Origin of the sequence: Agaribacterium haliotis (genome assembly GCF_002312815.1) — a bacterium.
Lineage (GTDB): Bacteria > Pseudomonadota > Gammaproteobacteria > Pseudomonadales > Cellvibrionaceae > Agaribacterium > Agaribacterium haliotis.
This window is the reverse complement of the sequence record NZ_NKQJ01000015.1, coordinates 1-56,653: the sequence shown is the minus strand read 5'-3', so window position 1 is coordinate 56,653 and position 56,653 is coordinate 1. Positions and strand designations below refer to the sequence as shown.

The following is a 56,653-nucleotide window of genomic DNA, read 5'->3' as shown; positions in this document are numbered from 1 at the left end:
CAACGACTTTAACGGAGTTGTTGAAGAAGTGAACTACGAGAAAAACCGTCTGCAAGTTGCCGTTTTGATTTTTGGTCGTTCTACGCCTGTTGAGCTCGAGTTCAGCCAAGTAGAAAAAGCTTAATCGCTGCGGCGATTTATTTAACCGGGAAGCCTGAGACTTAAGTGTGCTTCCGCACTTAAGAGGCGTTATACCCAACGATAGGAGGCCATTATGGCTAAGAAAGTAGAAGGCTACATCAAGCTGCAAATCGCAGCTGGTCAAGCTAACCCAAGTCCCCCAGTTGGTCCCGCTCTGGGTCAGCACGGCGTAAACATCATGGAATTCTGTAAGGCATTTAACGCTGCCACTCAGAGCCAAGAGCCGGGCGCTCCAGTGCCTGTTGTGATCTCTGTATACAACGATCGCAGCTTCACCTTCACTATGAAAACTCCTCCGGCTTCTTTCTTGTTGAAAAAAGCTGCAGGCATCAAAAAAGGCAGCGGCCGCCCCAACACTGAAAAAGTTGGCAAGGTAAACCGTGCTCAGTTGGAAGAAATTGCTAAAGCAAAAGATCCCGACCTGACCGCCGCTGATATGGATGCTGCCGTGCGCACTATCGCAGGTTCCGCACGCGCCATGGGTCTTGATACTGAGGGTGTGAACTAAGATGGCTAAGTTAAGCAAACGTCAAAAGCTGATCGCTGAAAAAGTAGAGCTGGGTAAGCAGTACCCAATCGAAGAAGCGGTCGCTCTGTTAAAAGAATTCTCAACGGTTAAGTTCAGTGAGACTGTCGACGCGGCGATCAACCTCGGTATCGACCCTCGTAAATCTGATCAAGCTGTTCGCGGTGCCTCCAGCCTGCCTCACGGTACAGGTAAAGAAGTTCGCGTAGCTGTGTTCACTGCCAATGCTGATGCCGCTAAAGAAGCTGGTGCAGATCTGGTTGGTATGGAAGATCTGGCTGAGCAAATCAAAGGCGGCGAAATGAATTTCGACGTGGTGATTGCTGACCCTGCGGCGATGCGCGTTGTTGGTACCTTAGGACAGGTGCTTGGTCCCCGCGGTCTGATGCCTAACCCTAAAACCGGTACTGTTACCCCTAACGTTGCTGACGCGATTAAAAACGCCAAAGCCGGTCAGGTGCGTTTCCGCGCTGACAAAGGTGGTGTTGTTCACGGCGGCATCGGCAAAATCAGTTTCGAGCCAAATGCTATCAAGGAAAACCTTGAAGCTCTGTTGGCCGAGCTGAAAAAGGTTAAGCCGGCTTCTGCCAAAGGCGTATACCTGAAAAAAATCAGCCTGAGCACCACTATGGGCCCAGGTCTGGCTATCGACCTGGCTTCTATCGAGGCTTAATCGAAAGATTAAATCGGGGTGTCTTGCGAGACATCAGCGCTACACGGACGTAGTGCCATTCGCATGGCGAATGCGAGCCAGCTGACTACAAGAAGCCCCACGCGGCTTCGCCAGTAGTTGGCTTGGCGAATGAATAAGTTTTCCAGGAGAAAACTTTTTCTTAAAAAGAACTTTGTGGTCTGTGTGAGCTGAGTTTTGCACACGGGCCGTCAAAGACCGTAGGCGCTTTAGAGACTGTATTCTGCCTTAATGAGGCAAGTGTCGAAGAAGCTTAAAAGGATCAGCCTACGCAGACGGTGTGACCCAATCCAGAATTAGATTGATGGATCTGATCACCGCTTAAATGGTTAGTCCGGCAATGGTGCCAGACTATCTTAACCTTCAAATCCAGGAGATTTATTAAAATGGCTATTGGACTTGAAGATAAAAAAGCGATTGTTGCTGACGTTAATGAAACAGCGGCCAATGCTCTGTCTTTGGTTGTAGCTGATGCCCGCGGTGTAACCGCTGGCGCCATGGATTCCCTGCGCAAGCAGGCCCGTGAGAATAACGTAAGCCTGCGTGTTGTTCGCAACACTCTGGCTAAGCGTGCGATGCAAGGCACCGAGTTTGAATGTCTTAATGACCAACTCGTTGGCCCGAGCATCTTTGGTTTCTCAATGGAAGATCCAGGTGCAGCTGCGCGTCTGTTCAAAGACTTCGCTAAAGAGCAAGAAAAGTTTGAAGTTAAAGCCCTGTCTGTTGGTGGTAAAGCACTCGATGCTAGCCAGCTCGACGTATTGGCGAAACTGCCTACTTTGGAACAGGCTCTTGGCCAGCTGGCTTCTGTCATGATTGCCCCAGTTACCAAACTGGTTCGCACCTTCAACGAAGTACCTACCAAGGTTACTCGTGTTGTTGCTGCGGTTCGCGATCAGAAACAAGACGCCGCTTAATAGCGCTTTTTTTATTTTTAATAGTTTTTAACCGGAGATTGAGAAATGGCTCTGTCAAAAGAAGATATCTTGAATGCAATTGCTGAAATGAGCGTAATGGAAGTTGTTGAGCTCGTTGAAGCAATGGAAGAAAAGTTCGGCGTTTCTGCTGCCGCTGCTGTTGCCGTTGCTGGCCCAGCTGCTGGTGGTGACGCTGGTGCCGCTGCTGAAGAACAAACTGAGTTCGACGTTGTTCTGACTGCTGCTGGTGACAAGAAAGTTAACGTCATCAAAGCTGTACGTGAAATCACTGGTCTTGGCCTGAAAGAAGCCAAGGGCATGGTTGACGGGGCACCTGCTTCTGTTAAAGAAGGCGTTTCTAAAGAAGACGCTGAAGAAGCTAAAGCTAAGCTGGAAGCAGCAGGCGCTTCTGTCGAGCTTAAGTAAGTTGCTTCAAAGGCGCTACTCGCCTTTAAGCGAGGGCTGGCGGACCGATGGTTCGCCGGCCCTTTTGTGCTTGTAGGAAATCATTCTACAGACAAGCAAATTAGCAGTGGTACGCATTCTGATGCCGCTGCAAAGGTTGGCCACGGAGTTGGCTGATTGCCCCGCTCAGGGGAATGTTGCCGCTTGACGGCAATGTGAGAAATGGGGCCGCCGCGACGCTGATAAATAATGCTGCGTCGGGCAACCATCCTTAAACAAGCTGAGGAATACCACGCGAATGGCTTACTCGTATACAGAAAAAAAGCGTATCCGTAAGGATTTTGGCAAGCTGCCACACGTCATGGACATCCCGCATCTGCTGGCGATTCAGTTGGACTCTTACCGACAGTTCGCCCAAGCAGGTAAGGCCGATAATGAAAGAAAAGATATCGGTCTGCAAGCGGCATTTAAGTCAGTATTCCCTATTAGCTCTTACTCTGGCAGCGCCGCGCTTGAGTACGTGAGCTACAGCCTCGGCAAGCCCGTATTTGACGAAAAAGAGTGCATGCTGCGCGGCGCTACCTTTGCTGTGCCGCTGCGCGTAAAAGTTCGTCTGATTATTTACGATAAAGAGTCCTCGACCAAAGCGATCAAGGATATTAAAGAGCAAGAAGTGTACATGGGTGAAATTCCACTCATGACCGACCACGGCACCTTTATTATTAACGGTACCGAGCGTGTAATTGTCAGCCAGTTGCACCGTTCACCGGGCGTATTTTTTGAGCACGACAAAGGTAAGACTCACAGCTCCGGTAAATTGCTCTACAGCGCGCGCGTTATTCCTTACCGTGGTTCATGGCTCGACTTTGAGTTTGATCCTAAGGATCTTGTTTACGTACGTATCGACCGCCGCCGTAAACTGCCAGCGACTATTTTGTTGCGCGCGCTGGGTTACAGCAACGAGCAGATTCTCGACATGTTCTTCGAGACCTCGACCTTTGAAATCGGTGAAGAGATCAAGCTCGAGCTTGTACCTGCACGTTTGCGCGGCGAAATTGCCAGCTTCGATATCAAAGACGGCGAAGGCAATGTTGTGGTTGAAGAGGGCCGCAGGGTTACTGCGCGCCATATTGGCAAGCTCGAAAAAGCCGGTGTTAGCCAGTTGGTTGTGCCAGCTGACTACATCCTGGGGCTGAGCATAGCCAAAGATATCGTCAACACCGATACCGGTGAAGTCGTACTCGAGTGTAATACCGAGATCACCGAAGAGGTTATCGAAACTCTGCGCGAAGCAAATGTCTCCGGTATCGAGACGCTGTACACCAACGATCTCGACTGCGGTTCGTTTGTTTCCGACACCTTGCGTATTGACCCAAGCCGCACCGAGCTTGAGGCGCTGGTGGAAATCTACCGCATGATGCGCCCCGGTGAGCCGCCGACAAAAGAAAGTGCTGAAGCCCTGTTTGAGAACTTGTTCTTCTCTTACGAGCGTTACGATTTAAGCGCCGTTGGCCGCATGAAGTTCAACCGTCGCTTAGGTCGTGAGGAAGAGACCGGCGAAGGTATTCTCTCTCGAGAAGACATCGTTGATGTACTGAAAACATTAATTTCCATCCGCAACGGTGACGGCACCGTCGATGATATCGACCACCTCGGTAACCGCCGTGTGCGCTCCGTTGGTGAAATGGCCGAGAACCAATTCCGCGTAGGTCTGGTTCGTGTAGAGCGCGCTGTTAAAGAGCGTTTGAGCATGGCTGAATCAGAAGGCCTGATGCCTCAGGATCTGATCAATGCCAAGCCTGTTGCCGCTGCAGTTAAAGAGTTCTTCGGTTCATCTCAGCTGTCTCAATTTATGGATCAGAACAACCCGCTGTCTGAGGTAACTCACAAGCGTCGTGTTTCTGCTCTCGGCCCCGGTGGTCTGACGCGTGAGCGCGCCGGCTTTGAGGTTCGCGATGTTCACTCAACTCACTACGGTCGCGTATGTCCAATTGAGACCCCTGAAGGTCCAAACATTGGTCTGATTAACTCACTGGCAACCTATGCCCGCACCAACAGCTACGGCTTCCTCGAAAGCCCGGTGCGCAAAGTTGTCGACGGTAAAGTTACCGACGAGATCGAATACTTAAGTGCTATTAACGAAGCCCATTTCGTAATTGCACAGGCGTCTGCCACCATTGACGACAATGGTATGTTGAGCGACGAGCTGGTCAGCTCGCGTCACATGGGCGAATTTACCTTAAAGACCCCGGCCGATGTTGAATATATGGACGTCAGCCCGCGCCAGGTTGTATCGGTTGCGGCCTCATTGATTCCGTTCCTCGAGCACGATGATGCGAACCGCGCATTGATGGGCTCGAACATGCAGCGTCAGGCTGTACCTACCCTGAAAGCGCAGAAACCTCTGGTTGGTACCGGTATGGAGCGCACCGTTGCGCGCGATTCCGGCGTCTGTGAGGTTGCTAAGCGCGGCGGTACGGTTGAGCGTGTTGACGCCGGCCGCATTGTTATCAAGGTAAGTGATGAAGAAGTTGACGCCGGCGAAGCGGGTGTTGATATCTACAACTTGACCAAGTACACCCGTTCGAACCAGAACACCTGTATTAACCAGCGCCCACTGGTGCGTGTTGGCGATACGATTGCCCGCGGTGACATCCTCGCCGATGGCCCGTCGGTTGACTTAGGTGAGCTGGCGCTCGGCCAGAACATGCGTATCGCGTTTATGACCTGGAATGGTTATAACTTCGAGGATTCCATCCTCGTTAGCGAAAATGTCGTTCAGGAAGATCGTTTTACCTCTATTCACATTCAAGAGCTGACTTGTATCGCACGTGATACCAAGCTCGGCAGTGAAGAGATCACCGCAGATATTCCCAATGTTGGCGAAGGCGCGCTGTCTAAACTTGACGAAAGCGGCATTGTTTATGTCGGTGCTGAAGTGATCGCCGGTGACATCCTGGTCGGTAAGGTTACGCCTAAAGGTGAGACCCAGCTGACTCCGGAAGAAAAACTGCTGCGCGCAATTTTTGGTGAGAAAGCCTCCGATGTTAAAGACACGTCGCTGCGTGTGCCTTCAAGTGTTAAAGGTACAGTAATCGACGTACAGGTCTTTACTCGCGATGGACTGGAAAAAGATCAGCGCTCTAAAGAAATCGAAGAGATGATGCTCGACGAGGTTCGCAAAGACCTCAACGAAGAGTTCCGCATCATCGAAGAGGCCACCTTTGAGCGCCTCAAGCGCGCTCTGGTTGGCCAGACCGCAGCCAATAACAGCGGCGTTAAGAAAGGCGCAGAAGTGACTGCCGAGCAGCTCGAAGCTTTGGCTCTGAGTGATTGGTTCAAGATCCGCATGGCCGACGATGCGCTCAATGAGCAGCTCGACCTGGCCGAAGAGCACCTGGCTGAGAGCCGCAAAGAGCTCGACGCGCGCCTCGAAGACAAGCGTAAAAAGCTTGAAACCGGCGATGACTTGGCGCCTGGCGTACTTAAGATTGTCAAGGTTTACCTCGCGATCAAACGTCGTATTCAGCCCGGTGACAAGATGGCGGGCCGCCACGGTAACAAGGGTGTTATCTCGACCATTGTGCCGGTTGAAGATATGCCTTACGACGAGCACGGCCGTCCTATCGACATCGTTTTAAACCCACTGGGTGTACCGTCGCGAATGAACGTTGGTCAGGTGCTTGAAATGCACTTGGGCTTAGCGGCTAAAGGTCTCGGTGAAAAGATCGATACCATGGTCAAAGAGCAGCGTGAAATCGCTGAGCTTCGCAAGTTCCTCGCCGAGGTTTACAACCACAGCGACGAAGTTAAAGTTGAGCAGCTCGACAGCTTCAGCGATGACGAAATTCGCGAGTTGGCAGCGAATTTGCGCGCGGGTGTACCGATGGCGACACCGGTATTTGACGGCGCCAAAGAGAGTGAAATTAAAGAGCTGCTGAAGCTGGCCGATCTGCCAGAAAGTGGCCAGATGACACTCTTTGATGGCCGTACGGGCGACGCATTTATGCGCCCGACTACCGTCGGTTACATGTATATGCTGAAACTGAATCACCTGGTTGATGACAAGATGCACGCCCGTTCTACCGGTTCGTACTCACTTGTTACTCAGCAGCCTCTGGGCGGTAAAGCTCAGTTTGGTGGTCAGCGATTCGGTGAGATGGAGGTTTGGGCCCTCGAAGCATACGGTGCGGCGTACACGCTGCAGGAAATGCTCACAGTTAAGTCGGATGACGTTGCTGGACGTACAAAAATGTACAAAAACGTTGTCGACGGTGATCACCGTATGGAGCCTGGTATGCCGGAATCCTTTAACGTACTTGTTAAAGAGATCCGCTCCCTGGGCATCAATATCGAACTCGAATAATCCAAACACCAAATTAAGGGTGGGTTGTCAGCTTTATGCGGCAACCCAATAGACAGCGATAAGCTGGAGGAAAAGCCTTGAAAGACTTACTGAATCTTATTAAAAACCAGGGTCAGACGATGGAGTTCGATGGTATCCGCATCGGCCTGGCCTCCCCGGAAATGATCCGTTCCTGGTCTTTTGGTGAAGTTAAAAAGCCAGAAACCATTAACTACCGCACCTTCAAGCCCGAGCGCGACGGCTTGTTCTGTGCCAAGATTTTTGGCCCGGTAAAAGATTACGAGTGCCTGTGCGGTAAGTACAAGCGCATGAAGCACCGCGGCATTATCTGTGAAAAATGTGGTGTTGAAGTAACCCTGACCAAAGTTCGCCGCGACCGCATGGGTCACATCGAGCTGGCCAGCCCGGTTGCGCATATCTGGTTTTTGAAATCTCTGCCAAGCCGCATCGGTTTGTTGCTCGACATGACTCTGCGCTCAATCGAGCGTGTGCTGTATTTTGAAAGCTATGTTGTCACCGAGCCGGGTATGACTACACTCGAGCGCGGCCAGTTGCTGACCGACGAACAGTACTACGAGGCGATGGAAGAGTTTGGCGACGAGTTTGAAGCCAAGATGGGCGCCGAAGCAATCGAAGCGCTGATCTCTGATATTCACCTTGAAAGTGAAGTTCAGCGCCTGCGTGAAGAGATTCCGCAAACCAATTCTGAAACCAAGATCAAAAAGCTGAGCAAGCGTCTGAAGCTGCTTGAAGCGTTTTACCAAAGTGGCAATAAGCCAGAGTGGATGATTCTTGAGGTACTGCCTGTACTTCCACCTGATCTGCGCCCACTGGTTCCTCTCGACGGCGGTCGTTTTGCGACTTCAGACTTGAACGATCTCTACCGTCGTGTAATCAACCGCAACAACCGTTTGAAGCGTCTTCTGGACCTGAACGCTCCTGACATCATCGTGCGCAACGAAAAGCGTATGTTGCAAGAATCTGTTGATGCGCTACTCGATAACGGCCGTCGCGGTCGTGCGATCACCGGCTCCAACAAGCGTCCTCTGAAATCACTTGCCGACATGATTAAAGGTAAGCAGGGTCGTTTCCGTCAGAACCTGCTCGGTAAGCGTGTTGACTACTCTGGCCGTACCGTAATTGTATCCGGTCCTGAGCTGCGCCTGCACCAGTGTGGTCTGCCTAAGAAGATGGCCCTCGAGCTGTTTAAGCCGTTTATCTTCTCCAAGCTTGAGCACCGTGGCCTTGCGACCACCATTAAAGCTGCGAAGAAAATGGTTGAGCGCGAAGAGCCCATCGTATGGGACATCCTCGACGAAGTTATTCGCGAGCACCCGGTACTGCTCAACCGCGCACCAACGCTTCACCGTCTCGGTATCCAGGCGTTTGAGCCTGTACTGATTGAAGGTAAAGCACTGCAGTTGCACCCACTGGTTTGTGCCGCGTATAACGCTGACTTCGATGGTGACCAGATGGCTGTTCACGTTCCTTTGACGCTGGAAGCCCAGCTCGAAGCGCGTGCGCTGATGATGTCGACCAACAACATCCTTTCACCTGCCTCCGGTGAGCCTATCATCGTTCCTTCTCAGGACGTTGTACTCGGCTTGTACTGGATGAGCCGCGAGCGTGTAAACGACCTCGGTGAAGGCATGATGTTCTCCGACGCCAACGAAGTCAGCCGAGCTTATTACGGTGGCAAGGTTGGCCTGCAGGCAAAAATTAAATGTCGCATTACCGAATACGCCATTCGCGAAGACGGTGAAAAAGATAAAATCACCCGTGTGGTCGATACCACGGTCGGTCGTGTACTGTTCTCTGAGATCGTGCCCGAAGGCATTCCATTTGACCTGGTCAACAAAAACCTGGTTAAAAAGGCGATCTCCAACCTGATCAACTTCTGTTACCGTCAGGTAGGCCTGAAAGAAACGGTTATTTTTGCCGATCAGCTGATGTACATGGGTTACGCGTTCTCGACCAAGTCGGGTTCGTCCATCGGTGTCAACGACTTTGAAATCCCGGTTGAGAAAGCAGGCATTATCGACAGCGCCGAAGCCGAAGTAAAAGACATCGAGAGTCAGTTCTCTTCCGGTCTTGTGACCGCTGGTGAAAAATACAACAAGGTTATCGACATCTGGTCGCGTGCAAACGACCTGGTAACCAAGTCGATGATGGAAGGCATCTCAAAAGAGCCCGTCAAGACCAAAGACGGCGAAGACAGTGAGCAAGCCTCGTTTAACTCGGTGTTTATGTATGCCGATTCCGGTGCGCGTGGTTCACAAGCCCAGATTCGTCAGCTCGCCGGTATGCGTGGTCTGATGGCTCGTCCGGACGGCTCAATTATCGAGACCCCAATTATCGCGAACTTCCGTGAAGGTCTGAACGTACTGCAGTACTTCATCTCTACTCACGGTGCTCGTAAAGGTTTGGCCGATACCGCACTGAAAACGGCGAACTCCGGTTACCTGACCCGTCGTCTGGTAGACGTTGCTCAGGACGTTGTTGTTACTTCTGTAGACTGTGGCACCGACTCTGGTATGACCATGACACCTGTGATCGAAGGTGGTGACATCATCGAATCACTCGGTGATCGTATCCTCGGTCGTGTTGTGGCTCGCGACATCGTTAAGCCGGACAGCGACGAGATTTTGATACCTGCCGGTACACTGATCGACGAAGCCTGGGTTGAGCGCTTTGAAGCGATGGCTATCGATGAGGTTATCGTTCGCTCACCGGTAACCTGTGAGGCCAAATACGGTATTTGTTCCCAGTGTTACGGTCGCGATCTGGCCCGTGGTCACCGCGTTAACCAAGGTGAAGCTGTCGGTGTTATCGCCGCTCAGTCCATTGGTGAGCCGGGTACCCAGCTTACAATGCGTACCTTCCACATCGGTGGTGCGGCATCACGAGCGTCTGCCGCCGACAGTGTTGAGGTTCGCCAAGACGGTACCGTTCGTCTGCACAACATCAAAACCGTTACCCGTGCGGACGGCTGCTTAGTAGCGGTTAGTCGTAGTGGTGAATTGAGTGTTGCCGATAGCGCCGGTCGTGAGCGCGAGCGTTATAAGCTGCCTTACGGTGCTGTTATTAGCGTGCAGGACGGTCAGGAAGTTACTGGCGGCTCCGTTGTTGCTAAGTGGGATCCGCACACCCACCCAATCGTATCTGAAGTGGACGGTAAGGTTGCCCTGACGGGCGCCGAAGACGGCCTGTCTGTACGTAAGCAAACAGACGAGCTGACTGGTTTGAGCTCGCTGGAAGTTATGGACAGCGGTGAGCGTCCATCTGCTGGTAAAGATCTGAAGCCTGCGGTAACGCTGGTTGATGAAAACGGCAATGAAGTGACCTTGGGTAATACCAAGCAGCCAGCTCACTACCTGCTGCCGCCTAAAGCGATCTTAATGCTCAGCGACGGTGACGACATTAAAATTGGTGACGTTATTGCGCGTATTCCTCAGGAAGGCTCGAAGACCCGTGATATTACCGGTGGTCTGCCGCGTGTTGCCGATTTGTTTGAAGCGCGTAAGCCTAAAGAGCCAAGCATTCTTGCGGAAATCTCAGGTATCGTCAGCTTTGGTAAAGAAACCAAAGGCAAGCGCCGCTTGGTGATTACCCCGGCCGATGGTCAACCGCTGGCCGACGGCAGCACCCACTACGAAGTTCTGATTCCCAAGCACCGTCAGTTGACCGTGTTTGAAGGTGAGACCGTAACTAAGGGTGAAGTTGTATCGGAAGGCCCGAGCAACCCGCACGATATTCTGCGCCTGAAGGGTGTTGAAGCGCTTACTAACTATATCGTTAACGAGATCCAGGATGTTTACCGCCTCCAGGGTGTAAAAATTAACGATAAGCACATTGAAGTTATTGTGCGTCAGATGCTGCGCAAGGCCGAAGTTACCTCTATGGGTGACAGTGACTTTGTTAAAGGTGAGCAGGTTGAATACGCCCGCATGCTGGAGGCAAATGAAAAACTGCGCGCTGAAGGTAATGCCCCGGCTAACTACGAGCGCCAGTTGCTCGGTATTACCAAGGCGTCCCTGGCGACCGAGAGCTTTATTTCTGCGGCTTCGTTCCAGGAGACAACCCGCGTATTGACCGAGGCGGCGGTAACTGGTCGTATCGATAATCTGCGCGGTCTGAAAGAAAACGTGGTTGTCGGGCGTCTGATTCCTGCCGGTACTGGTTTGGCTTATCACAACGAGCGCCGCTCGAAAGCTGAGACTCAGGTCAGCAGTGACACAGTCAGTGCCGAGGAAATCGAGCACGCACTCACGGAAGCACTTAAGTCCAGCAACTAAAGCTGGATTTAAGTCTTCGACTTTGTTTTCAGCTAAGCACCGCCATCGCAAGCCTGCGTTACTGGTGCTTAGTTGACTCAATTGGGCAGCATCTATACAATGCGCCACCCGATTTGCCCCGGCTAGCCGTTTTTAGCCAGCCTGGTCGTTCGGTAAACCTTTGAAAACCGCCTCTAACGAGGCTCATTGGAGTAATTAATCAATGGCAACGATCAATCAGTTGGTCCGTAAGCCGCGCAAACGTGTTGCGAAAAAAAGCACCGTACCTGCGTTGGAGGCTTGCCCTCAGCGTCGTGGTGTTTGTACTCGCGTTTACACTACTACCCCTAAGAAGCCAAACTCGGCTTTGCGTAAGGTGTGTCGTGTACGTTTGACAAGTGGTTTTGAAGTCACCTCCTACATCGGTGGTGAAGGTCACAACCTGCAAGAGCACAGTGTTGTTCTGATTCGCGGTGGACGTGTGAAGGATTTGCCTGGTGTACGTTACCACACTGTACGCGGTTCTCTGGATACCTCAGGTGTTGCAGACCGTCGTCAGCGTCGTTCTAAGTACGGTGCCAAGCGTCCTAAGTAAACAAATTTTATTTCAGTAAGGCCGAGCAAGTTCACCTCGAGTGAAACGTCTCGGAGTAACCTGAATAGAGAGAGCAATTATGCCTAGAAGAAGAGTTGTCGCGAAACGCGAAATTCTGCCAGATCCGAAGTTTAACAACGTCACTCTGGCCAAGTTCATGAACCACGTAATGATCAGTGGTAAAAAATCTGTAGCTGAGCGTATCGTTTACGGTGCCCTCGACATCGTTGCAGAAAAAGCAGACAAAGAAGCTCTGGAAATCTTCGCCGAAGCGCTTGAGAACGTAGCGCCTCTGGTGGAAGTTAAGTCTCGCCGTGTTGGTGGTGCGACTTACCAGGTGCCTGTTGAAGTTCGCCCTTCACGTCGCGAAGCTCTGGCCATGCGTTGGTTGGTTGAATACGCTCGCGGTCGCGGTGAAAAGTCCATGGCTCAGCGCCTGGCGGGTGAGCTGATCGACGCTAGCCAAAGCAAAGGCAGTGCGGTTAAGAAAAGAGAAGATGTGCACCGTATGGCAGAAGCCAACAAGGCCTTCTCTCACTTCCGCTTCTAATACAATTTATTGTATTGGTACTAAAAGGCAGCCTCCGGGCTGCCTTTTATGGTTTTAACGAACAGAAATTTCACAGCTTTGTCATCAACGCCGGGTAGAGCATTTGCGCGGCATTGGGCAAAAACTAAGGAAAATACCGTGGCCCGTAAGACTCCCATATCCCGCTATCGCAATATTGGTATCTGTGCTCATGTCGACGCAGGTAAGACCACCACTACCGAGCGAGTGCTGTTTTATACCGGCTTGTCTCACAAAATTGGTGAGGTGCACGACGGTGCGGCAACGATGGATTGGATGGAGCAGGAGCAAGAGCGCGGTATTACCATTACCTCGGCGGCGACGACGTGTTTTTGGTCGGGCATGCAAAAACAGTTTGATCAGCACCGCATTAATATTATTGATACGCCGGGGCACGTTGATTTCACCATTGAGGTAGAGCGCTCTTTGCGTGTGCTCGATGCAGCGGTTGTTGTGCTTTGTGGCTCTTCCGGTGTTCAGCCGCAGACCGAAACTGTGTGGCGCCAAGCCAACAAATACGAAGTTCCGCGCATGGTCTTTGTCAACAAGATGGACAGGGCCGGCGCGGATTTTTTAAGTGTGGTTGAGCAGTTAAAAGATCGCCTCGGTGCGAACCCTGTGCCCCTGCAAATGACTATTGGTGCAGAAGATGAATTTAAAGGTGTGGTCGACCTGATTAAACAAAAAGCCATCCTCTGGAATGAGGATGATATGGGCATGACGTTCGAGTACGCCGATATTCCGGCGGATATGGCCGACGAATGTGAGTTGTTGTACGAGCAGTTGGTCGAAGCAGCTGCTGAGTCCAGCGATGAGCTGATGGAAAGGTACCTTGAAGAGGGAGAGCTCAGCGAAGAAGAGATTAAAGCCGGTATTCGCCAGCGCACAATTAACAACGAAATTGTGCCTGTGCTCGGCGGTTCCGCATTTAAAAACAAGGGTGTTCAGGCTGTGCTTGATGCCGTTGTTGAATACCTGCCGTCGCCGACTGAGGTTAAGGCAATCGAAGGTCATCTCGAAGGCAGTGAAGAAATAGAGGCGCGTGAAGCTGACGACAGCGCGCCGTTTTCTGCGCTCGCATTTAAAATTGCCACGGACCCTTACGTAGGCACCTTGACCTTCTTCCGTGTTTACTCCGGCAAACTCGAATCGGGCAGCGCGGTATATAACTCCGTTAAAGGTAAAAAAGAGCGCATCGGCCGTATGGTGCAAATGCACTCCAATAGCCGCGAGGATATTAAAGAGGTGCTGGCTGGTGATATCGCTGCGGCCATTGGCCTTAAGGATGTCACTACGGGCGACACCCTCTGTGCTGAAAATGGCAAGATTGTGCTCGAGCGTATGGATTTCCCTGAGCCAGTTATCTCGGTTGCGGTTGAGCCTAAAACTCAGGCCGACCAGGAAAAAATGGGTATTGCACTCGGCAAGCTGGCGCAGGAAGACCCGAGTTTTAAAGTCAAAACCGACGAAGAAACAGGGCAGACCATTATTTCGGGTATGGGTGAATTGCACCTGGATATTCTGGTCGATCGCATGCGTCGCGAATTCAGCGTCGAGGCAAATATCGGCAAGCCGCAAGTGGCTTATCGCGAGCGTATTACCGCGGTTAGTGAAATCGAAGGTAAGTTTGTTCGCCAAAGTGGCGGCAAAGGGCAGTACGGTCATGTTTGGTTGAAGTTTGAGCCCGCCGAAGATCCAAATGCCGAAGGTCTCGAGTTTGTAAATGAAATTGTTGGTGGTGCGGTACCGAAAGATTTTATTCCTGCAGTGCAAAAAGGTATCGAGGGACAGATGGATAACGGCGTACTTGCCGGCTTTCCTTTGCTCGGTTTGAAGGCAACTTTATACGATGGCTCTTTTCACGATGTTGACTCTAATGAAATGGCCTTTAAGATTGCTGCTTCGATGGCGACCAAGAAGCTAGCCGACGAAGGCAGTGCGGTGTTGCTTGAGCCAATGATGAAAGTTGAAGTAGTTACGCCTGAAGAAAATATGGGTGATGTAGTTGGTGATTTAAATCGTCGCCGGGGCATCATTCACGGTATGGATGAAAATCCATCGGGTAAGGTTGTCGACGCTGAAGTGCCGCTTGCGGAAATGTTTGGTTACGCCACAGATTTGCGCTCTGCTACTCAAGGTAGGGCAACCTTTACGATGGAGTTTGAGCGCTACGCCGAAGCGCCGGCGAATGTTGCCGAAGATATTATTGGTCGGCACGGCTAAGCCTGTGTTGCTCGATGGGTTAATTTTTATTTAATAGGTTTTATTTGAGCTCAGCCGAACAAACGTGGGGCTGACTTGTTTACTTAAAGGAGAGCTGTAATGGCTAAAGAAACTTTTGAACGTACGAAACCCCACGTCAACGTGGGTACCATCGGTCACGTTGACCATGGTAAAACTACCCTGACTGCTGCACTGACTCGTGTTTGTGCTGAAGTGTGGGGCGGTGAGCTGAAGAACTTTGATGAGATCGATAACGCTCCAGAAGAGCGCGAGCGCGGTATCACCATCGCTACTTCTCACGTAGAGTACGATTCACCAAGCCGTCACTACGCCCACGTAGACTGCCCGGGTCACGCCGACTACGTTAAAAACATGATTACCGGTGCTGCTCAGATGGATGGCGCTATCCTGGTTTGTGGCGCGACCGACGGTCCTATGCCTCAGACTCGCGAGCACATCCTGCTGTCTCGCCAGGTTGGTGTTCCTTACATCGTTGTATTCCTGAACAAAGCTGACCTGCTTGCAGAAGACTGTGGCGGCGTTGACTCTGAAGAATACGCTGAGATGCTCGAGCTGGTAGACATGGAAATCCGTGATCTGCTGAGCACTTACGAATTCCCTGGCGACGACACGCCAATTATCGCCGGTTCTGCTCTGATGGCTCTGAATGGCCAGGACGACAACGAGCTCGGTACTTCTGCTGTTAAGAAGCTGGTTGAGACTCTCGACGAGTACATCCCTGAGCCAGAGCGTGCTATTGATCAGCCGTTCCTGATGCCAATTGAAGACGTATTCTCGATCTCTGGTCGTGGTACTGTTGTTACCGGTCGTGTTGAGCGCGGCATCATCAACGTTGGTAACGAAATCGAAATTGTCGGTATCAAAGAAACTCAAACCACTACTTGTACTGGTGTTGAGATGTTCCGCAAGCTGCTCGACGAAGGTCGTGCAGGTGAGAACGTTGGTGTGCTTCTGCGTGGTACCAAGCGTGACGAAGTTGAGCGTGGTCAGGTTCTGGCTATCCCAGGTTCAATCACTCCTCACACCAAGTTTGAAGGCGAAGTTTACGTGCTGTCTAAAGATGAAGGCGGTCGTCACACTCCTTTCTTTAAAGGTTACCGTCCTCAGTTCTACTTCCGTACTACTGACGTAACGGGTGCTTGTGAGCTGCCAGAAGGCGTTGAAATGGTAATGCCTGGCGACAACATTCAAATGTCTGTTGAGCTGATCGCGCCTATCGCGATGGAAGAGGGGCTGCGTTTTGCTATCCGTGAGGGTGGCCGTACCGTAGGTGCGGGTGTTGTAGCTAAGATCATCGCTTAAGCATCGTTTTTGTGCTTGTTTAAAAGGGCTGCCCGCAAGGGTGGCCCTTTTTATTTGTCCTTTGCGGTCGCTTTGTTCGCTTTGTTGTATTTCTATACAAAATGCGCTTGACAGTATCCGGTCAGGTCAATAGAATGCGCGCTCATTTCGCCCCGGGCTCATTTGTTTGGCCTCGAAGGCGATTGTTCTTTAAAGAATTTTGGAGTTTAGCTTAGATGCAAAATCAGCGTATCAGAATCCGTCTGAAAGCCTTTGATCACAAGTTGATTGACGCTTCCACTCAGGAAATTGTAGATACTGCCAAGCGCACCGGTGCTCAGGTTCGTGGCCCGATCCCACTGCCTACCCGTAAAGAGCGCTACACAGTGTTGATTTCGCCTCATGTAAACAAAGATGCGCGCGATCAATACGAGATTCGCACGTACAAGCGTCTGCTGGACATTGTCGAGCCAACTGAAAAAACAGTTGATGCTCTGATGAAGCTCGATCTGGCAGCGGGTGTAGAGGTTCAAATTAGTCTGGGCTAAATTCCGTGGTGTAACGCTCTGAAATGGGCGGCCATAGCGGGTCCCGGGTTAATGGGGGAAAGCCCCGTACACGAAGAGGTTAAAAGATGACTATCGGTTTAGTCGGTCGCAAAAGCGGCATGACACGTGTTTTTACTGACGAAGGTCAGTCTATCCCTGTAACGGTTATTGAAGTAGAAGCTAACCGTGTTACACAAGTTAAGACTGTAGATTCAGACGGCTATGAAGCTGTTCAGGTTACCGTTGGTGCTCGTCGCGCCAGTCGTGTAGTTAAGCCTGCAGCAGGTCACTTCGCTAAGGCGGAGCAAGAGGCTGGTCGTGGTCTTTGGGAATTCCGCAACGAAGCGGGTGAGGCCATCGAAGTTGGTGCGGCTCTCACTGTTGAGCGTTTCGAAGCTGGTCAAAAAGTTGATGTTACTGGTGCCTCTAAAGGTAAAGGTTTTGCCGGTGGTGTTAAGCGTTGGAACTTCCACATGCAAGACGCTACTCACGGTAACTCAATTTCTCACCGTGCTCCTGGTTCTATCGGTCAGTGTCAAACACCTGGTCGTGTGTTTAAAGGCAAGAAGATGGCCGGCCACATGGGTGCGGAGCGTTCAACTGTTCAGAATCTTGAGGTTGTTCGCGTAGATGCAGAGCGTGGCTTACTGCTTGTTAAAGGTGCTGTTCCTGGTGCACCTGGTGGTGACGTAATTGTGCGTCCTGCTGTCAAGCTGAAAAACGCCTAAGTCGGCTCACTAAAGATTTCGTGTTCTAGGAGTTAACCATGGAACTCAACATTACTACTCCGCAGGGTCAAAAAGGTACAGTTGCAGTATCTGACGAAGCCTTCGGTAAAGAGTTTAATCAAGACCTCGTGCATCAGGCCGTAGTTGCCTATGCGGCGGGTGCTCGTCAGGGTAGCAAGGCGCAAAAGTCTCGCTCTGATGTGAGCGGCGGTGGCAAAAAGCCATGGCGTCAAAAAGGTACTGGTCGCGCTCGTGCCGGTACTATTCGTAGCCCATTGTGGCGCAGCGGTGGTGTGACTTTTGCCGCTTCTCCACGTGACTACAGTCAAAAGCTGAATAAGAAAATGTACCGCGCCGCTTTGCGCAGTATTTTCTCTGAGTTGGCTCGTTCTGAGCGTTTGGTTGTTGTGGAAGACTTCGCTGTTGAAGCCCCTAAAACCAAAGCTCTGGTTCAAAAGCTGGCTGACTACGATCTGAGTGATGTGCTGATTGTTGTTGAAGATGTTCAAGAGAATCTGTACCTCGCTGCGCGCAACCTGCACCGCGTTGATGTTCGCGATATTCAGGGCGTTGATCCAGTAAGTCTGGTTGGTTTTGACAAGGTGTTGGTCACTGTTGCCGCCCTTAAGAAGCTTGAGGAGGCTTTGGCATGAGTGAAGCGCGTTTATACAAAGTAATTCTTGCGCCTGTGATCTCTGAGAAAACTACCCGTGTAGCTGAGTTGGCTAACCAGGTTGTTTTTAAAGTAATTAAAGATGCAACTAAAGACGAAATTCGTGCAGCCGTTGAGAAAGTGTTTGATGTCAAAGTTGAACAGGTTCGCGTGCTGAACGTCAAAGGTAAGACCAAGCGTACTCGTTTTGGTCTCGGTCGCCGCAGCGACTGGAAAAAAGCTTACGTCAGCTTGGCCGAAGGTCAAGAAATCGACTTTGCGATCGCTGAGTAAGGAGAAGAGAAGTGGCTATTGTAAAACGTAAACCTACGTCTCCCGGTCGCCGTTTTGTTGTAGATGTTGTTAATGCTGATCTGCACAAAGGCGCGCCTTACGGCCCTCTTCTGGACAGTGCTCCAAAGAGCGGTGGTCGTAACAACCTGGGTCGTATCACTACTCGTCACCGCGGTGGTGGTCACAAACAGCGTTACCGTGTTGTTGACTTTAAGCGCAACAAAGATGGTATCCCAGCCAAGGTTGAACGCATTGAGTACGATCCAAATCGTACCGCGCACATTGCTTTGATTTGCTACCTCGATGGTGAGCGTCGCTACATTATCGCCCCTAAGGGTTTGAAGTCTGGCGACACCATTGTTAGCGGCGACGCTGCTGACATTAAAGTGGGCAATACTCTGCCGCTGCGCAACGTGCCAGTTGGTAGCACTGTTCACTGTGTTGAGTTGAAGCCTGGCAAAGGCGCTCAGTTGGCTCGCTCTGCGGGTACTTCTGTACAGCTGGTTGCTCGCGAAGGCCGCCATGCAACCCTGCGTTTGCGCAGTGGTGAAATGCGACGTGTTCTTGCTGACTGTCGTGCAACCCTCGGTGAGGTGAGCAACAGCGAACACAGCCTGCGTTCACTGGGTAAAGCTGGTGCTACGCGCTGGCGTGGTATTCGCCCAACCGTTCGCGGTGTTGCGATGAACCCGGTAGATCACCCGCACGGTGGTGGTGAAGGTCGTACTTCTGGTGGCCGTCATCCGGTATCACCTTGGGGTACACCGGCTAAGGGTTATAAGACTCGTAAGAACAAGCGTACCGATAAGATGATCGTACGCCGTCGAAACAAAAAGTAAGCGTCTTACGCTAAAGGTTAAGAGGGTATTCTAGTGCCACGTTCGCTGAAAAAAGGTCCGTTTATTGACCATCACCTGCTGGCTAAAGTTGAAGTCGCAGCTGAAAAAAACGATCGTCGTCCAATTAAAACTTGGTCACGTCGATCCATGATTCTCCCAAACATGGTTGGCCTGACGATTTCTGTTCATAACGGCCGTCAGCATGTGCCTGTACTTGTCTCGGAAGAGATGGTCGGTCACAAACTGGGTGAGTTTGCCCCAACCCGCACTTATCGCGGACACGTGGCTGATAAAAAAGCCAAGCGTTAATAGTTAATTCGGAGTAGAACGATGGAAGTAGCAGCAGTATTACGCGGCGCTCGATTGTCGGCTCAAAAAGCACGCCTGGTTGCAGACCAAGTTCGCGGTAAGCCTGTTGAAGAGGCGCTGGATATTCTTACTTTCAGCACTAAAAAAGGCGCACAACTGGTTAAGAAAGTGCTTGAGTCAGCAATTGCCAACGCCGAGCACAACGAAGGTGCGGATGTTGATGAGCTGAAAGTATCAACCATTTTTGTTGATGAAGGCTTCACTATGAAGCGTATTCAGCCTCGTGCAAAAGGGCGCGCAGATCGTATTTTGAAGCGCACTTGTCACATTACTGTGAAAGTAGCGGAATAAGAGAGAGCGACTTATGGGTCAGAAAGTACATCCTACAGGTATTCGTCTCGGCATTGTTAAGCGTCATCGCTCAACTTGGTATGCCGGTAAGAAAGAGTACGCAGACAAACTCAATACAGACTTAAAAGTTCGTGAGTTTGTTGAAAAGAAACTCGCTCACGCTTCTGTAAGCCGTATTGATATCGAGCGTCCTGCCAACACTGCTCGTGTGACAATTCACACTGCACGCCCTGGCATCGTTATCGGTAAAAAAGGTGAAGATGTTGAAAAGCTGCGCGCGGAAATCTCTAAAGAGATGGGCGTACCGGTTCACATCAATATCGAAGAAATTCGCAAGCCTGATCTCGACGCAGCTTTGGTTGCCCAGAGCGTAGCTCAGCAGCTCGAGCGTCGTGTTATGTTCCGCCGCGCTATGAAGCGCGCTGTACAAAATGCCATGCGTCAAGGCGCTCAAGGTGTGAAAGTTCAGGTTGGCGGTCGTCTCGGCGGTGCGGAGATTGCTCGTACTGAGTGGTATCGCGAAGGTCGTGTTCCTCTTCATACGCTGCGTGCTGATATCGACTACGCAACTGCAGAAGGTCTAACTACTTACGGCATCATCGGTGTCAAAGTTTGGATCTTCAAAGGTGAAGTCATCGGCGGTGTTGAAGAGCAAGAGCCTGCCAAGCAGCCAAAGAAAAAATCTAAAAAGTAAGCTGAAAATTTAATTTTCAGGCGAATAAGATTTAAAGAATTGAGAAAGGGTTAGCCAACAATGTTGCAGCCAAAACGTACAAAATTCAGAAAACAGCAGACGGGACGTAACCGTGGTTTAGCACTGCGTGGCTCGAAAGTTAGTTTTGGTGAATATGGACTTAAAGCCGTTGCCCGTGGTCGTATTACTGCGCGTCAAATTGAAGCGGCTCGTCGTGCCATGACTCGTCACATTAAACGTGGCGGTAAAATTTGGATCCGCGTCTTTCCTGACAAGCCAATTACTGAGAAGCCTCTCGAGGTTCGTCAAGGTAAAGGTAAGGGTAACGTTGAATACTGGGTATGCCAGATTCAGCCGGGTCGTGTACTTTACGAAATGGAAGGTGTTAGCGAAGAGCTGGCTCGCGAAGCGTTTGCACTGGCTGCAGCTAAGATTCCTTTCAAAACTACTTTTGTTAAACGGACGGTAATGTAATGAGCGAAAAAAATTACAGCGAAATGACCGTTGAAGAGCTGAAGGCTGAAGAGCTTTCTCTGCTGGAGTCTCAGTTTAAACTGCGCATGCAGAAGAACACTGGCCAGCTGAATCAAACGCACCTGCTTAAGCAAACGCGTCGTGATATCGCTCGAGTTAAAACCGCACTTAGTCAAAAGGCAGGTAACTAACAATGACTGAAGCGAAGAAATTGGTCCGTACGCTTAAAGGCCAGGTAGTTAGCAACAAGATGGACAAGTCCATCGTTGTTAAGATCGAGCGCAAAGTTAAGCACCCTGTTTACGGCAAGTATGTACTTAAGTCTTCAAAATTGAAGGCTCATGACGAAAACAACGATTGCAACATCGGCGATACTGTAACCATCGCTGAAACCCGTCCTCTGTCTAAGACAAAGTCATGGGCTCTGCAGTCTATCGACGAGCGCGCTAAAGAAATTTAACGCCGCCGCAAGACATTTGGAGAGACAGTAATGATTCAAACAGAAAGCTATCTCGATGTTGCTGATAACAGCGGTGCACGTCGTGTTATGTGTATCAAAGTGCTCGGTGGTTCTCACCGTCGCTACGCTCGTATTGGTGACATTATTAAAGTGACTGTTAAGGAAGCAATTCCTCGCGGTCGAGTTAAGAAAGGTCAAGTAATGAACGCTGTCGTCGTACGTACCAAAAAAGGTATTCGTCGTCAGGACGGTTCTCTGATTCGTTTCGACCAAAACGCTGCAGTTCTGCTTAACACCCAGGACGCGCCGATTGGCACTCGTATCTTCGGCCCCGTAACGCGTGAGCTTCGCTCTGAGAAGTTCATGAAGATTATTTCTCTGGCACCTGAGGTGCTGTAAGCATCTACAGTCGAGAGGAAAGAGTTTATGCAAAAGTTAAAGAAAAACGACGAAGTCATTGTTATCACCGGTCGTGATAAAGGTAAGCGTGGCAAGATTAATCGTGTTCTCTCTGACGGTCGTCTGATCGTTGGCGGTGTACAGATGATCAAAAAACACCAAAAGCCTAACCCACAACTGGGTGTGCAAGGTGGCATCGTTGAGAAAGAAGCGCCAATTGACGCCTCTAACGTAGCGATCTACAACTCATCAGCTCAAAAAGCTGACAAAGTTGCGATCAAAACTTTGGAAGACGGCAAAAAGATCCGCGTATTTAAATCAAATGGCGAGGCGGTAGACGGCTAAGACCGATCGCTTCGTGTTCGATAATTAAGCAGAGTAAAAAACATGGCCCGCTTAAGAGAGTTTTACACTAACGAAGTTGTAGCAAAGCTGAAAGAAGAGCTGAAGCTAGACAACGTTATGGAAGTGCCCAAGATCACCAAAATCACCATCAACATGGGTGTTGGTGAAGCTTTGGCAGACAAAAAAGTATTAGAGAATGCAACAGCTGACCTGGAAAAGATTGCCGGTCAAAAACCTGTCGTGACCAAAGCGCGTAAATCTATCGCGGGCTTTAAAGTTCGTGAAGGCTGGCCCATCGGTACCAAAGTTACTCTGCGTCAAGAGAAAATGTACGAGTTTTTGGATCGTCTGATTAACATCTCGATCCCTCGTGTTCGCGACTTCCGCGGTATTAGCCCCAAGCAATTTGACGGTCGCGGTAACTTCTCTATGGGTGTGACCGAGCAGATCATTTTCCCTGAGATCGATTACGACAAAGTCGACAAGCTGCGCGGTTTAGATATTTGCATCACCACGACCGCTCGCAACGACGAAGAAGGTCGTGCGCTGTTGAAAGCATTTAACTTCCCATTCAAAGGCTAGGGTAGAAATAACATGGCTAAGAAATCAATGATCGCTCGCGAAGCAAAACGTGCTAAGGCCGTTGATAAATTCGCTGCAAAACGCGCTGAATTGAAAGCGATTATCGCAAACCCTGAGTCTACTGAAGATGATGTTTGGGATGCGGTAATTAAACTGCAAAAGCTGCCTCGTAACTCCAGCCCGAGCCGTGGTCAGCGTCGTTGTCGTGTAACAGGTCGTCCACATGCGGTTTACCGCAAGTTTGGCCTGTGTCGCAACAAGCTGCGTGAAGCAGCGATGCGCGGTGACGTTCCTGGTTTGGTTAAAGCCAGCTGGTAATTGGGCAAGTAAGAGGAGTATAGAAAATGAGTATGCAAGATACCGTTGCAGATATGCTGACTCGTATTCGCAATGCCCAAATGGTTGGCAAGGCGGACGTGGTCATACCTTCATCAAATCTGAAAGCCGAAATCGCTCGCGTTTTGACTGAAGAAGGTTACGTTGGTGGTTTCAGCGTTGCAGGTGAAGTTAAAAAAGAACTGACTGTTGAGTTGAAGTATTTTGATGGCAAGCCTGTTATTGCCGAACTTCAGCGCAGCAGCCGCCCAGGTCTTCGCAACTATGTAAGCTCTAACGAGCTGCCTAGTGTGCGCGGTGGCCTCGGCGTAGCGATCGTTTCAACCTCTAAAGGTGTTATGACCGATCGCGCTGCACGCAGTGCAGGTATTGGTGGCGAAGTTCTCTGCACCGTATTCTAATTTAACGAGTTAAAGATTTAGGAAACAGCAATGTCACGTGTAGCTAACGCCCCGGTTGAACTGCCTGCTGCAGTAAAAATCGACCTGAAAGGGCAAGACTTACAGGTTTCCGGCAAGAACGGCAAATTGAGCCTGGTTGTTCACGAGCAAGTTAACGTTGAACAAGAAGATAAAGTGCTGAAGTTCGCAGCTGCTAATAACAGCAAAGAAGCTAAAGCACTGGCCGGCACCACTCGTGCACTGGTTAACAACATGGTTATCGGTGTCGAGAAAGGTTTTGAAAAGAAATTGATTTTGAACGGTGTTGGTTACCGTGCAAAAGCCTCTGGTAAAACAGTCAATATGGCCTTGGGTCTTTCCCACCCTGTTGACTACAACTTGCCAGAAGGTGTTACTGCCGAAACACCAAGCCAAACCGAAATCGTATTGAAGAGTGCTGACAAGCAACTTCTTGGTCAAGTAGCCGCGGAAATTCGCGCTTACCGTGAGCCAGAGCCTTATAAAGGCAAAGGTATTCGTTACTCGGATGAATACGTCCGCCGTAAAGAAGCTAAGAAGAAGTAAGGTCTGACAGGTAAACGATTATGAACGACAAGAAAGCATCAAGACTCCGTCGCGCTCGTCGCTCGCGCGCGAAGATTCGTGAGTTGAAAATTGCACGTCTGTGCGTTAACCGCACTCCTCGCCACATCTATGCTCAGATCATTGACGGCGAAGGCGCTAAAGTTTTGGCGACTGCATCAACCGTAGAAAAAGATCTGAAAGCGGGCGCCACCGGCAACGCCGATGCCGCGTCTAAAGTAGGTGCTCTGATTGCAGAGCGCGCTAAAGCTGCCGGTGTTGAAAAAGTTGCGTTTGACCGCAGCGGTTTTAAATTCCACGGCCGTGTTAAAGCTCTGGCTGACGCTGCGCGCGAAGCTGGTTTAGATTTCTAAGGGTAACGTTATGTCTCAACAAAATAACCGTGATGACGCCAATGCAGAAGGTTTCCGCGAGAAGCTGGTTCAGGTTAACCGCGTTGCCAAAACTGTAAAAGGTGGTCGTATCTTCGGCTTTACCGCGCTGACTGTTGTCGGTGATGGTGAAGGTCGTGTTGGCTTCGGTCGCGGCAAGGCGCGTGAAGTGCCTATCGCTATCCAGAAGGCAATGGAAAATGCTCGTCGTAACATGATCTCTGTTGAGCTGGACGGTGACACCATCCAGTACCCAACTAAAGGTCGCCACGGTGCCTCCAAGGTTTACATGCAGCCAGCGTCACAAGGTACTGGTGTTATTGCCGGTGGTGCAATGCGTGCAGTTCTTGAAATGGCCGGTGTACAAAACGTACTGGGCAAATGTTACGGCTCTACTAACCCCGTTAACGTGGTTCGCGCGACTTTTGAAGCGCTGCGCTCCATGGCTTCTCCTGAGCAAGTTGCAGCCAAACGCGGTAAGTCTGTAGAAGAAATTCGATAATTCATGCGGCGGCGTTCGCGCCGCGCATCTGGTGAATTACCATGGCAAAGAAAACAGTAAAAGTTACTCAAATTAAAAGCACCGCCGGTCGCCTGAAAGCACACATTGCGTGCGTTAAGGGTCTGGGCCTGCGTCGTATCGGTCACACCGTTGAAGTAGAAGATACGCCTTCAACTCGTGGCATGATTAACAAAGCATACTACTTGCTTCAGGTTGAGGGTGAATAAGATGCGTCTGAATACTTTAAGTCCTGCGCCTGGTCGCGTTAAAGAAGGCAAGCGCGTAGGTCGCGGTATCGGTTCCGGTCTCGGTAAGACTGCCGGTCGCGGTCACAAAGGTCAAAAATCTCGTTCCGGCGGCAGTGTTAAGCCCGGCTTCGAGGGTGGTCAAATGCCTTTGCAGAAGCGTCTGCCCAAGTACGGCTTCACTAGCCGTGTTGGCCGCGTAACTGCTGAGATTCGCACTGCTGAGTTGAACAACGTCGGCGGCGACGTGATCGATCTGGAGGCTTTAAAGTCAGCCGGTTTGATCAGCGCTGGTATTAAGCGCGCCAAAGTTTTCCTTTCTGGTGACGTTAGTAAAGCTGTAACCGTTAAAGGTTTGGCTGTGACCAAAGGCGCCCGTGCAGCAATTGAAGCTGCTGGCGGTAAAATCGAAGAGTAAGCGTTACTCCGACACTAAGGCAGCTAAGAGAGAAAGATATGGCACAGCCAGGTGGTTTACCTCTAGCGAATCAAAAAGGATTAGGCGAGCTCTGGGCTCGCCTTAAGTTTTTATTGCTCGCTATTTTTATCTATCGCGTAGGTACGCACATTCCCGTTCCTGGCATAGATCCAGAGCGCGTCGCGCAGCTGTTTGAACAAAACTCAGGCACTATCCTTGGCATGGTTAATATGTTCTCGGGTGGTGCTTTTGAGCGTATGAGTATTCTCGCTCTGGGTATCATGCCCTACATCTCTGCATCGATTATTATGCAGATGATGAGTGCAGTGACGCCGTCGCTCGAAGCGTTGAAAAAAGAAGGCGAAGCAGGGCGCCGCAAAATTAGCCAGTATACGCGCTGGTTAACGGTTGTTCTGGCTCTGGTTCAGGCTGCTGTTACTGTTGCCGGTATGGCCGGGAGTGGTTTTGCCTACGCCGGTCTGCACCCGATGAGTTTTTATGTCATCGCCGTGACCTCGCTGGTAACCGGTGCCGTATTTATGATGTGGCTCGGTGAGCAAATTACTGAGCGCGGTGTTGGCAACGGTATTTCGATGTTGATCTTTGCCGGTATTGTCGCGGGCTTGCCCAGCGCTGTCGGTCAAGCTTTCGAAAGTACCCGTCAGGGCGATCTTCACCCGCTGATGCTGTTGGCACTTGGTTTTGCTGCAACCGCCATTGTTTGGTTTGTGGTGCGTATGGAACGCGGTCAGCGCCGTATTACCATCCAATACGCTCGCAAGCAGGTTGGTCGCCAGGGGCACGTCGCGCAAAATACCAGCCACTTGCCGCTGAAGATTAATATGGCCGGTGTTATCCCGGTAATCTTTGCCTCGTCCATCCTGTTGTTCCCAGCTTCTATCGCGCAGTGGAGCGGCAACGCCAGCGAAGGTAAAACCGGTGAGATCTTACAAGACATTGCTCTGATGATTGGGCCCGGACAACCGCTTAACTATGTGATCTTTGCAGTATTGATTATCGCCTTCTGCTTTATCTATACCGCGATGATCTACAACCCCAAAGAAGTTGCCGACAACCTTAAAAAAGGTGGTGCCTACATTCCCGGTATTCGTCCCGGTGAGCAGAGTGCGCGTTATATCGACAACATTCTTACGCGACTGACTGTGGTGGGTTCACTGTACATTGCCGGTGTTGCTCTGTTGCCCCAGATTCTTATCTACAGCGCAGATATCCCGGTACTGCTTGGCGGTACCTCACTGTTGATTGTCGTTGTGGTTGTAATGGACTTTATGGCGCAGATTCAGAGCCACCTGATGAGTCATCAATATGACTCAGTGATGAAAAAGGCCAACCTGCAAAGTTACGGTCGCCGTTAATTCGCTATAAACGGTCAAGAGCAAGGCTCAATTGAGTTTTGCTCTTGACTTTTTTTTCGCCGTGGATAAAATCCACGGCCTTTCATGTAGAGGTAAGACGATGAAAGTTCGTGCATCTGTAAAAAAAGTATGCCGTAACTGCAAAATCGTGCGTCGCAAAGGTACTGTTCGCGTTATCTGCAGTGCTGAGCCACGTCACAAGCAGCGTCAAGGCTAATTGCTTTTGGGCGTGGACTTAGGGTCCTGGCCTTTTATCCCTTACTGGGCTAATAAACTCACGGTGTTGACTGTCGTTCGACAATTGTCGGGCTAATCCAAAAGTGGTCTATAGCGCAAGCGCGACGACTGCTGTTAACACTGAAACATATCTAAAATTGGAGTGCTTTTAATGGCTCGTATCGCTGGGGTCAATATTCCTGACAACAAGCATGCCGTCATCTCCCTGACCTATGTATATGGGGTTGGTCGCACCACTGCTCAGCAGATCTGTGCTGCCGTTGGCATCGAAGAATCTACTAAAATCGGTTCTATCGACGAAGCAAAAATGGACGAAATCCGCGCTGAAGTTGCAAAACTCACCGTGGAAGGCGACCTGCGTCGTGAAATTTCCATGAACATCAAGCGTTTGATGGACTTAGGCTGCTACCGTGGTCTGCGTCACCGTCGTAACCTTCCGCTTCGTGGTCAACGTACCAAGACTAATGCGCGCACGCGCAAAGGTCCTCGTAAACCGATTAAGAAGTAAGGGGCTGATGAATCATGGCTAAGCCAAGCGGAAAATCCGCCAAGAAAAAAGTCAAAAAGACAGTTGTTGACGGCGTTGCTCACATTCACGCTTCATTCAACAACACCATCGTAACCATTACCGATCGTCAGGGTAACGCTCTGTCATGGGCCACCGCTGGTGGTTCCGGTTTCCGTGGTTCTCGTAAATCTACTCCGTTTGCTGCTCAGGTAGCTGCCGAGCGCGCAGGTCAAGCTGCACAAGAGTACGGTTTAAAGAACCTCGATGTTGAAGTTAAGGGCCCTGGCCCCGGTCGCGAATCAGCAGTTCGCGCTCTGAACAACATCGGTTACAAAATCACAAATATTACGGACACGACTCCTGTTCCTCATAACGGCTGTCGTCCTCCGAAGAAACGTCGCGTATAAGGGGGTTTGAATAATGGCTCGTTATCTTGGACCTACTTGTAAACTGTCTCGCCGTGAAGGTACTGACCTTTTCTTAAAGAGCGGTGTACGTGCATTAGAAAGTAAATGTAAAGCTGAAACCATCCCTGGTGTTCACGGTGCGCGTCGCGGCCGCTTGAGCGACTACGGTGTTCAGCTGCGTGAAAAGCAGAAAGTTCGTCGTCTCTACGGCGTTCTGGAAAAGCAATTCCGCAACTACTATAAAGAAGCTGCTCGCATCAAAGGCGCAACCGGTGAAAACCTGCTGCAACTGCTCGAGCGTCGTCTTGATAATGTTGTTTACCGCATGGGTTTTGGCGCTACGCGTTCAGAAGCTCGTCAATTGGTAAGCCACAAAGCGATTGTCGTAAACGGCCAGGTTGTTAACGTTCCTTCTTTTCGTATTAAAGAAGGTGATGTAGTTGCCGTTCGTGAAAAGGCTAAAAATCAGCTGCGTATTCAAAACGCACTCAACATTTCAGCGCAGCGCGCTGAGGTAGAGTGGGTCGATGTGAGCGCTGAGAAAAAAGAAGGCGTATTTAAGCGCGTTCCAGATCGTGAAGATCTGCCTGCTCACATCAACGAAAACCTGATTGTTGAGCTGTACTCAAAATAATCGCGTTTGACGTTAATCTAGACGAAACCTAAACGGATAAACACTGAAAGGGTGTGTATATGCAGAGTGCTGTAAACGAACTTTTGACACCTCGCAACATTGATGTCACGGAGTTGGCGCCTACTCATGCCAAAGTGGTTCTCGAGCCACTTGAGCGTGGTTTTGGTCATACATTGGGTAATGCGCTGCGTCGCATCTTGCTGTCTTCTATGCCGGGTTGTGCGGTAGTTGAGTGCGAGATCGACGGCGTACAGCACGAATACAGTGCGATCGAAGGTGTGCAGGAAGATGTTGTAGAAATCCTGCTCAACCTGAAAAACGTCGCTGTCATCATGCACGGCAAAGACCAGGTTGTATTGAACTTGGTTAAGCGGGGCCCTGGCCCTGTCACAGCTGGCGATATTCAGCTTGAGCACGACGTTGAGATTGTTAACCCAGAATTGGTTCTGGCTAACATCAACAACGACAGCGAATTGAGCATGCGTCTGACAATTGCTCGTGGCCGCGGCTACGAGCCTGCAGATGCGCGCCGTCAGGACGAGGACGAAACTCGCTCTATCGGCCGCCTGCAACTCGATGCATCTTATAGCCCTGTTCGCCGCGTTGCGTACAAGGTTGAGAGTGCTCGTGTTGAGCAGCGCACTGACCTCGATAAGCTGGTATTGGATCTGGAAACCAACGGTACCCTCGATCCGGAAGACGCCATTCGCCGCGCCGCGACCATCCTCCAGCAACAGCTGGCCGTGTTTGTTGATCTCGAAGGTGAAAAAGCTGCAGAGCCTGAGGAGAAGGAAGAGCAAATCGATCCTATCCTGTTGCGCCCTGTCGATGATCTTGAGCTGACTGTTCGCTCTGCGAACTGCCTCAAAGCTGAGAACATCTACTACATCGGTGACTTAATCCAGCGCACCGAAGTTGAGCTGCTGAAGACCCCTAATCTCGGTAAGAAGTCATTGACCGAAATTAAGGACGTGCTCGCTTCGCGTGGTTTGTCTCTGGGTATGCGTCTGGAAAACTGGCCACCAGCCAGTCTGAAAAACGACTAAGCTAACGGCTTGGTTTTAAAGAGTAGAATACGGCGCGCAGTGCGCGCGCCAAAATTAAGTTAAAGGTTGTTGCTATGCGTCATCGTCACAGTGGCCGTCAACTCAACAGAAATAGCTCTCACCGCAAGGCCATGTTTAAAAACATGGTGGCATCTCTGGTTGAGCACGAAGTCATCAAAACTACTTTGCCTAAGGCAAAAGAACTGCGTCGCTACGCCGAGCCGTTGATCACTCTGTCTAAGGTAGACAGTGTTGCCAATCGTCGTCTCGCGTTCGATCGCACCCGTAACAAAGCGACCGTCGGCAAGCTGTTCAGCGAAATCGGCCCGCGTTACGAAAACCGCCCCGGTGGTTATCTGCGTATTCTCAAGTGCGGCTATCGCGCTGGCGACAAGGCGCCTATGGCCTATGTTGAGCTGGTTGATCGTCCTGCACCGATTGTAGAAGACGAAGTGGTTGAAGCTGAAGATTAAAAATCAGCGGTAAAACTCCAAAAGCCGGGCAATGCCCGGTTTTTTTTTGACCAAAATAAAGCAAAGCATTGAAGCTGGCATCAGCCTCCTTGTATTGTCTCTCGCATGTCACGTAATTCCTGCTAATATGGTTGGGCCTGTACTCAGGCTCATCGCAGGGTGTTTTAGCCTTGTGCTTTAGCGATGCGTGCGCAGTTCAGACACAATCAGAATCAAGGGAGTATGAGCAGCGTAGATGAGTGACCTCGACCGCCTGTTTTACTGGCGCGGCATTGCGCCTGATTTTTACAATTTTCGCGGCGAACTAACGCCCGTACCGATCGAAAATCGCTTAAAACTTCTGCAGGCTATGGGGGTTAATACCGACGACCCCGGCGCTGTTGCACAAGAAGCGTTTGAGCTTGATATCAAACCTTGGCAAAGCTGGTTACCCCCGCTTGAGCTTATTTCTGCCATCGGCGGCTACGCCGATATTAATTTCCCCCCCGAAGAACTCGGCGAAAATTTTCGCTGGCGTTTAAATACTGAATCTGGCGAATTAATTAATCAAGGCGTGTTTGTTCCCGCCGAGCTCGAAGAAGTTGGCGACTATGTGCACGAGGGCAGGCGCTATACACGCCGGCGTCTGCAGCTCGGCCACCTGGATGCAAATTACTACGATTTTGAGCTCTGTGGCGAGCGCCGCAGTCAAACAACGAAGTTGGCCGCTGCGCCAGAACAGGCCTGGCTGCCGGACTGGGCCGGCGATCAGCAGGCTAAACCCTGGGGCCTGTTGATTCAGCTTTATACATTAAAGTCGAATCACAACTGGGGCATCGGCGATTTCAGTGATTTACAGCGCTTGATTATTGAATCGTCTAATTGGGGCGTCGATGTTATCGGGCTCAACCCATTTCACGCATTGCAGAGTAATCTTAAACACGATTACAGCCCTTACAACCCATCCGATAGACGCTTTTTAAACGCACTGTATATCGATGTTGAACAAGCCTGCGGCTTTGATACAAAGTTTGTTAACGAAGATGCCATTAACAACGAGCGGCAGCGCAGCCACGTTAATTTTGAAGCGCAGCGCCAGCTTAAGTATCAGGCGCTTTGGTATTGTTTTAACAATTATTTGAGCGCAGGTAAGCGTGAGGTTTTTGTTCGTTATATTGAACAAAGTGACAATACCCTGCTTGATTTTGCCAACTATCAGGTGCAAAACAATTGGGCGCCAGAATCAATCCAGCGTAATAGCGGCAACAAAAAAGACTTATTAAAATCCTTACAAATGCTTTTGCTCAGCCAAAGTGAGCACCAACTATTGGCCTTTTATTGCTATTTGCAGTGGCAGTCAGACGAGCAGTTTGAACTGTGCCAAAAAGCCGCAGATGCCGCTGGCATGAGCTTAGGTTTGGTCAGAGACCTGGCCGTTGGCGCCAATGGTGGTGGATGTGAAGTGCAAAGCAACGGTAAATTGTTTTGCCACGATGCATCTGTCGGTGCACCGCCCGACCCGCTGGCTCTGACAGGGCAAAATTGGGGGTTGCCGCCGATGGACCCAGCCGAACTGCGTCGCACCGGCTTTGCGCATTATATTAAATTACTGCGCAGTAATATGACTCACTGCGGCGCCCTGCGCATTGATCACGCCATGAGTTTATACCGCCTGTGGTGGTGCCCGCCGGGGGCGACGGCCGATAAAGGCGCGTATATTTATTACCCATTTAAAGAGCTGCTCGGCTTGCTCTGCCTCGAGAGTCATTTGCACAAGTGCGCAATTATTGCCGAAGACCTCGGCATCGTTCCCGAAGAGTTTAAGCTAGAAATGCAGCGCACTGGCCTATACAGCAACAAAGTATTTTATTTTGAAAAAGTTGCAGAAGATCGCTTTAAGCACCCTCGCGACTACGCTCACCACGCCTTGGCGATGCTTAACAACCACGATGTTCCGACCATCGTCAGTTGGTGGAACGCCAGCGATCTCGAGCTTCGCGATAGCCTTGATCTGCTCGGCAATAACAATACCTTAGAAAATGCCCAGGCGCTGCGCGAGCGCGAGCGCTGTCATCTGCTCAGCTTGATGCAGGCCGATAATATGTTGCCTGTGAGCTGGTCTGTGAATGACAGCGGTAAAGCCGCGGATGTCGACTTAGTTCACGCAATTTTGCGTTTTGTCAGTCAGGCATCGTCTCAATTCTTTATGGTGCAACTTGAAGATTTAATGATGATGGATGCGCCGGTCAATGTTCCCGGCACCTATCTGGAGCATGAAAATTGGAGCCGTCGCTTACAGTTCAGTTTGGAAGAGCTGTTTGCGGACGATATTTTGCATAGTCTTTTTGACTCAATCACTACCTTGCGAAAAAGTATATAAATAAGGCAGCACTTCATGGCGGGATTACTAAGCGAAGAATGCATTCAGCGCATTATCGATTCTGAGCACGACGATATTTTTTCCGTGCTAGGCATGCACAAAAATGACGATGGAAGTTACTGTGTGCGCGCGTTTGTACCGGGCATTCAAAATATTGAACTGTGGACTTACGACGGCCTGGAGCTACTGGCGCCGATGGAGTGTTTACACAGTGATGGCCTTTATGAAGGTATTTTGCCTGGCAAACGTTCCGACCCATATCTATTAAAAATATACGGTAACTGGGGCGAGCAACTAATTGAAGACTGTTATCGTTTTGGCTCGTTATTAAATCCCGACGATGTCTTTTTGTGGGCGCAGGGCAATAACGAACAGGCCTACGAGATGCTCGGTGCGCATTTAATGAGTGTCGGTGATGTCGATGGCTGTCGTTTTGCCGTATGGGCCCCCAATGCTTCGCGTGTATCGGTTGTGGCTGATTTTAATTTGTGGGATGGCCGCCGCCACGTGATGCGCAAGCTTATTCCATCGGGCATTTGGGAGATTTTTATCCCCGGTGTGACGGCCGGCGATAAATACAAATTTGAAATCAAAGACTGCGATGGCAACTTGCTGCCTCACAAAGCAGACCCTTTTGGTTTTGCCGCGGAGCTGCCACCCCAGCAAGCGTCGGTGGTTGCCGATCACAGGGCCTACCAGTGGCACGACCAGGACTGGGCAGATAAACGCGGCTGGCGCACAAAAAACGACAGCGCTATTTCGGTATACGAAGTCCACTTGGGTTCGTGGAAGCGCGTTCCGGAAGAGGGCAACCGCTATTTGAGTTATCGCGAGCTGGCCGAGCAACTGATTCCCTATGTCAAAGAAATGGGCTTTACCCATGTGCAGTTGATGCCGGTTAGCGAATACCCTTTTGACGGTAGTTGGGGTTATCAACCAGTGGGTTTATTTGCCGCAACCAGTCGTTACGGCAGCATTGACGATTTTAAATATTTTGTTGACCAGTGCCACCAACACGAGCTGGCGGTTCTGATTGACTGGGTACCGGGCCACTTCCCGACCGATGCACACGGTCTCGGGCGTTTTGATGGCACGCCGCTGTATGAACACGCCGATGACAGGCAGGGTTTTCACCCGGATTGGAATACCTATATTTACAACTACGGGCGCAGTGAGGTCTCTGGCTTTTTAATGAGCAATGCGCTGTTTTGGCTCGATAAGTTTCACATCGACGGCCTGCGTGTCGACGCCGTTGCCTCGATGCTCTATCTCGATTACAGCCGTGAAGACGGCGAGTGGATAGCCAACCGTTACGGCGGCCGGGAAAACCTCGAGGCGATTGATTTTCTTAAAAATACCAACGAGCGTGTCTATCGCAATTTCCCCGATACCATGATGGTTGCCGAAGAGAGCACCGCCTGGCCTGGGGTCAGCAAGCCGCTGTACTCCGGTGGCCTCGGCTTTGGTTTTAAATGGAATATGGGCTGGATGAACGACAGTCTTGAATATGTCAGCAAAGAGCCGGTGCACCGCAAATACCACCATCACAATATGACCTTCTCGCTGCTGTACGCATTTAGCGAAAATTTTATTTTACCGCTGAGCCACGACGAAGTTGTACACGGTAAAGGCTCTATTCTGGATCGCATGCCGGGTGATGCTTGGCAGAAATTTGCCAACCTGCGTTCGTATTACGCATTTATGTGGACGCACCCCGGCAAGAAATTAATGTTTATGGGCTGTGAATTTGGTCAGGGCCCCGAGTGGGATCACGATAATTCGCTGTGCTGGCACCAGCTGGAGCACAGCGAACACAGTGGTGTGCAGCGTTTGGTAAAAGATTTAAATACACTCTATTTAAACAGCCCGGCACTGTACGATAACGACAGCGACCCCGATGGTTTTGAATGGGTTGAGGCCGACGACAGGCACAACTCGGTGTTTGTTTTTCTGCGTAAATCGATAAGCAGCAATGGTCAACTTGTGGTCATCAGCAATATGACGCCCGTGCCCAGGGAAGACTACCGTGTCGGAGTGAATTTGGCTGGGCGCTATCGCGAAATAATCAACACCGATGCCGATATTTACGGCGGTTCAAATATGGGTAACGCAGGTGTGGTAGAAAGCATAGAGCAGAGCTGGCAGGGCAGGGAACGCAGCATAGTGATTACAGTGCCGCCGCTGGCGACGGTGATATTTGAATTTGAGGGTGACTAATGCAGACATTCTGCAGCAGGGCCGGAAATAGCTGGCCGCTTGGCGCCACACCCGACGAGCAGGGTGTGAATTTTGCTCTGTTTAGTGAGCACGCTGAAGCGGTTGAGCTGTGTCTATTCGACAGCTATGGCCAGCAGGAAGTACAGCGCCTAGCTTTAAAAAAAGGTGAAGATCACTGTTGGTCTGTTTTTGTACTTGGGCTTAAAGCCGGTGCTAAATACGGCTATCGTGTTTACGGCCCGTATTTACCGGAAAAGGGCCTGCGCTTTAATGCCAATAAATTATTGATTGACCCTTACGCGCGCGAGCTCGATCGGGATTTTTGCTGGGATAAAAATGTTTTTCCCTACGACAGTAAAAACCTGCAAAAAGATCTGAGCTTAAACGATGGCGACAGCGCTGCGATTGTTCCCAAAAGTGTGGTCTGCGAGCGCGCTTCCAGTGAAGACATTGCCGCGATACAAGCAAAAAAGCCCGGGCTCAGTTGGGCTGAACTTGTTATCTACGAGTGCCACGTGCGCGGCTTTAGCCAGCTCAAGCTAGAGCTACCTGCCGATATACGCGGCACCTTTGCCGGTCTGGCTCACCCCAACAGCATTAATTATTTGCGCTCGCTGGGTGTCAGTGCAGTGGAACTGCTGCCGGTACACAGTTTTATTGATGAAGAGTTTTTGGTGCAGCAGGGCCTCAGCAATTACTGGGGTTATAACACTCTGAATTTTTTCTGTGTGCACCGCGATTATTTGAGCTCTGGCAAGCGCGAAGAGTTTAAACAGGCGGTGGCCGCGCTGCACGAGGCCGGCATAGAGGTAATACTCGATGTGGTCTATAACCACACAGCTGAATCCAATCAATTTGGCCCCTTGTTGAGCTTCCGGGGTATCGACAATCTCAACTATTACCGTCTCGAAAAAAGCAGCGCACGCTACTACGTCAACGATACCGGCTGCGGAAATACTGTGCGGGTTGAGCATCCGCGGGTGATGCAATTGGTGCTCGATAGCCTGCGTTACTGGGCAGGGGAAATGGGTGTTGACGGTTTTCGTTTTGATCTGGCCAGTATCTTGGGGCGAGACGAAAAAGGCTTTAGTAATCGCGCCGCATTTTTTCAAGCGGTTGCACAAGACCCTTTGCTTGCCAGTTGCAAATTTATTGCCGAGCCGTGGGATATTGGCCCGGGCGGTTATCAACTCGGTGCGTTTCCTGGGCAGTGGTCGGAGTGGAACGATAAATATCGGGATATCTGCCGGCGCTTTTGGACTAATGAAAATGGTGTTTTACCGGAGTTTGCCCGGCGTATTCACGGTTCGGCCGATTTATTTGAATACAGCGGCCGCAAACCGCGAGCTAGTTTAAATTTTATTTGCAGCCACGACGGTTTTAGCTTGCGCGACTTGGTCAGCTATCGAGAGCGCAACAATATTGCCAATAAAGAAAATAACCGCGACGGCCACCACGCCAATTTTAGCGATAATTATGGTGTCGAAGGCCCCAGCCAGGATGCCAATATCGACGCGGTGCGCTGGCGTCAACAGCGCAACTTTATTGCGACCTTAATGTTTAGCCAAGGCACACCGATGATGCTTGGCGGCGATGAATTTGGCCGCACTCAACAAGGCAACAACAATGCCTATTGCCAAGACAACGAAATAAATTGGTTTAATTGGCCAGAGCACGATGAGCAGGCCGAAGCTTTAAAAGCCTTTACTGCGCACTGTATTGAACTGCGCAAAGCCTTTGCGCTGTTTACCAGTGAGCACTATATCCACGAGCCAAATACCTTTTCTGCCGAGGGCCGCTGCTCGCGTTGGGTCAATGCCAGTGGGGCAGCGATGAGTGATGACGACTGGCATCACAGCAACCAAAATCAACTCGGCTGGATTTTACAAAGTGCCGCCGACGCAGGTGTTCATAGCGCTGATGAACAGGCAGGCCCGGTTGCAAGCAAGCCCGGTGAGGCGAGCGACAAAACCACAACTAGTGAAGAGACGGCAGCTTCTGAACAAAATACAAGCCAGAAAAGCGGCTGCATGTTAATGCTGTTATTTAATGCATCCGATCAGGACCTGCAATTTCATATGCCTGACGAAGCGGGTGTTAAAAACTGGCAGTGTTTGCTCGATAGTGCCAGCAGTGATGGCAAAGCGGTGGTAGAAAAAATTGAAAGCGGGGCGAGCAGTTTTATGTGTGCTCGCTCTTTACAGTTACTTAAGGCAGTTTTTATTGAATCAGACTCTTCAGAGTGAGGCTCACCATGACCGTCGATGCAGTAAGCAGTACAACAGGAAGTGACAACCAGCGCGTAAACAACAATGACAGCAATGAGCTGTCATCGAATATGCAGCACCATTTGCTCTATACCCTCGGCTGTTTTGACCACCAAAAAGCCAAAGACTGGAGCCAGGCGCTGGCTCTGGCTGTGCGCGATCACCTGATGCACGACTGGCAGCAAACCCGCCTTAAAGAAACCACCTACGAAACCAAGCGCGGTTTTTATTTAAGCCTTGAATTTTTACTTGGCCGCAGCATGAACAATGCGGTAATGAGCATGGGGCTTAGAAGTTCGGCCGGCCGAGCCTTACAAGAGCTCGGCCAGGCCTATGAAGAACTTGAAAGCGAAGAGCGCGACGCGGGTCTTGGCAACGGTGGCCTCGGCCGCTTGGCTGCGTGTTTTATGGACAGCTGTGCGGCGCTGGCGTTGCCCGTGCGCGGCTATGGCATTCGCTATGAATACGGCATGTTTCACCAGAGCATTCGCGAGGGCCGCCAATTTGAGCAGCCGGATCACTGGTTGATGGCTGGCAACCCTTGGGAAATAGAACAGGCCGATAGAACGTGCACAGTGAAATTTTACGGCCGCTCAGAGTTTTATGTAAATGATGCCGGCGCATCCTGTAAGCGCTGGGTCGATACGCACGATGTACTTGCCGTGCCTTACGATATGCCCATTCCCGGCTATAAAAATGGCGTGGTCAACACCTTGCGTCTGTGGAAAGCCGCTGCGACGCACGAATTTAATTTGCAGGATTTTAACGACGGTGATTACGCCGATGCGGTTGCGCAAAAAAATCTGGCAGAGCAAATTACCATGGTGCTTTATCCAAATGACGCCAGCGAAAACGGTAAAGAATTGCGCCTGCGCCAACAGTACTTTTTGGCTTCGGCCAGCTTGCAAGATGTAATCAGTGAGTGGTGTGTGAAACACGGTGATGATTTTAGCCAGTTTGCAAAATTTCACTGCTTCCAGCTGAACGACACGCACCCGACCCTGGCGGTTGCTGAGTTAATGCGTTTGTTAATTGACGAGCACGGCCTTGAGTGGGATGAAGCCTGGGAAATTACCACCGGAACCATGGCTTACACCAATCATACCCTGCTACCAGAAGCACTTGAGCGCTGGCCTGTGCGCCTGCTCGGTGAGCTGTTGCCGAGATTGCTCGATATTATCTACGAAATTAACGCGCGTTTTCTCGCCGAAGTTGCCCACCGCTGGCCCGGAGATGTCGAGCGCCAGCGCCGCATGTCTCTGATTGAAGAAGGGCAAGAGCCGCACGTGCGTATGGCTTATCTCGGCATTGTCGGCAGCTTTTCTGTCAACGGTGTTGCTGCTTTGCATTCGGAGTTGTTAACGCGCGGTTTGTTTCGCGACTTTTTTGCCCTGTGGCCTGAAAAATTTAACAACAAAACCAACGGCGTTACCCCGCGGCGCTGGCTGGCTCACTGTAACCCGGGCTTAAAACAACTTATCGACTCCTGCATTGGCAAAGAGTGGGTGTGTGAACTCGACAGGCTAGAACACCTGAAAAACTACGCCGATGACGCTGCGTTTCAACAGCAGTGGATGGATGTTAAGCAGGATAACAAGCGCCGCTTAGCGGCCTTGGTTAAAGACAAGTGCGGCGTTGATTTTGACGAGCATTTTATTTTTGATATTCAAGTTAAGCGCATTCACGAATACAAACGCCAACTGTTAAATGTTCTTCACGTTATTCACCTGTACGACAAAATTACGCGTGGCGACGCCGAGCAAGTCGCGCCGCGCTGTGTATTAATTGGCGGTAAAGCTGCGCCGGGTTATTTTCTGGCAAAACTTACCATTAAATTAATTAACAACGTTGCCGCGGTGATCAATAGCGACGAACGTGTCAGCGAGCGTTTAAGGCTGGCGTTTTTGCCTAACTACAATGTCAGTGCCATGGAAATTATTACCCCGGCCGCAGATCTAAGCGAGCAGATAAGCACGGCAGGTAAAGAGGCTTCTGGCACCGGCAACATGAAATTTATGATGAACGGCGCCTTGACCATTGGTACCTATGATGGTGCAAATATCGAAATTTTAGATGCCGTTGGCGAAGAACACTTTTTCCTCTTTGGTTTAAAAGAAGATCAAATCGTTAAACACCGCATGCAGCACAGCCCGAGCTCTATTGTCGAAAACGACTTGGATTTGGCGCGAGTCATTGGCTTGCTGCAGTGTGGCCACTTCAGCATGTTTGAAGAGGGGATTTTTCAGCCGCTGATCGACTCGGTGTTAAATCCTCACGATCCGTGGATGACGGCGGCGGATTTCAGATCTTATGTCGATGCGCAGCAGCGCGCAGCCGATGCCTATGAAAATAAAAAGCTGTGGACGCGCAGCAGCATACTTAATACCGCCATGAGCGGAAAGTTTTCCAGTGATCGCACGATTAGGGAGTACGCGCAGGATATCTGGAAAATCGTCTAATTATAAGGAGCACATGATATGTTAGACCCCAACTCGCGCTATGTAAGTCGCTTAACTCGCGACACCGTCGCCGTGATACTTGCCGGCGGCCGCGGTAGCCGCTTACATGAGCTGACCGACTGGCGAGCCAAACCTGCGCTGCATTTTGGTGGTAAATTTCGAATTATCGATTTCCCATTATCTAATTGTGTTAACTCAGGTATTCGTCGAGTCGGTATTTTGACTCAGTACAAGGCCCACTCCCTAATACGCCATATTCAGGCCGGCTGGAGTCATTTTAAGAAAGAGTTGGGCGAGTACGTTGAGATTCTTCCTGCGTCTCAGCGTTACTCTCCAAATTGGTATCAGGGTACGGCGGATGCGATTTATCAAAACCTGGATATTCTCGCCGAGCAAAGCCCTAAATACGTGATTGTATTAAGTGGCGATCACGTTTATCAGATGGATTACGGCTCGATGATTGCCGCACACGTCGAAAGTGGTGCCGACCTTACCGTAAGTTGCATTGAAGTGCCGGTTGAAGAAGCCGCTGGTGCATTTGGTGTAATGACGGTCGACAGTGACAACCGCATTGTGCGTTTTGATGAAAAACCGGCGCATCCAACCGAGCTCGAAGATTTGCCCGGCCACACACTGGCGTCGATGGGCAATTATATTTTTAATACCGAATTTTTGTTTGAGCAGCTGCGCAAAGATGCGCAGGATGAAGACAGCGAACACGACTTCGGCAAAAATATTATCCCTAAAATTATCAGTAACAACAAAGTTTGCGCCTATCGTTTTCGCGATCACGATACCGATGAGGTGTCTTACTGGCGCGATGTCGGTACCCTCGATTCGTTCTGGCAAGCCAATATGGAATTGGTTGAGCCGACGCCGGCGCTGAATTTATACAATCAGGACTGGCCAATCTGGACCTTTCAAAAACAGAGCCCTCCGGCAAAATTTGTCTTTGACGACGATGACAGGCGCGGCACCGCGGTTGATTCAATGGTCAGCGGGGGCTGTATTGTCAGTGGTGGTACGGTACGCAAATCGCTATTGTTTTCTGAGGTTCGCGTGAACTCCTATTCACTGATCGAAGAAAGCGTGCTGCTGCCGGATGTTGAAGTCGGTCGCGGCTGTAAAATACGCAAAGCGATTATCGATACGGGTTGCCAAATTCCTGAAAATACCATTATTGGCTACGACGCCGAGCACGATGCGGCGCGAGGGTTTCGGGTAACCGCAAAAGGCGTGGTATTGGTCACCAAAAAAATGCTCGGCCAACAAGAGACACTGTAAGTTATTTTTGATCGCTGGTTGAAAATAGAAAACAAAATTATAAAAGTTTATTAGAAGTACGTAGATGCAAAACAAATCCATTTTGATGGTCGCTGCTGAAAATGATGCTCTGCCAGGAGCCAAAGTCGGCGGCGTCGCCGATGTCCTGCGCGACCTACCGCTAGCGCTAAAGCAAAAAGGTTACAAGGTTCAGAGTATTATTCCATCTTATGGCATGCTCGCGCGCCTGCCCGAGGCTAAATTTGCCGGTCAGATCTATGTTGAATTTGCCGGCCAGCAGCAATTGGTCACGTTTTATCGCTATCAACACGACGGTGCCGATGCCTGGATAGCCGATCACCCGCGCTTTAGCCCCCAGGGCGAAAAAATTTACTGTCACGATGACGACAGTGCGCCGTTTGCGACTGATGCAACTAAATACGCATTTTTCTGTATGGTTGTTGCCGAAGCCTTAAAGCAAGATTTCTTGCCGATGCCGGATATTGTGCACGCCCACGATTGGCACGCGGCGTTTTTATTAATTTTGATGAGCCTGGCTCCGCAGTACGTTAAATTAAGTCATATTCAAACCGTATTTAGTATTCACAATTTAGCGATGCAGGGCGTAAGGCCGTTTCGCGGTGAAGAGTCGTCGTTTGAGCGCTGGTATCCAAAAATTATTGTTGACCCGCGTATCATTGCCGACCCAAATTATCCGCACTGTATGAACCCGATGCGTGCCGGCATTGCCATTGCAGATAAAGTACACACGGTGTCGCCGAGTTACGCTGAAGAAATTCAGCAGCGCAGCGATCACGCACTCGGTATTTATGGCGGTGAAGGTCTCGAAAACGACTTGCGCGCACGCGCCGCGCAGGGGCAATTATTTGGCATATTAAACGGCTGTAATTACGACGGCTTCAAAGCTACCAAAGCACTTGCAAAAACGACGCTGGTCAAGTTGTTGCAACAAAGCGTTTTGAATTGGGCTGCGAGTGAGCGCCAACTGCGTACCGCACACTGGCTGGCGGATAAACGCATCGCAGCGTGGGCGGCCTCAAAAAAGAAAAAGGTCCTGATGACTTCGGTTGGCCGGGTGACCGAACAAAAAGTGCGCTTGATGACATCGAGCATGCTCGACGGTCGCAGTGCGCTTGGCGCCATGCTTGAGCACGGTGGCAGCGAGTTAGTATTTTTAATGCTTGGCAGCGGTGATGTCCAGCTTGAACGCGAACTCGTTAAAATCAGCGCCGAGCACGAGAATTTTATTTTCCTCAACGGCTTTGCCCCGGCCATTGCCGATCAGCTCTATGCGCAAGGCGATTTATTTCTGATGCCCAGCTCATTTGAACCCTGCGGTATTAGCCAGCTACTGGCCATGCGCGAAGGCCAACCCTGTTTGGTTAACAGCGTAGGTGGCTTAAAAGATACGGTCGAGCACAATGTCACCGGCTTTAGTTTTACCGGCGACAACGAAGGTGCCCAGGCCTGGGCAATGTTAAAATGCTTTGAGCAGTGCTTTGATTTAGTAAAAGAGCGCGGCAAGCAGTATCAAAGTATCAAAGCCAATGCCACAGCGGCGCGTTTCAGCTGGGATGCGGTGGTGGATGAGTACGCGGAAAAGCTGTATTGCTGATTGCTCTTACCGGCCGCCGCGATGTGGGGCGCTTGTCTTTTATTGTGGCCTTTGGCGAGCGCTGAGCGCTAGAGCGCGGTTAGTTTGGGCCGCGCTTAATTTTTGTTGTTGTTATTTTTACTGCTCTCTATATGAAAGCGCGGCCTGGCTTTTACTTCGTCAAAAATCTTGGCGAGGTATTCGCCAATAATGCCAAGGCTGACCAGCTGTACACTGCCAATAAATAGCAGCGGCAACAGGATAGAGGTCCAGCCGGGTACGGTGGCCTCGGTAAATATGCGCAAAAATAATACCCAGCATAAAACCAGCACAGATATTAAGCTCGAAAAAAAGCCGAGCACGGTAATGGCCCGAAGCGGTGCGGTTGAAAAGGAGCTGATGCCTTCCCAGGCAAAACTCAGCATCTTGCGAAGCGGGTACTTACTTTCGCCGGCGACGCGCTCCTCTCTGCGGTAGCTAACCGTGGCGGATGAAAAACCAAGCTCACGCACCAGGCCACGCAAAAACAGATTGCGTTCGGGATATTGTTTTAATGCTTCGAGGGCTCGGCGCGAAAGCAGGCGATAATCGGCGTGGTTAAAGACCAGGTCGACACCCATGCGGCGCATCAAAGAATAATACGATTCTGCGGTAAAGCGTTTAAAGCGAGTGTCACTTGTGCGTTCTTCGCGTACACCGTAAACAACATCTGTACCCTGGCTGTAGAGCTTGACCATGTCGACGATGCACTGCGGGTCATCTTGTAAATCCGCATCGATGCTGACAACGGCATCTTCGCTTGTTGATATTAGCCCGGCGTACAGGGCGTTTTGGTGGCCGCGATTGCGGCTGAGCTTAATTGCGCATACAAACGGATATTGCTCTGCCAGGCTGCTTAGTTTGGCCCAGGTTTGATCTTTGCTGCCGTCGTCAACAAAATACAGCTTGCTCTGTTCGCTGATTAGCTGCTCGTCAAGCAACTGCTGGCGCACGTCGTTGAGCTTGTTAAAGCTAAATGCCAGCGCCTCCTCTTCGTTATAACAGGGCACGACGATGGCAAGGCTGGGGCTGCTCATTGTTATCTTTCTTCTCTGCGAAATTTCAAAGGTAAAACTTAGGTTGTTATCTGTCCGACAGTCGCCGGAGCTTTGGTTTAGCCGCCGGCTCAAGGGGCTTAGCAGCCGGCTCAAGGCGCCGGGCACTTAAGCTTGCGCGCAGCCGTCGCGGCACAGGCTCACGCTAGCTTGTCGTTAAGTATTAGTCCAGCGCTTTTACCGGGCTATGTCGATCCGTGCCAACCTTTACGTTATAGGCCCCGGCAACTTCTGCTGTGCCACGCGCACTTGCTGTGCATCAGTCGGGTAAGTGCGGCCAACGGCGTTCGCAGCCTTGGTGAGCGCGCCTTCACAGTTTGGGCAAGCGCTCTGTAGGCCGCGCCTTGTGCGGCTTTTAAGGTGGCGGGCTGCGCTGTTGCCGGGGCTCAAGTGTGTTAGTATCTGGCCTTTTCAAAGCTTGTTTACTGAATTTCTTATGTCTCGTAAAAACAAACGCCAGAACAAAAATAATAACAAACAAACGGCCGCGAGCTCGGCTGCTGCGCCCGCAAGTGCCGCTGCATCTGCAACTACCGCTGTGTCTGCAACTACAACTACCGCTGTGGGCACTGACGCGAGTGCTTCGCTTGCTGCCGAGGGCGCCAGTTGGGATGCTCGCTGGGATGAACTCTTGGCCGGGCGCCGCTATTGGATTGTGCTCGCCGTTATCACCCTGGCGGCAGCGGTGCTTAGGTTCTGGGGCCTCGGCCGCTTTGATCAGCTGGTCTTTGACGAGGTGTATTTTGCCCAGTACGGCTTTAATTATTTAGCTGACGTCACTTTTTTTGATGCCCACCCGCCACTTAGTAAATACATTATTGGCGGCGGTATTTGGCTGTATAACTTGATGCCATTTACTGAAACCGTTGATTTTGCCCAGGTTCAGTTAACCGAGATGTCACCGGTTGCCCGGCGTTGGATTAATGCCGTTACCGGAACGGCGTTAATTCCGGTGGCTGCCCGCGCGCTTTACGCGCTCTGGCCAAACCGCTTGGCTTCGTTAGTGTTTGCGCTGATTTTAACGCTTGAAGGCTTGCTGATTGTTGAGTCGCGCTACGGTTTAAACAATATCTATATCGCCATCTTTGGCCTCAGTGCTTTGTATTTTCTCGGCAAAGCCGGCAGTGCTAAAACAAACAAGCTCTATTTTTTACTGGCCTGCTCGGCCATGTTGGGTTTGACCTACAGCATTAAATGGAATGGCCTGGGCTTTAGTGCGGTGGTCTGGGGCGCCTGTATTTTGTCTTATGTGCTGGTTCTGCGCTGCAAATACCTCGGTGTGCCTTTGGGCGGCCTTGCTGCCAGTTGGTTTAAGGCCATTGCAGCGGTCAACCCTCTGCTGTTAATCCCCATTATTTTGCTGCCGGGCGCATTAATTTATTCGCTGCTGTGGATTCCACATGTAAGCATGATTCCGGATTACGGTTTTATTGAAGTGCAGCGGCAAATATTTGGTTATCACAGCGGCGGTGTCGAGGCCGATGCCCACCCGTATTGCTCGGCTTGGTACGGCTGGCCGGTGATGGCCAGGCCGATGAGTTATCTGTTTGAAACCGAAGAAATTGCAGGGCAGAAGATCTTTACCGATGTTCACCTGATGGCCAACCCGGCGATTATTTGGCTCGGCGCCGCGAGTGTGGTGCTGATGTTGCCGCTGTGGGATTACAACTTGCAGCGTGCATTGCGCCACGGTGAAATCAAAGGCCAGCTGTTTTTCCAGTCGATTGTTATCGGCGGCTTTGTCGCTAACTTCCTGCCGTGGGCCTTTGTGACACGCTGCTTGTTTATGTACCACTATATTCCCGCAGCGCTGTTTTCATTTATGGCGCTGGCCTGGGTGCTTACTCAGCTGCTATCCGGTCGGCCGCTGTTAACGCTGTATCGCGGTTGGCTGAGCCGGGGCCTGGGCTTAATGCTGCTGCTGTTTATTGTTGTGGCCTTTATTTACTGGCTGCCTATTTTCCTCGGCCTGCCACTTAGCAGCGACGGTTTTTACGAGCGTATGTGGTTTAGAAGTTGGATCTAAACATGAAAGCTTTGGCCGGCTCTATTTTTAATTGGCAGCGCCTAGATATCGTTAAGTTTGCCCTGTGTTGTGTGCTGCTGTTGGCCGGGCTTTTCTATTTTCAGCACAGTCAGCTCGAAATCAGCGGGGCGCGCATCGGCCAGCAGCAACTGAGCTTGCCTATCGACAATGTGCTGCGCTACGGCAAGCAGCCGCGCTTGCAGCTTGAACTTAAGTCGGCATCCGAGCGCACGGCTCAGGTCAATATGATCAGTTCGGCCGGCTTTCGTTCGCTGTTGTTAAATGGCCAAGCGCTGAGCCCGGCCTTTGCCTACCCCAAAACACGCACGAGCCACCGCGACGCCGTGCTTGGCGATCTTTACCTGCTGCCGCTACAGCGCGGTGACAATCAGCTGGTTATCGAGTTTAAAGCGTCCTCACAGCCGGTAAGTTTTGCTTTTGCACAGAGCCGGTTTTTTTCCGATTGGCTGCTGGCTTTGTTGTTAATTATTTTGCCGGTGAGTTTTTTAGCTGCGCACCTGTTTATCTGGGCCTGGGGTTTTGTTAGCGCATCGCGTTTTAACTTAAGCCAGTGGCGCTGGCGGGCCGATTACGGCCTTTGGGCGCTGCTGTTGATAGCGGTGCTTCTGCGCATTGTTTACTGGTCGGCGATGGGGGCAACCCAGTTTCAGCACGATTACCACGGCCATATCGAATATATCGAGTTTTGGGCCAATCACGGTTTTTCACCGCTACCGCACAAAGGCTGGGAGTATCCGCAGCAGCCGTTTTACTACGTTTTAAACGGTGCAATTTTTGCCGCGATGAAAGGCATGGGGCTGGAGAAATCGAGCATCCTGTTTTATATCAGCGCTTTGGCGATGCTGTTAAATTGCGTTGCGCTGTATTATTTTCTTGGTTTGTTAAAGCGTTTGACGCCCGATCGTCTGCTGCAGTATGCGGCTTTTTGTTTTTATGCTTTTATGCCGTCCTTGGTCTTTGCCAGTACCCGTATTAGCAACGATAGCTGGACGCTGGCGCTGGCAACGATGGCGGCTTATTTTGTTGTTGCCGCGTGGCAAACCGGCTGGAGTAAATTTTTTTACCGTGCGCTGATTTTCACCAGTTTTGCGTTTTTGTGCAAAATCTCGACCCTGGTGATTGAACTGCTGTTTATTGCGCTGCTTTTACATTCACTTTATTACAGTGGCGTACACAAACTCAAAACACAATTGCTGGTGTTTGCGCTTGTTGGCGCCAGCATCTTAAGCCTGACTTTGTTTCGGGCCTGGTATCCGGCTGCTTCGGCGTTTCATTTTGTTAACAGCGGTATTTGGGGTGGCCAGCACATACAGAATTTTGATCTGTTTTATCTGGCTAGCTTTCATTTTGGCGACATACTCAGTCACGCCGAGGCGGCTATTAACAATCAGGACACACGTGTTATTACCCGCTCATTTCCGAGCTATCAATACGTGACAATGTTTTTTGGCGAATTTGATTACAGCTGGTGGCGTAATCAGGCCCCGCTTTTAAAGTTGGTGCAACAGGCAAGCTTGTTGTTGGGCCTGCTTGTACCTTTGGCCTGGTTGGTATTTTTGTGCAGCAAAAAGCGCCTGCTGGATTATCTGTTTGTTGTTATGCTGCTGGTGGGCTTATTTTTACAGCTGAAGTTTGTGTTTGATTACCCGTCGGTCTCAAATACGGATTTTCGTTACCACGCGCCTTATATGTTTGTGTTTGCCTGGTTTTTTGGCCGCGGCATTGCTTATATTTGCCGCCGCTGGCCGGCCGTTAAAAAACTTACCTTAAGCTTAGTTGGCGTATTGAGTGCGCTGAATATTAGTTTTATTCTGATGCTGGTTGCCATTTAATTTGTGCTCGCCAAGCCTGGTGTTGGCGAGCCTGTTTTATTGTTTGTTTAGCCGCTTTTTAGTCAGGTGGCTGGCCGCTGCGCTCAACGGATTATCGGGCCAGGGGTGCTTGGGGTAGCGCCCTTTCATTTCTTTTTTTACCTGCTCGTAGCCGTTTTTCCAAAAGGCCGCCAAGTCCTGGGTGACTTGCAGCGGGCGCTGCGCAGGGCTTAGCAGCTCTAAACAAAGCTCAAGGCGACCGTTCAAAATGCTTGGCCCGCGTTCACAGCCAAACATCTCTTGCAGTTTACAGGCCATTGCCGGTGTTGTTTTGCTGTAATCAATGCTGTGTTGAAGGCCCGAGGCTGCGGCAATTTTCTCTGGGCACAGCTCGTTTAATGCTTGTAATTGCGGCCACACTAAGCGCTGTTTTAAATAGTTGGCCGTGTCGATCTTTTTTAAATCGCTCAGGCGCTTAATGTTTGTCAACGCGGGGGCGAGCCACTGCTCGAGTGTGCCCAGCAGGGCCTGCTCGTCGAAGCTGGGCCAGTCTTGGCTCGCCAATTGAAAGCGGGCCAATAAGTCGCTGTGTTTTAACAAAAGTTGATTGCGGGCGCAAAACTGCACACAGTCATTATTCCAGTCTAATAAGCTTAAACCCTGTTCTCGAAGCAGTTCAAGCAGCGCGCTTGTGCGCTCTTCATCGTCGATGTCAGTGAGCGGCTTTTTGGCGATAGTAAGTTCACCGATGCAGCGTTTTTGCACGGCGACAAAACGGTCTTGTTCTCGCTGCCAGCTCAGTTGTTTTTTATTTGTACTTAGCTCGGCAAGTTCGTTTTCAAATAGGGCCGGGTTGAGTTCAAGTGCTGAATAAATTTGATCTTGCTGCTGTTCGGCCGAGCCGCCGAGCTCGGCGATGACCAGCCATTCACTGTTGGCGAGCTTGTTGTCGCTTTTTAAGCGCGCGCGTCGGCCGTTGCTGAGCTTGTATAAAGCCTGGGCGCGATTCAGTTGTTTGGCAATGCGGTCGGGGAAAGCTAAGGCCAGCAGCCAGGCGTCGCTATCTTCACTGGCTGTTGCTGCCTGTTTGTTGCTCTGTTGTATGTCTTTGCACAGTTTAATAAAACGCTGTTGTTGCTTATTTATACTTTGGGCCCATTTTTTTTGTTTATGGTCAGTACCGGGCCGGCTTGCAAGTCTTAGTTGCTCGTGAAGATCGGTGCTGCTTATTGGGGCTTTGCCAGTTTCACTTAACAGCGCGGCAATAAGTGCTGCGCGCTCCAGGCAGTGGTGTTTGCTGGCACTTAACAGCATGTGGGCAAAGCGCGGGTGGCAGGGCAGCTTGGCCATCTGCTGGCCGCGTTTGCTCAATTTGATTGACCTTGCTTCTGAGTTGCTTGCTGAACTTGCTGTTGAAGCCGTAGCAAAAGTTAAGGCGCCGAGTTGCTTGAGCAAGCTAAGCGCCTGCTGGTAGGCGCCGTCGCGCGGCTGCTCTAATAGTTGTAGCTCGCTGGGTTTAGTTACACCCCAGGCGAGTAGTTGCAGGGCAAAGTTGGCAAGGTCGGCCTGGCGAATTTCCGCTTCGCTGAATTCTGCAAGGCTGTCTTGTTCGGCTTCGGGCCACAGGCGCAAGCACTGGCCGGGGCCGAGGCGGCCGGCGCGACCGGCGCGCTGGGCGGCGCTGGCTTTGCTGATGCGCCGGGTGTGCAGCCGGCTCATGCCTGTGCGTGCATCAAACTGCGGGCAGCGATGCAAGCCGCAATCGACAACTAGGCTAATGCCGTCGATGGTCAGGCTGGTTTCGGCAATATCGGTGGCGAGCACCACTTTTTGTTTGTTATTGGCGAGCGGCAGTATTGCCCGGCGCTGCTCACTTAAACTCAGCGAACCGTGCAGCGGCAGTAACTCAGGTTCTGAGTGCACAGGATTTTCATCGAGTAATTTTTGCAACTGCTGCTGGGTTTGGCGGATTTCCGCCTGGCCGGGCAAAAACACCAGCATATTGCCGCGTTGATGTTGCAGTATTTGGTGGCAGTGCTGTGCGACACTGCGGGCAAAGCCCGGGCCGCGCTCTAAGCTGCGCTTGTGGTAATGCAGCTCGACAGGATACTGGCGGCCTTCGCTGCGAACCGTTGCTGCGCCGCCGAGAAACGCGCTTAAACGTTCGGCATCAAGGGTTGCCGACATCAATAGAATTTTAAGTGCCGGGCCCTCGTCGCGAAACAGGCTTTGGCTTTGCAAGCTCAGCGCAAGGCCCAGGTCACTTTCGAGGCTGCGCTCGTGAAATTCATCAAAAATAAGCAGGCCGACTCCCTCGAGTGAGGGATCTTGCTGCAGCCAGCGAGTCAAGATGCCTTCGGTAACAACTAAAATACGCGTCTGTTTGCTGCTGCGCGACTGCTGGCGGATGCGGTAGCCGACCGTTTGCCCGCAGGCCTCGCCGAGGCTTTCGGCCATGCGCTCGGCGGCGGCGCGCGCGGCTACACGCCTCGGTTCGAGCATGACAATAAGCTGGTGTTCCAGCCAGCTTTCGTGCAGCAACTCAAGTGGCACCACCGTGGTTTTACCGGCCCCGGGCGCAGCTTCCAGCACAAGCTGCTCGGCGGTTTTGAGCTTTTGTTTTAGCTCGTCGATAACCGAATAAATGGGCAGGCTGTTCATGCTTGCAGGCGGTAGCGACAGTGATTTTGTTCGAGCTTGAGATCGGCCTCAAATAAACACAGGCCCCGCTGTTGATCGGCGCAGGCATACCAGAGGGTATCGCGCCAGTCGCCGAGCACCATGCGCGCCTTGGCCTGGTTTTGATGCAGCATAGGTAGGTGGGTATGGCCCATAATAATGCAGCTGGCCTCGGTGTATTTATCGAAGTAGTGCTGAATTAATTCAGCGTTGGCATCGTAACTGCGCTGGCCATTTTCGCGGTGGGCTTTGATGCTATTTTTGCGAATATTATTGGCAATATCTAAACGCTTCGCCTTGGGCAGGCGGCGGAAAATAAATTGAAACAGCGGGTTGCGCACAATTAAGCGGTAGCGGCGATAGCTTTTTTCGTCGGTGCAGAACCAATCGCCGTGGGTCAGCATACAGCGGCGCCCATCGGGCAGGGTCCACGGGCTTGGGTCGCGTAAGCTTTTGCAAGCTGTGCGTGCGCAAAAATCTTTGCCAACCATAAAGTCGCGGTTGCCGTGCATAAAATAAACCTGCACGCCGCGCCCCGTGAGTTGTTTGAGCTCGGCTTCTATTTGCAGGTCACAGGCTTCGGCCAGGTCGTCGCTGACCCAGATTTCAAAAATATCGCCGAGCAGCAGCACTGAATCGCCGGCTTCAGGCAATTGGCAAAGTTTGGCAAACGCATCGATATGTTCCGGCCGCGATGCGCAAAAGTGGGTATCGCTTATAAACCAGTGCTTTGGGGTTTTACTCATAGCAGTGTTAATAAATAGTACAGGCGCCCGCGCCGTTAGCGGTGCACCCAAAATTTACTGATAAAAAAGTTATAAATAAATACGGTAGCGGTGGCGCCAACTTGGGCGGCTATATAAAACATGTGCTGCGCCAAGAAATAAAAAACCACGGCGTTTAATAACAGCCCGCCGCCTATCATAATTAAATAGCGAAGGCCGGCGTGTAACCACGGCGCATCACTGCTAAATACCAAAAAGCGGGCGAGCAGAAAATTAAGTACGGCGCTAACTGCAAAACCGATGCTTGTCGCCAGCCACATCGGCCTCAAGCCGAGCTCAACCAGCCAGATCATCAATGCGTAGTGGCAGCCGGTTGCAAACAGCCCCGACCAGAAAAAACGCATAAATTGGCGCGCCGCCGGAAGGCTCTGCAGCCGCTGCCAAAACCCAGGGCTGGGTTTGTGCTCGGCCGCGCTGGTGTTTGGCTTGCCGTTAGTCGTGGGGGTATCAGAGCTCATCGCAGTTGTTGTTTGCCGAGTTCACAGGGGCAGGCAGCATAGCACAGCCCCGGTTGAAACTCAGGTTTGAACGTCGCAGCTTTGTGGCACTGGCTTAAGCAAACGCACAAGTGCAAAGCAAGGCTTGCCAGCGTATGATTGAGGTGGAATTTTACCTTCACATACTTTGTTGTCGGCGATATGGAAATGGCTGTAGTAAAGAGGCAGGCGTACGAGCACCAGCAGCTGCTCACGGAGTTTTGGCGGCGCTTTGGTGCCGAGCCTGCGCACTGTGGTTTTGCGCCGGGGCGAGTCAACTTGATTGGCGGCCACACCGACTACAACGACGGTTTTGTGCTGCCGCTGGCGATAGATAAGGGCTGTTCGTTTGCTGTGCTCAAGCGCAGCGATGCCTGTGTAAAGCTGTTTTCGCTCGGCTTTAGCCGCGAGCTGCTCAGTTTTGATTTACAGGATTTATTGCTTGCACCTTCAGCCTATTGGCAGATCTATGCGCGCGCGGCGATGCAAGCCTTAGTTGAATACTGTGGTGAGGCTGTGTGCGGCGCCGATATGCTTATTGTCTCAGACCTGCCGGTGAATGTCGGGCTGAGTTCATCGAGCGCTTTTATGCTTGCGGTGTTAGGTGGTTTGGCTAAGGTCAGTGGCATTAAGCTCGACGGCCTGGATGCGGCGCAACTTGTTAAGTTGGCGGAAAATAAATATGTCGGCCGCAGCTGCGGTGTGATGGACCCGCTGAGCTCTACGCTGGCAAAGCGCGACAAGGCGATGTTGCTCGATTGTCGCAGTCTGCAGCGCAGCTACTGCAGCCTGCCAGAAGACATGGCCATAGTGGTGATTGATTCGGGGGTGGTGCGCAGTGAAATTGGCGCGGCTTATCACCAGCGCCGCAATCAGTGCCAGGCTGCCGCTGCCGTGCTTGGCGTGCACTCACTGCGCGAGGCTTCACTGGAACTGCTCGAGCGCGGGCGCGCGCAGTTAAGCCTGGCCCAATGGCGCCGAGCCCATCACGCGATCAGTGAAAATGCACGGGTGCTGGCGCTGTATGCAGCCCTGCAAGATAGCGACCTGGCCCAGTTAAGTGCACTTATGCGCGAATCTCATCAGAGCATGCGAGACATGCTTGAAGTTAGCTGCGCCGAGTTAGATGTACTGGTGAACTTAATTGAAAAATTTGCTGGCAACAGCGGGGGTGCGGGCCTTGCCGGCGCCGGTTTTGGCGGTTGTGTCATTGCCTTGCTTCCCAAACAGAGCCTGAACCGCTTTGATGATGAGGTTATTCGTGTCTATTTTGAGCTGACGGCACAAAAAGCCAGCTATTGGCGTTGTGAGGCAGTTGATGGCATGTATAGTTAATTGGGCTTTAATTTGTCCGGCATCATGAACTTGTTCTGAGGGCATTTATAATAAGCCGCTATTTAAGCCTGTGCCGCACGTTGTTGTGCTGCCAGCGGGCTTTATGGATAAAATGCGCCGCGTTGTTTTGGCCTACGTTGATTGACAAGAGATACGATAATGATCAACCCGATTTCCGAGCTGTTTGGACGCTCACCAATTAAACCCATACAGCAACATATGGCGCGCTCTGTTTCCGCGGCAGAGTTGTTGACCAGCTATTTTCAAGCTGGCCGCGAGGGCGATTGGAATAAGGCCGAAAGTATTTACAAGGCCATTATCCAAAAAGAACACGAAGCCGATGAACTTAAAGTTGAGATACGGCTTAATTTACCCAAGAGTTTATTTTTGCCTGTTCCGCGCCAGGATTTATTGGAGCTATTAACGGTGCAAGATAAAGTCGCCAATTCTGCGCGCGATATTTCCGGTTTAATGCTAGGCCGGCGCATGGTCTTCCCGGCAAATATGCAAGAGGCCGTGGACGACTATGTTGACGCAGCCGTGCAGACGGCCCACCACGCACTCAAGGCGGTTGATGAATTGGACGAGTTACTTGAATTTGGTTTTCAAGGCAAAGAGCTGGCAATTGTTGAAGAGCTGGTGGCCGAATTAAATGCTCAGGAACAAAAAGCCGATATCCATGAACGCGAGTTGCGTTCGGCGCTATTTGCCCAGGAAACCGAATTACCCCCGGTTGAAGTCATGTTTCTTTACAAACTTATTGAAGAGATTGGCAAACTCGCCGACCGCGCGCAGCGCGTCGGCAGCCGCTTGCTTTTATTAGTTGCTCGCTAAATAAATTCGATTTAGGTACTTACCATGACTGTTTTAGCTGATTACGGCACCGTGCTGCTGATTATGGCCTGTGTCTTTGGAGTGTTTATGGCCTGGGGCGTTGGTGCCAACGATGTCGCCAACGCTATGGGTACCTCCGTCGGTGCCGGGGCCCTAACCGTTAAACAAGCCATTGTTGTGGCGATGATCTTTGAATTTGCCGGCGCCTACCTTGCTGGCGGTGAAGTCACCTCAACCGTGCGCAAAGGCATTATTGACCCGGCGGTGATGGCCGGAACGCCGGAGCTGTTAGTTTACGGCATGCTATCGGCACTGTTAGCCGCCGGCACCTGGCTGTTTATCGCTTCAATGATGGGCTGGCCGGTCTCAACCACTCACAGCATCGTTGGCGCCATCGTTGGTTTTGCTGCCGTTGGCGTATCGTTTAGTTCGGTGGCGTGGGCAAAAGTTGGCACCATTGCCGCGAGCTGGGTGGTATCGCCAGTGCTTGCCGGCACCATGAGTTTTTTATTATTTACCAGCGTGCAAAAACTAGTATTTAACAGCGCCAACCCGCTGGATTCTGCGCGGCGTTACATCCCTGTCTATATGTTTGCCGTCGGTTTTTTAATTGCCATGGTGACCTTAATTAAAGGTTTAAAACACGTACTAAAAGCCGAGGGCATTCAGTTTAGTTATCTTGAGGCCTCGGGCATTGCCGCCATCGCCGGCCTGCTGGTTGCCGGTATCGGTATCTATATGCTCAGCCGGGTTAAAATGGATGCCGATGACGAAGACAGCCGCTACGCAAATATTGAAAAAGTCTTCGGTATTTTGATGATCTTTACCGCTTGTGCAATGGCTTTTGCCCACGGCTCCAACGACGTTGCCAACGCGGTTGGCCCGCTTGCGGCCGTTGTTTCCACGGTAAAAAGTGGCGCGATTGGCGCTAAATCTGCCGTGCCCAGCTGGGTACTGCTGATCGGCGGTGCCGGTATTGTTATTGGCCTTGCGACCTACGGTTTTAAAGTGATGGCGACTATCGGCAAAAAAATAACCGAGCTCACACCAAGCCGGGGGTTTGCCGCTGAACTTGGCGCTGCGGCTACGGTGGTGCTCGCTTCCGGTTTTGGCCTGCCAATATCAACCACACACACACTGGTAGGTGCAGTACTTGGCGTAGGTTTGGCGCGAGGTATCGCTGCACTGAACTTGCGAGTGATCGGTTCGATTTTTCTAAGTTGGATAGTCACCCTGCCAGCAGGCGCCTTGCTTGCGATTATTTTCTTCTTTATCTTTAAGGCCATTTTTTCTTAGCGCCTTAAGTCGCGAACAATAAGCCCGGTTATTCAAAATACGCGCTGGATAATTGTTAAAAATAGCAATAGCCAGCGCCGTAAAATTTGTTTGCTTTGGGCTAATGTCGGCGCAATTTGCCTGTGGATAGTTTAAAGCGGAATCTTCCGCCTTTGCTCAGCTTATCCGTTGCTTGGGTTTTGGGATATTTTGTTTAGCTGGCTTTTGGTGTTAGTAAGTGCTAGCTAAAGTGTGTGAAAGATGGAAGGTTCCGTGTTTTAATATGGATTTTTCTACTTAATAATATTGTTATGCTCGAGCAGTACGATGAAGATTCTATTCTTATTCAGTGCGATTTTCCTAAGCTCAATGAGCTATGGCATGTGCAATGATTACCATGAAAAAACAGAAGATCTATTTAACTTAGCAACTGACGTGTATCTCGCGGAAGTAGTTTCCGCCGAGCAAGTTGAAGGGATTAATTATAAATCTTCATTCAAGGTCATTGAGCAATATAAAGGCGAAGCATCTTCAGATGGGAGCGCCAAGTATCAACGAGAGCCTCATAGCATTCTGCTTACCCCTGGCAAGCAATATTTATTTTTCTTTCGAGGTGATAATTTCGTATCTGTCTGTACTGGTAGCCGGATATTTGACGACAGAATGGATGTAATTCATGAGCTACGTGCGCTCGCAAAGCAACAAGCATAACAAACGCATCAAAGTTCGCGGCATTCGCCGCTGGACCTCCACTGCGTCGGTTAAAGTGTGCTTTAATAGCACACTTTAACCAACTCCGTTCCGGCCCCTTATGCGGGCGTTATGCTCGAGCAGTACAATGAAGATTCTATTCTTATTCAGTGCGCTTTTCCTAAGCTCAATGAGCTATGGTATGTGCAATGATTACCATGAAAAAACAGAAGATCTATTTAACTTAGCAACTGACGTGTATCTTGCAGAAGTAGTTTCCGCTGAGCAAGTTGAAGGGATTAATTATAGATCTTCATTTAAGGTCATTGAGCAATATAAAGGCGAAGCATCTTCAGATGGGGGCGCCAAGTATCAAAGAGAACCTCATAGTATTCTGCTTACCCCTGGCAAGCAGTATTTGTTTTTCTTTCGAGGTGATAATTTCGTATCTGTCTGTACTGGTAGCCGGATATTCGACGACAGAATGGATGTAATATATGAGTTACGTGCACTCGCAAAGCAACAAGCATAACAAGCGCATCAAAGTTCGCGGCATTCGCCGCTGGACCTCCACTGCGTGGTTTAAAGTGTGCTTTAATAGCACACTTTAAACAACTCCGTTCCGGCCCCTTATGCGGGCGTTAGGTGCTCGATGAAGTCAGTGCTCATATTCTTATTATTACCAGTTTCTATGGTTTTAAATGCACAAGAGCCATTAGAAGAAGGGGAAGTGATTATGATTAATCCAAAACACCCTTCAGAAGACTGTGAAGGTATCTTCAAAGAGGTATCAAAGCCTAGTCTTCCAGCTTCTATTTCAGCTCAGCATACGATTGCTAAACATGGTGCATGCTCTGTTACTATCTCCTTTACGGTTTTGAAAAATGGTCAATTAGATTCGTACGAAATAGATGATGTACAAGAAAGGTGTAAACCGTTTATAGATTCTTCGGTGATAGCACTCAAAACAAGCTCCTTTAGAAAGCAAGATATAAATAAGTATTGTTATCACACATACACCTATAAATTTGAGTAAATCACCTAACAAACGCATCAAAGACCGCGGCACACGCCGCTGGACCTCCACTGCGTCGCTTAAAGTGTGCTTTAATAGCACACTTTAACCAACTCCGTTCCGGCCCCTTATGCGGGCGTTGAGACTGTAGAAAAACTCATTTCCTTCCCTGTATGTTGATAAAATGCGATAAGTTAATCCGGGGTGACTTAT

General features: G+C 50.7%; 57 protein-coding genes (1 of these 57 cut by a window edge). 53 read left to right on the top strand and 4 right to left on the bottom strand.

Annotated features, from left to right (window positions below):
* From nusG to CFK45_RS16030, 45 genes are all read left to right on the top strand, one after another.
* Positions 1 to 124, top strand: the 3' end of a protein-coding gene (nusG, locus tag CFK45_RS16250) for a transcription termination/antitermination protein NusG (protein WP_096087508.1). It extends 410 nt beyond the left edge of the window; only the last 124 of its 534 coding nucleotides appear in the window; the start codon falls outside the window, past its left edge; it ends in the stop codon at positions 122 to 124.
* A gap of 90 nt (positions 125 to 214) precedes the next feature.
* Positions 215 to 649, top strand: coding sequence for a 50S ribosomal protein L11 (rplK, locus tag CFK45_RS16245; RefSeq protein ID WP_096087507.1), 435 nt, complete (start codon positions 215 to 217; stop codon positions 647 to 649).
* 1 nt (position 650) lies between these two features.
* A complete protein-coding gene (gene rplA, locus CFK45_RS16240) occupies positions 651 to 1,340 on the top strand; it encodes a 50S ribosomal protein L1 (RefSeq protein WP_096087506.1) in 690 nt (229 codons plus the stop codon).
* A gap of 404 nt (positions 1,341 to 1,744) precedes the next feature.
* A complete protein-coding gene (gene rplJ, locus CFK45_RS16235) occupies positions 1,745 to 2,275 on the top strand; it encodes a 50S ribosomal protein L10 (RefSeq protein ID WP_096087505.1) in 531 nt (176 codons plus the stop codon).
* Between the two features lie 45 nt (positions 2,276 to 2,320).
* Positions 2,321 to 2,701 (top strand): 50S ribosomal protein L7/L12, encoded by a 381-nt coding sequence (gene rplL / locus CFK45_RS16230; protein ID WP_096087504.1) that lies wholly within the window; start codon positions 2,321 to 2,323, stop codon positions 2,699 to 2,701.
* A 277-nt stretch (positions 2,702 to 2,978) separates the two neighbouring features.
* Positions 2,979 to 7,046: a DNA-directed RNA polymerase subunit beta gene (gene rpoB, locus CFK45_RS16225; protein ID WP_096087503.1), complete on the top strand. Its 4,068-nt coding sequence runs from the start codon at positions 2,979 to 2,981 to the stop codon at positions 7,044 to 7,046.
* Positions 7,047 to 7,123: 77 nt separating this feature from the next.
* Entirely contained in the window at positions 7,124 to 11,341 is a 4,218-nt protein-coding gene (gene rpoC, locus CFK45_RS16220) for a DNA-directed RNA polymerase subunit beta' (protein ID WP_096087502.1), read from the top strand.
* Positions 11,342 to 11,543: 202 nt separating this feature from the next.
* The gene (gene rpsL, locus CFK45_RS16215; RefSeq protein ID WP_096087501.1) at positions 11,544 to 11,915 is read left to right on the top strand and encodes a 30S ribosomal protein S12; all 372 of its coding nucleotides are present in this window, start codon (positions 11,544 to 11,546) and stop codon (positions 11,913 to 11,915) included.
* A 79-nt stretch (positions 11,916 to 11,994) separates the two neighbouring features.
* A complete protein-coding gene (gene rpsG / locus CFK45_RS16210; protein ID WP_096087500.1) occupies positions 11,995 to 12,465 on the top strand; it encodes a 30S ribosomal protein S7 in 471 nt (156 codons plus the stop codon).
* A gap of 138 nt (positions 12,466 to 12,603) precedes the next feature.
* Complete coding sequence (gene fusA, locus CFK45_RS16205) at positions 12,604 to 14,706, top strand: elongation factor G (RefSeq protein WP_096087499.1); 2,103 nt, start codon at positions 12,604 to 12,606, stop codon at positions 14,704 to 14,706.
* Positions 14,707 to 14,805: 99 nt separating this feature from the next.
* Positions 14,806 to 16,029: an elongation factor Tu gene (tuf, locus tag CFK45_RS16200; protein ID WP_096087498.1), complete on the top strand. Its 1,224-nt coding sequence runs from the start codon at positions 14,806 to 14,808 to the stop codon at positions 16,027 to 16,029.
* Between the two features lie 215 nt (positions 16,030 to 16,244).
* Positions 16,245 to 16,556, top strand: a complete 312-nt coding sequence (gene rpsJ / locus CFK45_RS16195) for a 30S ribosomal protein S10 (RefSeq protein ID WP_096087497.1) — start codon at positions 16,245 to 16,247, stop codon at positions 16,554 to 16,556.
* A gap of 86 nt (positions 16,557 to 16,642) precedes the next feature.
* Positions 16,643 to 17,284 (top strand): 50S ribosomal protein L3, encoded by a 642-nt coding sequence (gene rplC, locus CFK45_RS16190; RefSeq protein WP_096087496.1) that lies wholly within the window; start codon positions 16,643 to 16,645, stop codon positions 17,282 to 17,284.
* Positions 17,285 to 17,322: 38 nt separating this feature from the next.
* Positions 17,323 to 17,937 carry a 50S ribosomal protein L4 gene (gene rplD, locus CFK45_RS16185; RefSeq protein ID WP_096087495.1) on the top strand — a complete coding sequence of 205 codons (615 nt, stop codon included), beginning with the start codon at positions 17,323 to 17,325 and terminating at the stop codon, positions 17,935 to 17,937.
* On the top strand, positions 17,934 to 18,230 hold the full coding sequence (gene rplW / locus CFK45_RS16180; RefSeq protein WP_096087494.1) for a 50S ribosomal protein L23: 297 nt from the start codon (positions 17,934 to 17,936) through the stop codon (positions 18,228 to 18,230). The genes rplD and rplW overlap by 4 nt, the downstream gene beginning before the upstream one ends.
* Before the next feature lie 11 nt (positions 18,231 to 18,241).
* Positions 18,242 to 19,069: a 50S ribosomal protein L2 gene (gene rplB / locus CFK45_RS16175; protein ID WP_096087493.1), complete on the top strand. Its 828-nt coding sequence runs from the start codon at positions 18,242 to 18,244 to the stop codon at positions 19,067 to 19,069.
* A gap of 33 nt (positions 19,070 to 19,102) precedes the next feature.
* Entirely contained in the window at positions 19,103 to 19,378 is a 276-nt protein-coding gene (gene rpsS, locus CFK45_RS16170) for a 30S ribosomal protein S19 (protein ID WP_096087492.1), read from the top strand.
* A 21-nt stretch (positions 19,379 to 19,399) separates the two neighbouring features.
* Positions 19,400 to 19,729, top strand: coding sequence for a 50S ribosomal protein L22 (rplV, locus tag CFK45_RS16165; RefSeq protein ID WP_096087491.1), 330 nt, complete (start codon positions 19,400 to 19,402; stop codon positions 19,727 to 19,729).
* A gap of 13 nt (positions 19,730 to 19,742) precedes the next feature.
* On the top strand, positions 19,743 to 20,423 hold the full coding sequence (rpsC, locus tag CFK45_RS16160) for a 30S ribosomal protein S3 (protein WP_096087490.1): 681 nt from the start codon (positions 19,743 to 19,745) through the stop codon (positions 20,421 to 20,423).
* 60 nt (positions 20,424 to 20,483) lie between these two features.
* Positions 20,484 to 20,897 (top strand): 50S ribosomal protein L16, encoded by a 414-nt coding sequence (gene rplP, locus CFK45_RS16155; protein WP_096087489.1) that lies wholly within the window; start codon positions 20,484 to 20,486, stop codon positions 20,895 to 20,897.
* Positions 20,897 to 21,088 (top strand): 50S ribosomal protein L29, encoded by a 192-nt coding sequence (rpmC, locus tag CFK45_RS16150; RefSeq protein WP_096087488.1) that lies wholly within the window; start codon positions 20,897 to 20,899, stop codon positions 21,086 to 21,088. Before rplP ends, rpmC begins: the two co-directional genes overlap by 1 nt.
* Before the next feature lie 2 nt (positions 21,089 to 21,090).
* Positions 21,091 to 21,357, top strand: a complete 267-nt coding sequence (rpsQ, locus tag CFK45_RS16145) for a 30S ribosomal protein S17 (RefSeq protein ID WP_096087487.1) — start codon at positions 21,091 to 21,093, stop codon at positions 21,355 to 21,357.
* A 30-nt stretch (positions 21,358 to 21,387) separates the two neighbouring features.
* The gene (gene rplN, locus CFK45_RS16140) at positions 21,388 to 21,756 is read left to right on the top strand and encodes a 50S ribosomal protein L14 (RefSeq protein ID WP_096087486.1); all 369 of its coding nucleotides are present in this window, start codon (positions 21,388 to 21,390) and stop codon (positions 21,754 to 21,756) included.
* Positions 21,757 to 21,783: 27 nt separating this feature from the next.
* Positions 21,784 to 22,101, top strand: a complete 318-nt coding sequence (gene rplX, locus CFK45_RS16135; protein ID WP_096087485.1) for a 50S ribosomal protein L24 — start codon at positions 21,784 to 21,786, stop codon at positions 22,099 to 22,101.
* Between the two features lie 42 nt (positions 22,102 to 22,143).
* Positions 22,144 to 22,683: a 50S ribosomal protein L5 gene (rplE, locus tag CFK45_RS16130; protein ID WP_096087484.1), complete on the top strand. Its 540-nt coding sequence runs from the start codon at positions 22,144 to 22,146 to the stop codon at positions 22,681 to 22,683.
* A gap of 12 nt (positions 22,684 to 22,695) precedes the next feature.
* Positions 22,696 to 23,001, top strand: coding sequence for a 30S ribosomal protein S14 (rpsN, locus tag CFK45_RS16125; RefSeq protein WP_096087483.1), 306 nt, complete (start codon positions 22,696 to 22,698; stop codon positions 22,999 to 23,001).
* Positions 23,002 to 23,027: 26 nt separating this feature from the next.
* A complete protein-coding gene (rpsH, locus tag CFK45_RS16120; RefSeq protein WP_096087482.1) occupies positions 23,028 to 23,420 on the top strand; it encodes a 30S ribosomal protein S8 in 393 nt (130 codons plus the stop codon).
* Between the two features lie 30 nt (positions 23,421 to 23,450).
* Positions 23,451 to 23,984, top strand: a complete 534-nt coding sequence (rplF, locus tag CFK45_RS16115; protein ID WP_096087481.1) for a 50S ribosomal protein L6 — start codon at positions 23,451 to 23,453, stop codon at positions 23,982 to 23,984.
* Positions 23,985 to 24,004: 20 nt separating this feature from the next.
* The gene (rplR, locus tag CFK45_RS16110) at positions 24,005 to 24,355 is read left to right on the top strand and encodes a 50S ribosomal protein L18 (protein WP_096087480.1); all 351 of its coding nucleotides are present in this window, start codon (positions 24,005 to 24,007) and stop codon (positions 24,353 to 24,355) included.
* Between the two features lie 10 nt (positions 24,356 to 24,365).
* Positions 24,366 to 24,875 carry a 30S ribosomal protein S5 gene (gene rpsE, locus CFK45_RS16105; protein WP_096087479.1) on the top strand — a complete coding sequence of 170 codons (510 nt, stop codon included), beginning with the start codon at positions 24,366 to 24,368 and terminating at the stop codon, positions 24,873 to 24,875.
* 41 nt (positions 24,876 to 24,916) lie between these two features.
* Complete coding sequence (rpmD, locus tag CFK45_RS16100) at positions 24,917 to 25,102, top strand: 50S ribosomal protein L30 (RefSeq protein WP_096087478.1); 186 nt, start codon at positions 24,917 to 24,919, stop codon at positions 25,100 to 25,102.
* 1 nt (position 25,103) lies between these two features.
* Positions 25,104 to 25,538, top strand: a complete 435-nt coding sequence (gene rplO / locus CFK45_RS16095; RefSeq protein WP_096087477.1) for a 50S ribosomal protein L15 — start codon at positions 25,104 to 25,106, stop codon at positions 25,536 to 25,538.
* A gap of 38 nt (positions 25,539 to 25,576) precedes the next feature.
* Complete coding sequence (gene secY / locus CFK45_RS16090; protein WP_096087476.1) at positions 25,577 to 26,914, top strand: preprotein translocase subunit SecY; 1,338 nt, start codon at positions 25,577 to 25,579, stop codon at positions 26,912 to 26,914.
* A 100-nt stretch (positions 26,915 to 27,014) separates the two neighbouring features.
* Positions 27,015 to 27,131 carry a 50S ribosomal protein L36 gene (rpmJ, locus tag CFK45_RS16085; protein ID WP_096087475.1) on the top strand — a complete coding sequence of 39 codons (117 nt, stop codon included), beginning with the start codon at positions 27,015 to 27,017 and terminating at the stop codon, positions 27,129 to 27,131.
* Between the two features lie 171 nt (positions 27,132 to 27,302).
* Positions 27,303 to 27,659, top strand: a complete 357-nt coding sequence (rpsM, locus tag CFK45_RS16080; RefSeq protein ID WP_096087474.1) for a 30S ribosomal protein S13 — start codon at positions 27,303 to 27,305, stop codon at positions 27,657 to 27,659.
* 14 nt (positions 27,660 to 27,673) lie between these two features.
* Positions 27,674 to 28,066 carry a 30S ribosomal protein S11 gene (rpsK, locus tag CFK45_RS16075; protein ID WP_096087473.1) on the top strand — a complete coding sequence of 131 codons (393 nt, stop codon included), beginning with the start codon at positions 27,674 to 27,676 and terminating at the stop codon, positions 28,064 to 28,066.
* Between the two features lie 13 nt (positions 28,067 to 28,079).
* Complete coding sequence (gene rpsD / locus CFK45_RS16070) at positions 28,080 to 28,700, top strand: 30S ribosomal protein S4 (protein WP_096087472.1); 621 nt, start codon at positions 28,080 to 28,082, stop codon at positions 28,698 to 28,700.
* 59 nt (positions 28,701 to 28,759) lie between these two features.
* Complete coding sequence (locus CFK45_RS16065) at positions 28,760 to 29,746, top strand: DNA-directed RNA polymerase subunit alpha (protein WP_096087471.1); 987 nt, start codon at positions 28,760 to 28,762, stop codon at positions 29,744 to 29,746.
* Positions 29,747 to 29,820: 74 nt separating this feature from the next.
* Positions 29,821 to 30,219 (top strand): 50S ribosomal protein L17, encoded by a 399-nt coding sequence (gene rplQ / locus CFK45_RS16060; RefSeq protein ID WP_096087470.1) that lies wholly within the window; start codon positions 29,821 to 29,823, stop codon positions 30,217 to 30,219.
* A 235-nt stretch (positions 30,220 to 30,454) separates the two neighbouring features.
* A complete protein-coding gene (gene malQ / locus CFK45_RS16055; RefSeq protein ID WP_096087469.1) occupies positions 30,455 to 32,578 on the top strand; it encodes a 4-alpha-glucanotransferase in 2,124 nt (707 codons plus the stop codon).
* Positions 32,579 to 32,593: 15 nt separating this feature from the next.
* Positions 32,594 to 34,795 (top strand): 1,4-alpha-glucan branching protein GlgB, encoded by a 2,202-nt coding sequence (glgB, locus tag CFK45_RS16050; protein WP_096087468.1) that lies wholly within the window; start codon positions 32,594 to 32,596, stop codon positions 34,793 to 34,795.
* Complete coding sequence (gene glgX / locus CFK45_RS16045; protein WP_096087467.1) at positions 34,795 to 37,041, top strand: glycogen debranching protein GlgX; 2,247 nt, start codon at positions 34,795 to 34,797, stop codon at positions 37,039 to 37,041. Before glgB ends, glgX begins: the two co-directional genes overlap by 1 nt.
* An 8-nt stretch (positions 37,042 to 37,049) precedes the next feature.
* Positions 37,050 to 39,521, top strand: a complete 2,472-nt coding sequence (locus CFK45_RS16040) for a glycogen/starch/alpha-glucan phosphorylase (RefSeq protein ID WP_096087466.1) — start codon at positions 37,050 to 37,052, stop codon at positions 39,519 to 39,521.
* A gap of 18 nt (positions 39,522 to 39,539) precedes the next feature.
* A complete protein-coding gene (glgC, locus tag CFK45_RS16035; RefSeq protein ID WP_096087465.1) occupies positions 39,540 to 40,805 on the top strand; it encodes a glucose-1-phosphate adenylyltransferase in 1,266 nt (421 codons plus the stop codon).
* A gap of 64 nt (positions 40,806 to 40,869) precedes the next feature.
* Complete coding sequence (locus tag CFK45_RS16030; protein WP_239923721.1) at positions 40,870 to 42,420, top strand: glycogen synthase; 1,551 nt, start codon at positions 40,870 to 40,872, stop codon at positions 42,418 to 42,420.
* Positions 42,421 to 42,515: 95 nt separating this feature from the next.
* Here CFK45_RS16030 and CFK45_RS16025 read toward each other — a convergent pair whose 3' ends face one another.
* Entirely contained in the window at positions 42,516 to 43,475 is a 960-nt protein-coding gene (locus CFK45_RS16025; protein WP_096087556.1) for a glycosyltransferase family 2 protein, read from the bottom strand.
* Positions 43,476 to 43,929: 454 nt separating this feature from the next.
* Here CFK45_RS16025 and CFK45_RS16015 point away from each other — a divergent pair, with 454 nt between their 5' ends.
* Together CFK45_RS16015 and CFK45_RS16010 are read left to right on the top strand one after the other, a co-directional pair.
* Complete coding sequence (locus CFK45_RS16015) at positions 43,930 to 45,519, top strand: phospholipid carrier-dependent glycosyltransferase (protein WP_096087463.1); 1,590 nt, start codon at positions 43,930 to 43,932, stop codon at positions 45,517 to 45,519.
* 2 nt (positions 45,520 to 45,521) lie between these two features.
* The gene (locus CFK45_RS16010; RefSeq protein WP_096087462.1) at positions 45,522 to 47,372 is read left to right on the top strand and encodes a hypothetical protein; all 1,851 of its coding nucleotides are present in this window, start codon (positions 45,522 to 45,524) and stop codon (positions 47,370 to 47,372) included.
* Between the two features lie 36 nt (positions 47,373 to 47,408).
* Here CFK45_RS16010 and hrpB read toward each other — a convergent pair whose 3' ends face one another.
* Genes hrpB through CFK45_RS15995 form a run of 3 tightly spaced genes read right to left on the bottom strand, consistent with a single transcriptional unit; the run spans position 47,409 to position 51,273 of the window.
* The gene (gene hrpB, locus CFK45_RS16005) at positions 47,409 to 50,012 is read right to left on the bottom strand and encodes an ATP-dependent helicase HrpB (protein WP_096087461.1); all 2,604 of its coding nucleotides are present in this window, start codon (positions 50,010 to 50,012) and stop codon (positions 47,409 to 47,411) included.
* A complete protein-coding gene (locus CFK45_RS16000; RefSeq protein ID WP_096087460.1) occupies positions 50,009 to 50,776 on the bottom strand; it encodes a UDP-2,3-diacylglucosamine diphosphatase in 768 nt (255 codons plus the stop codon). The genes hrpB and CFK45_RS16000 overlap by 4 nt, the downstream gene beginning before the upstream one ends.
* Before the next feature lie 35 nt (positions 50,777 to 50,811).
* Positions 50,812 to 51,273: a GtrA family protein gene (locus CFK45_RS15995; protein ID WP_096087459.1), complete on the bottom strand. Its 462-nt coding sequence runs from the start codon at positions 51,271 to 51,273 to the stop codon at positions 50,812 to 50,814.
* Between the two features lie 186 nt (positions 51,274 to 51,459).
* Here CFK45_RS15995 and galK point away from each other — a divergent pair, with 186 nt between their 5' ends.
* The 6 genes from galK to CFK45_RS18380 all read left to right on the top strand — a co-directional run bounded on the left by galK (position 51,460) and on the right by CFK45_RS18380 (position 56,461).
* Complete coding sequence (gene galK / locus CFK45_RS15990) at positions 51,460 to 52,626, top strand: galactokinase (protein WP_158224736.1); 1,167 nt, start codon at positions 51,460 to 51,462, stop codon at positions 52,624 to 52,626.
* Positions 52,627 to 52,785: 159 nt separating this feature from the next.
* The gene (locus CFK45_RS15985) at positions 52,786 to 53,460 is read left to right on the top strand and encodes a TIGR00153 family protein (protein WP_096087457.1); all 675 of its coding nucleotides are present in this window, start codon (positions 52,786 to 52,788) and stop codon (positions 53,458 to 53,460) included.
* A 24-nt stretch (positions 53,461 to 53,484) separates the two neighbouring features.
* Positions 53,485 to 54,756: an inorganic phosphate transporter gene (locus CFK45_RS15980; protein WP_096087456.1), complete on the top strand. Its 1,272-nt coding sequence runs from the start codon at positions 53,485 to 53,487 to the stop codon at positions 54,754 to 54,756.
* A 306-nt stretch (positions 54,757 to 55,062) separates the two neighbouring features.
* A complete protein-coding gene (locus tag CFK45_RS15975; RefSeq protein ID WP_096087455.1) occupies positions 55,063 to 55,446 on the top strand; it encodes a hypothetical protein in 384 nt (127 codons plus the stop codon).
* A gap of 127 nt (positions 55,447 to 55,573) precedes the next feature.
* Positions 55,574 to 55,957 carry a hypothetical protein gene (locus CFK45_RS15970; protein WP_096087454.1) on the top strand — a complete coding sequence of 128 codons (384 nt, stop codon included), beginning with the start codon at positions 55,574 to 55,576 and terminating at the stop codon, positions 55,955 to 55,957.
* Between the two features lie 120 nt (positions 55,958 to 56,077).
* Positions 56,078 to 56,461, top strand: coding sequence for a hypothetical protein (locus CFK45_RS18380; protein ID WP_143247618.1), 384 nt, complete (start codon positions 56,078 to 56,080; stop codon positions 56,459 to 56,461).
* Positions 56,462 to 56,653: the final 192 nt, after the last annotated feature.

Excerpts from the sequence above, each read along its gene's own strand:
- rplK (WP_096087507.1), top strand. The coding sequence starts at position 215 with ATGGCTAAGAAAGTAGAAGGCTACATCAAGCTGCAAATCGCAGCTGGT.
- rplA (WP_096087506.1), top strand. The coding sequence starts at position 651 with ATGGCTAAGTTAAGCAAACGTCAAAAGCTGATCGCTGAAAAAGTAGAG.
- rplJ (WP_096087505.1), top strand. The coding sequence starts at position 1,745 with ATGGCTATTGGACTTGAAGATAAAAAAGCGATTGTTGCTGACGTTAAT.
- rplL (WP_096087504.1), top strand. The coding sequence starts at position 2,321 with ATGGCTCTGTCAAAAGAAGATATCTTGAATGCAATTGCTGAAATGAGC.
- rpoB (WP_096087503.1), top strand. The coding sequence starts at position 2,979 with ATGGCTTACTCGTATACAGAAAAAAAGCGTATCCGTAAGGATTTTGGC.
- rpsL (WP_096087501.1), top strand. The coding sequence starts at position 11,544 with ATGGCAACGATCAATCAGTTGGTCCGTAAGCCGCGCAAACGTGTTGCG.
- rpsG (WP_096087500.1), top strand. The coding sequence starts at position 11,995 with ATGCCTAGAAGAAGAGTTGTCGCGAAACGCGAAATTCTGCCAGATCCG.
- tuf (WP_096087498.1), top strand. The coding sequence starts at position 14,806 with ATGGCTAAAGAAACTTTTGAACGTACGAAACCCCACGTCAACGTGGGT.
- rpsJ (WP_096087497.1), top strand. The coding sequence starts at position 16,245 with ATGCAAAATCAGCGTATCAGAATCCGTCTGAAAGCCTTTGATCACAAG.
- rplC (WP_096087496.1), top strand. The coding sequence starts at position 16,643 with ATGACTATCGGTTTAGTCGGTCGCAAAAGCGGCATGACACGTGTTTTT.
- rplD (WP_096087495.1), top strand. The coding sequence starts at position 17,323 with ATGGAACTCAACATTACTACTCCGCAGGGTCAAAAAGGTACAGTTGCA.
- rplW (WP_096087494.1), top strand. The coding sequence starts at position 17,934 with ATGAGTGAAGCGCGTTTATACAAAGTAATTCTTGCGCCTGTGATCTCT.
- rplV (WP_096087491.1), top strand. The coding sequence starts at position 19,400 with ATGGAAGTAGCAGCAGTATTACGCGGCGCTCGATTGTCGGCTCAAAAA.
- rpsC (WP_096087490.1), top strand. The coding sequence starts at position 19,743 with ATGGGTCAGAAAGTACATCCTACAGGTATTCGTCTCGGCATTGTTAAG.
- rplP (WP_096087489.1), top strand. The coding sequence starts at position 20,484 with ATGTTGCAGCCAAAACGTACAAAATTCAGAAAACAGCAGACGGGACGT.
- rpmC (WP_096087488.1), top strand. The coding sequence starts at position 20,897 with ATGAGCGAAAAAAATTACAGCGAAATGACCGTTGAAGAGCTGAAGGCT.
- rpsQ (WP_096087487.1), top strand. The coding sequence starts at position 21,091 with ATGACTGAAGCGAAGAAATTGGTCCGTACGCTTAAAGGCCAGGTAGTT.
- rplN (WP_096087486.1), top strand. The coding sequence starts at position 21,388 with ATGATTCAAACAGAAAGCTATCTCGATGTTGCTGATAACAGCGGTGCA.
- rplX (WP_096087485.1), top strand. The coding sequence starts at position 21,784 with ATGCAAAAGTTAAAGAAAAACGACGAAGTCATTGTTATCACCGGTCGT.
- rplE (WP_096087484.1), top strand. The coding sequence starts at position 22,144 with ATGGCCCGCTTAAGAGAGTTTTACACTAACGAAGTTGTAGCAAAGCTG.
- rpsN (WP_096087483.1), top strand. The coding sequence starts at position 22,696 with ATGGCTAAGAAATCAATGATCGCTCGCGAAGCAAAACGTGCTAAGGCC.
- rpsH (WP_096087482.1), top strand. The coding sequence starts at position 23,028 with ATGAGTATGCAAGATACCGTTGCAGATATGCTGACTCGTATTCGCAAT.
- rplF (WP_096087481.1), top strand. The coding sequence starts at position 23,451 with ATGTCACGTGTAGCTAACGCCCCGGTTGAACTGCCTGCTGCAGTAAAA.
- rplR (WP_096087480.1), top strand. The coding sequence starts at position 24,005 with ATGAACGACAAGAAAGCATCAAGACTCCGTCGCGCTCGTCGCTCGCGC.
- rpsE (WP_096087479.1), top strand. The coding sequence starts at position 24,366 with ATGTCTCAACAAAATAACCGTGATGACGCCAATGCAGAAGGTTTCCGC.
- rpmD (WP_096087478.1), top strand. The coding sequence starts at position 24,917 with ATGGCAAAGAAAACAGTAAAAGTTACTCAAATTAAAAGCACCGCCGGT.
- rplO (WP_096087477.1), top strand. The coding sequence starts at position 25,104 with ATGCGTCTGAATACTTTAAGTCCTGCGCCTGGTCGCGTTAAAGAAGGC.
- secY (WP_096087476.1), top strand. The coding sequence starts at position 25,577 with ATGGCACAGCCAGGTGGTTTACCTCTAGCGAATCAAAAAGGATTAGGC.
- rpmJ (WP_096087475.1), top strand. The coding sequence starts at position 27,015 with ATGAAAGTTCGTGCATCTGTAAAAAAAGTATGCCGTAACTGCAAAATC.
- rpsM (WP_096087474.1), top strand. The coding sequence starts at position 27,303 with ATGGCTCGTATCGCTGGGGTCAATATTCCTGACAACAAGCATGCCGTC.
- rpsK (WP_096087473.1), top strand. The coding sequence starts at position 27,674 with ATGGCTAAGCCAAGCGGAAAATCCGCCAAGAAAAAAGTCAAAAAGACA.
- rpsD (WP_096087472.1), top strand. The coding sequence starts at position 28,080 with ATGGCTCGTTATCTTGGACCTACTTGTAAACTGTCTCGCCGTGAAGGT.
- CFK45_RS16065 (WP_096087471.1), top strand. The coding sequence starts at position 28,760 with ATGCAGAGTGCTGTAAACGAACTTTTGACACCTCGCAACATTGATGTC.
- rplQ (WP_096087470.1), top strand. The coding sequence starts at position 29,821 with ATGCGTCATCGTCACAGTGGCCGTCAACTCAACAGAAATAGCTCTCAC.
- malQ (WP_096087469.1), top strand. The coding sequence starts at position 30,455 with ATGAGTGACCTCGACCGCCTGTTTTACTGGCGCGGCATTGCGCCTGAT.
- glgB (WP_096087468.1), top strand. The coding sequence starts at position 32,594 with ATGGCGGGATTACTAAGCGAAGAATGCATTCAGCGCATTATCGATTCT.
- glgX (WP_096087467.1), top strand. The coding sequence starts at position 34,795 with ATGCAGACATTCTGCAGCAGGGCCGGAAATAGCTGGCCGCTTGGCGCC.
- CFK45_RS16040 (WP_096087466.1), top strand. The coding sequence starts at position 37,050 with ATGACCGTCGATGCAGTAAGCAGTACAACAGGAAGTGACAACCAGCGC.
- glgC (WP_096087465.1), top strand. The coding sequence starts at position 39,540 with ATGTTAGACCCCAACTCGCGCTATGTAAGTCGCTTAACTCGCGACACC.
- CFK45_RS16030 (WP_239923721.1), top strand. The coding sequence starts at position 40,870 with ATGCAAAACAAATCCATTTTGATGGTCGCTGCTGAAAATGATGCTCTG.
- CFK45_RS16025 (WP_096087556.1), bottom strand. The coding sequence starts at position 43,475 with ATGAGCAGCCCCAGCCTTGCCATCGTCGTGCCCTGTTATAACGAAGAG.
- CFK45_RS16015 (WP_096087463.1), top strand. The coding sequence starts at position 43,930 with ATGTCTCGTAAAAACAAACGCCAGAACAAAAATAATAACAAACAAACG.
- CFK45_RS16010 (WP_096087462.1), top strand. The coding sequence starts at position 45,522 with ATGAAAGCTTTGGCCGGCTCTATTTTTAATTGGCAGCGCCTAGATATC.
- hrpB (WP_096087461.1), bottom strand. The coding sequence starts at position 50,012 with ATGAACAGCCTGCCCATTTATTCGGTTATCGACGAGCTAAAACAAAAG.
- CFK45_RS16000 (WP_096087460.1), bottom strand. The coding sequence starts at position 50,776 with ATGAGTAAAACCCCAAAGCACTGGTTTATAAGCGATACCCACTTTTGC.
- CFK45_RS15995 (WP_096087459.1), bottom strand. The coding sequence starts at position 51,273 with ATGAGCTCTGATACCCCCACGACTAACGGCAAGCCAAACACCAGCGCG.
- galK (WP_158224736.1), top strand. The coding sequence starts at position 51,460 with ATGGCTGTAGTAAAGAGGCAGGCGTACGAGCACCAGCAGCTGCTCACG.
- CFK45_RS15985 (WP_096087457.1), top strand. The coding sequence starts at position 52,786 with ATGATCAACCCGATTTCCGAGCTGTTTGGACGCTCACCAATTAAACCC.
- CFK45_RS15980 (WP_096087456.1), top strand. The coding sequence starts at position 53,485 with ATGACTGTTTTAGCTGATTACGGCACCGTGCTGCTGATTATGGCCTGT.
- CFK45_RS15975 (WP_096087455.1), top strand. The coding sequence starts at position 55,063 with ATGAAGATTCTATTCTTATTCAGTGCGATTTTCCTAAGCTCAATGAGC.
- CFK45_RS15970 (WP_096087454.1), top strand. The coding sequence starts at position 55,574 with ATGAAGATTCTATTCTTATTCAGTGCGCTTTTCCTAAGCTCAATGAGC.
- CFK45_RS18380 (WP_143247618.1), top strand. The coding sequence starts at position 56,078 with ATGAAGTCAGTGCTCATATTCTTATTATTACCAGTTTCTATGGTTTTA.